This window comes from Limimaricola sp. AA108-03 (assembly GCF_050847355.1).
In the GTDB taxonomy this organism is placed as follows: Bacteria; Pseudomonadota; Alphaproteobacteria; order Rhodobacterales; family Rhodobacteraceae; genus Limimaricola.
Map to the genome: position 1 here is coordinate 1 of NZ_CP193756.1, position 57,067 is coordinate 57,067.

General features: G+C 64.9%; 46 protein-coding genes and 3 pseudogenes (1 of these 49 cut by a window edge). 21 read left to right on the forward strand and 28 right to left on the reverse strand.

All coding sequences use genetic code 11. The features are described 5' to 3' along the window. Positions 1-85 precede the first annotated feature (85 nt). Positions 86-1,279: a plasmid replication protein RepC gene (gene repC, locus ACRAQ3_RS15655; protein ID WP_432256432.1), complete on the forward strand. Its 1,194-nt coding sequence runs from the start codon at positions 86-88 to the stop codon at positions 1,277-1,279. Positions 1,280-1,474: 195 nt separating this feature from the next. On the opposite strand, the pseudogene ACRAQ3_RS15660 reads toward repC, so the two are convergent. Continuing rightward, positions 1,475-1,972, reverse strand: a pseudogene (locus ACRAQ3_RS15660) (tyrosine-type recombinase/integrase); the annotation flags it as partial. 138 nt (positions 1,973-2,110) lie between these two features. On the opposite strand from ACRAQ3_RS15660, the gene ACRAQ3_RS15665 reads away from it, so the two are divergent. Continuing rightward, positions 2,111-3,034 carry a transposase gene (locus tag ACRAQ3_RS15665; protein WP_162620613.1) on the forward strand — a complete coding sequence of 308 codons (924 nt, stop codon included), beginning with the start codon at positions 2,111-2,113 and terminating at the stop codon, positions 3,032-3,034. A 25-nt stretch (positions 3,035-3,059) separates the two neighbouring features. Here ACRAQ3_RS15665 and ACRAQ3_RS15670 read toward each other — a convergent pair. From ACRAQ3_RS15670 to ACRAQ3_RS15680, 3 genes and pseudogenes are all read right to left on the reverse strand, one after another. Beyond that, a pseudogene (locus ACRAQ3_RS15670) lies at positions 3,060-3,619 on the reverse strand (integrase); the annotation flags it as partial. 164 nt (positions 3,620-3,783) lie between these two features. Further along, positions 3,784-4,413, reverse strand: coding sequence for a nucleoside/nucleotide kinase family protein (locus tag ACRAQ3_RS15675; RefSeq protein WP_432256433.1), 630 nt, complete (start codon positions 4,411-4,413; stop codon positions 3,784-3,786). Between the two features lie 6 nt (positions 4,414-4,419). Continuing rightward, positions 4,420-5,511, reverse strand: coding sequence for a LacI family DNA-binding transcriptional regulator (locus ACRAQ3_RS15680; RefSeq protein WP_432256434.1), 1,092 nt, complete (start codon positions 5,509-5,511; stop codon positions 4,420-4,422). 95 nt (positions 5,512-5,606) lie between these two features. Between ACRAQ3_RS15680 and ACRAQ3_RS15685 the strand changes: the two genes are divergently transcribed. The 6 genes from ACRAQ3_RS15685 to ACRAQ3_RS15710 all read left to right on the forward strand — a co-directional run bounded on the left by ACRAQ3_RS15685 (position 5,607) and on the right by ACRAQ3_RS15710 (position 12,780). Then, positions 5,607-6,611, forward strand: a complete 1,005-nt coding sequence (locus tag ACRAQ3_RS15685; protein WP_432256435.1) for a substrate-binding domain-containing protein — start codon at positions 5,607-5,609, stop codon at positions 6,609-6,611. Between the two features lie 91 nt (positions 6,612-6,702). Further along, complete coding sequence (locus tag ACRAQ3_RS15690; protein WP_432256436.1) at positions 6,703-8,220, forward strand: sugar ABC transporter ATP-binding protein; 1,518 nt, start codon at positions 6,703-6,705, stop codon at positions 8,218-8,220. Continuing rightward, positions 8,213-9,238 carry an ABC transporter permease gene (locus tag ACRAQ3_RS15695; RefSeq protein WP_432256437.1) on the forward strand — a complete coding sequence of 342 codons (1,026 nt, stop codon included), beginning with the start codon at positions 8,213-8,215 and terminating at the stop codon, positions 9,236-9,238. Before ACRAQ3_RS15690 ends, ACRAQ3_RS15695 begins: the two co-directional genes overlap by 8 nt. After that, positions 9,235-10,254, forward strand: a complete 1,020-nt coding sequence (locus tag ACRAQ3_RS15700; protein ID WP_432256438.1) for an ABC transporter permease — start codon at positions 9,235-9,237, stop codon at positions 10,252-10,254. Before ACRAQ3_RS15695 ends, ACRAQ3_RS15700 begins: the two co-directional genes overlap by 4 nt. A gap of 37 nt (positions 10,255-10,291) precedes the next feature. Continuing rightward, positions 10,292-11,173: a sugar phosphate isomerase/epimerase family protein gene (locus ACRAQ3_RS15705; protein ID WP_432256439.1), complete on the forward strand. Its 882-nt coding sequence runs from the start codon at positions 10,292-10,294 to the stop codon at positions 11,171-11,173. Beyond that, a complete protein-coding gene (locus tag ACRAQ3_RS15710; RefSeq protein WP_432256440.1) occupies positions 11,170-12,780 on the forward strand; it encodes an FGGY-family carbohydrate kinase in 1,611 nt (536 codons plus the stop codon). The genes ACRAQ3_RS15705 and ACRAQ3_RS15710 overlap by 4 nt, the downstream gene beginning before the upstream one ends. Before the next feature lie 103 nt (positions 12,781-12,883). Here the strand turns inward: ACRAQ3_RS15710 and ACRAQ3_RS15715 are convergent, their stop codons facing one another. The 10 genes from ACRAQ3_RS15715 to ACRAQ3_RS15760 form a co-directional block, all read right to left on the reverse strand. After that, entirely contained in the window at positions 12,884-13,621 is a 738-nt protein-coding gene (locus ACRAQ3_RS15715) for a fumarylacetoacetate hydrolase family protein (RefSeq protein WP_432256441.1), read from the reverse strand. After that, entirely contained in the window at positions 13,614-14,555 is a 942-nt protein-coding gene (locus tag ACRAQ3_RS15720; protein ID WP_432256442.1) for a sugar kinase, read from the reverse strand. The genes ACRAQ3_RS15715 and ACRAQ3_RS15720 overlap by 8 nt, the downstream gene beginning before the upstream one ends. Positions 14,556-14,557: 2 nt before the next feature. Continuing rightward, entirely contained in the window at positions 14,558-15,478 is a 921-nt protein-coding gene (locus tag ACRAQ3_RS15725) for an NAD(P)-dependent oxidoreductase (protein ID WP_432256443.1), read from the reverse strand. Next, a complete protein-coding gene (locus ACRAQ3_RS15730) occupies positions 15,475-16,221 on the reverse strand; it encodes an amino acid ABC transporter ATP-binding protein (RefSeq protein WP_432256444.1) in 747 nt (248 codons plus the stop codon). Before ACRAQ3_RS15730 ends, ACRAQ3_RS15725 begins: the two co-directional genes overlap by 4 nt. Before the next feature lie 53 nt (positions 16,222-16,274). After that, a complete protein-coding gene (locus tag ACRAQ3_RS15735) occupies positions 16,275-17,069 on the reverse strand; it encodes a transporter substrate-binding domain-containing protein (protein ID WP_432256445.1) in 795 nt (264 codons plus the stop codon). Between the two features lie 19 nt (positions 17,070-17,088). Further along, positions 17,089-17,745, reverse strand: a complete 657-nt coding sequence (locus tag ACRAQ3_RS15740; RefSeq protein ID WP_432256446.1) for an amino acid ABC transporter permease — start codon at positions 17,743-17,745, stop codon at positions 17,089-17,091. Position 17,746: 1 nt separating this feature from the next. After that, positions 17,747-18,415, reverse strand: a complete 669-nt coding sequence (locus ACRAQ3_RS15745) for an amino acid ABC transporter permease (RefSeq protein ID WP_432256447.1) — start codon at positions 18,413-18,415, stop codon at positions 17,747-17,749. A 66-nt stretch (positions 18,416-18,481) separates the two neighbouring features. Beyond that, complete coding sequence (locus ACRAQ3_RS15750; protein ID WP_432256448.1) at positions 18,482-19,489, reverse strand: LacI family DNA-binding transcriptional regulator; 1,008 nt, start codon at positions 19,487-19,489, stop codon at positions 18,482-18,484. 524 nt (positions 19,490-20,013) lie between these two features. Continuing rightward, positions 20,014-20,865, reverse strand: a complete 852-nt coding sequence (aroE, locus tag ACRAQ3_RS15755; RefSeq protein ID WP_432256449.1) for a shikimate dehydrogenase — start codon at positions 20,863-20,865, stop codon at positions 20,014-20,016. A gap of 15 nt (positions 20,866-20,880) precedes the next feature. Continuing rightward, positions 20,881-22,401, reverse strand: a complete 1,521-nt coding sequence (locus ACRAQ3_RS15760; RefSeq protein WP_432256450.1) for a GMC family oxidoreductase — start codon at positions 22,399-22,401, stop codon at positions 20,881-20,883. 126 nt (positions 22,402-22,527) lie between these two features. Here ACRAQ3_RS15760 and ACRAQ3_RS15765 point away from each other — a divergent pair, with 126 nt between their 5' ends. After that, a complete protein-coding gene (locus ACRAQ3_RS15765; protein WP_432256451.1) occupies positions 22,528-23,451 on the forward strand; it encodes a helix-turn-helix domain-containing protein in 924 nt (307 codons plus the stop codon). A 516-nt stretch (positions 23,452-23,967) separates the two neighbouring features. On the opposite strand, the gene ACRAQ3_RS15770 is transcribed toward ACRAQ3_RS15765, so the two are convergent. From ACRAQ3_RS15770 to ACRAQ3_RS15780, 3 genes are all read right to left on the reverse strand, one after another. Beyond that, a complete protein-coding gene (locus tag ACRAQ3_RS15770; protein WP_432256452.1) occupies positions 23,968-24,762 on the reverse strand; it encodes an ATP-binding cassette domain-containing protein in 795 nt (264 codons plus the stop codon). After that, entirely contained in the window at positions 24,759-25,823 is a 1,065-nt protein-coding gene (locus ACRAQ3_RS15775) for an ABC transporter permease (RefSeq protein WP_432256453.1), read from the reverse strand. Before ACRAQ3_RS15775 ends, ACRAQ3_RS15770 begins: the two co-directional genes overlap by 4 nt. Before the next feature lie 139 nt (positions 25,824-25,962). Continuing rightward, positions 25,963-26,985, reverse strand: a complete 1,023-nt coding sequence (locus ACRAQ3_RS15780; protein WP_432256454.1) for a sugar ABC transporter substrate-binding protein — start codon at positions 26,983-26,985, stop codon at positions 25,963-25,965. Positions 26,986-27,130: 145 nt separating this feature from the next. Here ACRAQ3_RS15780 and ACRAQ3_RS15785 point away from each other — a divergent pair, with 145 nt between their 5' ends. The 3 genes and pseudogenes from ACRAQ3_RS15785 to ACRAQ3_RS15795 all read left to right on the forward strand — a co-directional run. Then, positions 27,131-28,330: an ROK family transcriptional regulator gene (locus tag ACRAQ3_RS15785; protein ID WP_432256455.1), complete on the forward strand. Its 1,200-nt coding sequence runs from the start codon at positions 27,131-27,133 to the stop codon at positions 28,328-28,330. Positions 28,331-29,051: 721 nt separating this feature from the next. Beyond that, complete coding sequence (gene fucP, locus ACRAQ3_RS15790; protein ID WP_432256456.1) at positions 29,052-30,344, forward strand: L-fucose:H+ symporter permease; 1,293 nt, start codon at positions 29,052-29,054, stop codon at positions 30,342-30,344. Between the two features lie 68 nt (positions 30,345-30,412). Next, positions 30,413-30,601, forward strand: a pseudogene (locus tag ACRAQ3_RS15795) (LysR family transcriptional regulator); the annotation flags it as partial. A 133-nt stretch (positions 30,602-30,734) separates the two neighbouring features. Here the strand turns inward: ACRAQ3_RS15795 and ACRAQ3_RS15800 are convergent. The 3 genes from ACRAQ3_RS15800 to ACRAQ3_RS15810 are packed head-to-tail and all read right to left on the reverse strand — an operon-like array spanning position 30,735 to position 32,068. Then, the gene (locus ACRAQ3_RS15800; RefSeq protein WP_432256457.1) at positions 30,735-31,619 is read right to left on the reverse strand and encodes a recombinase family protein; all 885 of its coding nucleotides are present in this window, start codon (positions 31,617-31,619) and stop codon (positions 30,735-30,737) included. Further along, a complete protein-coding gene (locus ACRAQ3_RS15805; RefSeq protein ID WP_432256458.1) occupies positions 31,619-31,759 on the reverse strand; it encodes a hypothetical protein in 141 nt (46 codons plus the stop codon). Before ACRAQ3_RS15805 ends, ACRAQ3_RS15800 begins: the two co-directional genes overlap by 1 nt. A 45-nt stretch (positions 31,760-31,804) precedes the next feature. Further along, a complete protein-coding gene (locus ACRAQ3_RS15810; RefSeq protein WP_432256459.1) occupies positions 31,805-32,068 on the reverse strand; it encodes a hypothetical protein in 264 nt (87 codons plus the stop codon). Positions 32,069-32,426: 358 nt separating this feature from the next. On the opposite strand from ACRAQ3_RS15810, the gene ACRAQ3_RS15815 reads away from it, so the two are divergent. Continuing rightward, positions 32,427-33,011 (forward strand): hypothetical protein, encoded by a 585-nt coding sequence (locus tag ACRAQ3_RS15815; protein WP_432256460.1) that lies wholly within the window; start codon positions 32,427-32,429, stop codon positions 33,009-33,011. Positions 33,012-33,334: 323 nt separating this feature from the next. Here the strand turns inward: ACRAQ3_RS15815 and ACRAQ3_RS15820 are convergent, their stop codons facing one another. From ACRAQ3_RS15820 to ACRAQ3_RS15830, 3 genes are all read right to left on the reverse strand, one after another. Then, on the reverse strand, positions 33,335-42,799 hold the full coding sequence (locus ACRAQ3_RS15820; RefSeq protein ID WP_432256461.1) for a peroxidase family protein: 9,465 nt from the start codon (positions 42,797-42,799) through the stop codon (positions 33,335-33,337). Positions 42,800-43,236: 437 nt separating this feature from the next. Then, entirely contained in the window at positions 43,237-43,947 is a 711-nt protein-coding gene (locus tag ACRAQ3_RS15825) for a response regulator transcription factor (RefSeq protein ID WP_432256462.1), read from the reverse strand. A gap of 238 nt (positions 43,948-44,185) precedes the next feature. Continuing rightward, entirely contained in the window at positions 44,186-44,677 is a 492-nt protein-coding gene (locus ACRAQ3_RS15830; protein WP_432256463.1) for an autoinducer binding domain-containing protein, read from the reverse strand. Positions 44,678-44,805: 128 nt separating this feature from the next. On the opposite strand from ACRAQ3_RS15830, the gene ACRAQ3_RS15835 reads away from it, so the two are divergent. Beyond that, the gene (locus ACRAQ3_RS15835) at positions 44,806-45,405 is read left to right on the forward strand and encodes an autoinducer binding domain-containing protein (protein WP_432256464.1); all 600 of its coding nucleotides are present in this window, start codon (positions 44,806-44,808) and stop codon (positions 45,403-45,405) included. A 579-nt stretch (positions 45,406-45,984) separates the two neighbouring features. Further along, complete coding sequence (locus ACRAQ3_RS15840) at positions 45,985-46,560, forward strand: hypothetical protein (RefSeq protein WP_432256465.1); 576 nt, start codon at positions 45,985-45,987, stop codon at positions 46,558-46,560. Positions 46,561-46,665: 105 nt separating this feature from the next. Here the strand turns inward: ACRAQ3_RS15840 and ACRAQ3_RS15845 are convergent, their stop codons facing one another. From ACRAQ3_RS15845 to ACRAQ3_RS15860, 4 genes are all read right to left on the reverse strand, one after another. Continuing rightward, positions 46,666-46,992, reverse strand: a complete 327-nt coding sequence (locus tag ACRAQ3_RS15845; protein ID WP_432256466.1) for a hypothetical protein — start codon at positions 46,990-46,992, stop codon at positions 46,666-46,668. Between the two features lie 443 nt (positions 46,993-47,435). Beyond that, complete coding sequence (locus ACRAQ3_RS15850) at positions 47,436-47,633, reverse strand: hypothetical protein (RefSeq protein ID WP_432256467.1); 198 nt, start codon at positions 47,631-47,633, stop codon at positions 47,436-47,438. A 467-nt stretch (positions 47,634-48,100) separates the two neighbouring features. Next, a complete protein-coding gene (locus tag ACRAQ3_RS15855; protein ID WP_432256468.1) occupies positions 48,101-48,592 on the reverse strand; it encodes a fasciclin domain-containing protein in 492 nt (163 codons plus the stop codon). A 642-nt stretch (positions 48,593-49,234) separates the two neighbouring features. Beyond that, a complete protein-coding gene (locus ACRAQ3_RS15860; RefSeq protein WP_432256469.1) occupies positions 49,235-49,720 on the reverse strand; it encodes an MgtC/SapB family protein in 486 nt (161 codons plus the stop codon). A 1,431-nt stretch (positions 49,721-51,151) separates the two neighbouring features. Here ACRAQ3_RS15860 and ACRAQ3_RS15865 point away from each other — a divergent pair. Next, the gene (locus ACRAQ3_RS15865) at positions 51,152-51,880 is read left to right on the forward strand and encodes a DUF7282 domain-containing protein (protein WP_432256470.1); all 729 of its coding nucleotides are present in this window, start codon (positions 51,152-51,154) and stop codon (positions 51,878-51,880) included. A gap of 177 nt (positions 51,881-52,057) precedes the next feature. On the opposite strand, the gene ACRAQ3_RS15870 is transcribed toward ACRAQ3_RS15865, so the two are convergent. After that, positions 52,058-52,447: an EF-hand domain-containing protein gene (locus ACRAQ3_RS15870; protein WP_432256576.1), complete on the reverse strand. Its 390-nt coding sequence runs from the start codon at positions 52,445-52,447 to the stop codon at positions 52,058-52,060. Here ACRAQ3_RS15870 and ACRAQ3_RS15875 point away from each other — a divergent pair. The 5 genes from ACRAQ3_RS15875 to ACRAQ3_RS15895 form a co-directional block, all read left to right on the forward strand. Further along, on the forward strand, positions 52,340-52,654 hold the full coding sequence (locus tag ACRAQ3_RS15875) for a hypothetical protein (RefSeq protein ID WP_432256577.1): 315 nt from the start codon (positions 52,340-52,342) through the stop codon (positions 52,652-52,654). The two genes, ACRAQ3_RS15870 and ACRAQ3_RS15875, sit on opposite strands and share 108 nt — an antisense overlap. Positions 52,655-52,986: 332 nt before the next feature. After that, positions 52,987-54,693, forward strand: coding sequence for a sensor histidine kinase (locus tag ACRAQ3_RS15880; protein ID WP_432256471.1), 1,707 nt, complete (start codon positions 52,987-52,989; stop codon positions 54,691-54,693). A gap of 200 nt (positions 54,694-54,893) precedes the next feature. Beyond that, positions 54,894-55,499: a helix-turn-helix transcriptional regulator gene (locus ACRAQ3_RS15885; protein ID WP_432256472.1), complete on the forward strand. Its 606-nt coding sequence runs from the start codon at positions 54,894-54,896 to the stop codon at positions 55,497-55,499. Between the two features lie 185 nt (positions 55,500-55,684). Further along, on the forward strand, positions 55,685-56,251 hold the full coding sequence (locus tag ACRAQ3_RS15890) for a hypothetical protein (protein ID WP_432256473.1): 567 nt from the start codon (positions 55,685-55,687) through the stop codon (positions 56,249-56,251). 384 nt (positions 56,252-56,635) lie between these two features. Next, positions 56,636-57,067, forward strand: the start of a protein-coding gene (locus ACRAQ3_RS15895; RefSeq protein ID WP_432256474.1) for an IS110 family transposase. 492 nt of this gene lie beyond the right edge of the window; 432 of the gene's 924 nt are visible here — the first part of the coding sequence; it begins with the start codon at positions 56,636-56,638; the stop codon falls past the right edge of the window.

The following is a 57,067-nucleotide window of genomic DNA, read 5'->3' on the forward strand; positions in this document are numbered from 1 at the left end:
CACTTTCAAGTTAGTCTCCCGCGCCGACACGTGCAAGTCGTTAACGATTCGCACGACGGGGAAACTTTGTCTTCGTGATCGAAATATGGGTTACCATCCGATAACGCCTTTTGGGCGAACGACGGAGTCCGTCCGCATCGCACTCGAGCAACGCTCGCCGCATGCCCCTGCGCCCTGCCCGCTCGACAAGTGGCAGATCCTGCGCGATCTCACCGAGGCCCGGACAAACTTCGGCCTCTCGGACCGTGATCTTACTGTGCTCCAAGCACTACTAAGCTGCCATCCGGACACGCGTTTGGACGCGTCGGGCCCGTTGATCGTTCACCCCTCGAACGAAACAATCTGCGCCCGTGCCAATGGCATGCCCTGCTCCACCATGCGCCGTCACCTTGCTAAGCTGGTCTCTGAGGGGTTCCTGATCCGTCGCGACAGCCCAAACGGTAAGCGCTACGCCCGCCGTGTGGCCGGCACAAAGATCTCCTTCGGTTTCGACCTGTCACCGATGCTGCACCGGAGCGCCGAAATTGCGCAAGCTGCGGAAAGATGCCGCACAGAGGCCGCCGAACGCGCCGCGCTGCGCCAAACAGTCAGCCTCCTGCGACGTGACCTGTTGGCTTTGCTGGATATGGCAAAGATCGACCATCGCGACAGCCCAGAGTTGGACCAGTTGGCGGACCTCGCCGCCGCTACCACAAAGGCGATGCGTCGCAAACTCGATGCAGCCACCCTGTCCCGAATAGAGGCCGCATTGCGTGCGGCAGTGGGTACGATGACACGATTTGTTGGCTGCGATACAGCGTGTCCGAGCACCAATGACGCCCGGAATGAGCAGCACCAACAGAGTTCAACTAAAGAATCTCAAGATTCTGAATCGACGCAAGCTCCATGCGCAATGGCACAATTTGCAAACGGTGTGTCTAAGCATGACGAAAGCTGGATTGCCGAGAAAGCTACCCCTACCCTGCCGCCGCTGCGCCTAGTTCTCGGAACCTGCACCGAGATCGCCGTTTTCAATCCCGAACCGATTACCGATTGGAAAGGGCTAGTCCGCGCAGCTGATAGGATCCGTCCGATGTCGGGCATCTCCGACGCGGTATGGCACGAGGCCAAATCTGTTATGGGCGCAGAACAAGCTGCAACAGCATTTGGTGCGATGTTGCAACGCTTCTCGGCGATCAGGAACCCTGGAGGATACTTGCGGAGTCTGGTGGCCAAGGCGCGCGAAGGTGCCTTTTCACCTATTCGTATGGTGATGGCTCTGCAACCTCGGGCGAGGTGAGTTCACAGCTGTGAACTCGTCCCAGCCGGTCAAGCGAAGTCGGCTGCGGGGCCACGGCAGATGATCTCCATAGCATGCATGGTCCCTAGCTAGGTCTGATGGAAACGAACTGAGAGACTTCGAGACACGGACCTAAGTAAGTAGCCCCGTAATTCCAGGATGCCTTCTTTTCCAATTGTGAGGCAAGGAGGTCCGCTACAGCCCCGCGGCCTTGGTCGGGTTGACCCGGAACCGGTCCCGGCTACGCTGATAGCGCCGGGTCATCTTGGCCGAGGCGTGACCGAGCTGCTTTTGGACATGTCGCTCGTCGATCTCGGCCGACGACGCCAGCCCGGCGCGCAGCGAATGCCCGGCGAAGAGAGCGCGACGCTCGGCCTCCGGCAGATCGGGCCGCAACCCGGCAGCCAGCGCCGTGCGCTGCATCAGTCGCACCACGTGCCAGTCGTTCAGGCGGCGGTCCAGCGCGCGGTTGCCGTCGCGGCCGACGGCGGCGAACAGCGGGCCGAACTCGATCTTCGCGAAATGCAGCCAGCATTCCAGCGCCTGCACCGGGCAGGTAGCATTGCTCGACTCGCGTGCCATCTCGTTCTCCCGCCAGCCGGTTTTGCCGCGCAGGGTGACGAGCACCCCGGCCTCAACGATCTCGACCCAACCCGTCCCCCCCCTGTCTGTTGCGAATGGAGTAGAATGGCGGTGCGGAAGGGAGCCCGTCCCCCCCCAGGGTCGAGAGCCCGTGTGGGAGCAAGGGTCCCTTCCGCGTCGCGATCAACCTGAACAGTTGCTTGGGACGGCTGACTCCGATCCCGCATGACATGGACAGGAGCTTTTACCATGCCACAGACCGTCATCGGCTGCGACCTTGCCCGCGGCTGGATCGATACGCACGCCCTGCCGACCAAGGTGGTGGTGAGGATCGATAACAATCCGAACAGCATTACCCGCTGGACCGCGTCCTTGCCTGCAAACTCTCTAGTCGTCTTCGAGGCCACCAGCGGCTGCGACACTCTTTTGATCAAGGCACTCTGCGACCGGGGCCTTCGCTTCGCACGGGTCAATCCGCGCCAAGCCCGAGAGTTCGCCCGCGCGACGGGCGTGTTGGCCAAAACGGATCGGGTCGATGCGCGCATACTGGCTGATATGGGGCGCCTCTTGCCTCTCGAGGTTACCGCGCCGCCTCATCCGGATCGGGCCCGACTTTCTGATTTCCTTCGTCGCCGCAGGCAGTTGGTCGAAATGCGGAAAGCCGAAAAGGTGCGTCGCCACAGCGCCGGCCAGCCAGCAATCCTGCGCGAGATCGAGACGATGATCGCGCTGCTCGACCGCCGCATTGTCATCATGGATCGCAAGATTGCGGCTCTGATCGGAGACAGCCCCGAACTTACCGAGCATGCGGAGTTGCTTCGCGCCGTGCCTGGGATTGGACCGACGGTGCTGGCAACGCTTCTCGGCGAACTGCCCGAACTCGGCACGCTCTGTCGGCGTCGGATCGCCTCTCTCGCCGGGCTCGCTCCACATGCCCGCGAGAGCGGCACATGGCGCGGCACACGACGTATATGGGGAGGACGACGCAAAGTCCGCGAGGCTCTCTACATCGCGGCCTTGAGCGCGTCCCGCCGCGTGCCGCTCTTGATTGCCATGCGAGATCGAATGAAGGCTGCCGGCAAAGCCCCCAAAACAGTTCTCATTGCCGTTGCCCGTCAGCTCCTCGTCATCCTCAACGCCATGATCCGAAACAAACAGCCCATTCGCCTCTAAGAAACGACACAGTTGCCCCCATGGGGTCAACCTTGCCTTGGTCGAGCGCGACTAGCTCCGAACGCTGCAGCGCCCGGCGAAGCCCACCAGCAGCATCGCCCGGTCGCGCAGCCCGCGCAGGTCGTAGCCGAGGGTTGCCAGCATGGCGCGCAGGTCGTTCGGCCCGATCGCGTCCTTCTGCTGGGGCGGTCGGGCGTGGCGGCGGCGAATGCCGGCGAGGACGGAGGCGATGTGCCGGTCGCGGCGGTCGAGCCGCATCCCGCTCTGCGCGTAGCCCCAGCTCAGACCGGCCAGCCACCGCTCGATGGAGGCGACCGACAGCGCGCGGGCCTTGCCCGAGGGCGCCGCGAGATCGGTGATGTAGAGCCCGACCAGCTCGGGCGACGGGGGCAGGGGGTCGGCGCCCTTTATCCGGCACCAGCGGGCAAAGGCCGCCCAGTCGCGGACATAAGCTCGGCGGGTGTTCTCGGCGACGGCGTGGTCGGCGTAGCCGCAGGCGGTGTTGATGAGGCGGTCGAGCCGGCCGGAGCCCGCGACGTGGGCGGGCAAGGCGATTTGGGCGGGGATTTGGGGGGTGTCCGGCATGCCGGTGGGGGTAGCACGCTCATGTCCGATATTGGGGCTTATCGGATGCTCCTCAAGATGGAAGGACACTGAAACCAATAAGTCGCCGGGAAACTTCTGCTCTGCACCTGCATTCCCTTAGCCCGCAGCGCGATGAGTCCAGTCTGAGTGCTCGATCTTCTTTATCAATTGAATAATCTCAGGTCTGCGGATCGGCTCGACTGCAACACCTCCCGCATGTTCGGCAGATCGTTTTCCTCGAGCTTGCGGGTGCGTTCGGCCGGTGCGAAGCCGGCCCAGCGATGTTCGAGGCGTTCGCGCAGCACCGGTTCTGGCACCTCGATCATCACCGTCAGGTCGAACAGCGGTGCAAGCCGATCCCAGCCGGAGCGGTCCAGCAGCAGGTAGTTGCCCTCGACCAGGATCAGTCGCGTCTTGGCTTCGATCACCCGGGCACCCGCGCGGGCGATTTCGAGATTGCGGTCGAAGACTGGAACCACCACGTCGCGCCCGTCATCGGCCGCGAGGCGCGTCAGCATCGCGTGCAAACCATCGACATCGAAGGTATGCGGCGCACCCTTGCGCGGCCGATCGCCGCGTGCGTTGAGCAACATGTCGTCGAAGTGATAGCCGTCCATCGGCAGGATCGCCGCCGCGCCGGGCGCGTTTTCGGCCAGCCGGGTCATCAGCTCGTCTGCGACGTGGCTCTTGCCGGCACCCGGGGGACCGGCAAGAGCTGCAAAGCAGCGCCGCGGTCCCCGGGCCATCCCCGAGAGCCGGTCGGACAGCGCTTCGATCGTGGTGGTTTCGGTCATGCCGACTCACTCCTCAGTCGTGTTGGGTGTGGCAGGGTCTTCGATGGCCAGCTGAGGCGGCACCATGACGATCTCGCCCGCCCGGTCGATCCCCGTATCGAACCATTCGAAGCAACGATCGATCAGCCCCTCGACATCCTGTCGCAGCATGATTGTGTCGATGGGCAGGCAGGCCGCGAAAGGGTCCCAGTCGAAGCAGGCCACGCGAAGCCCGGCAAAGCGCTCGGGGTGGTCGCGCCAATAGGTGGCCAGACCCTCGAAGGCGGTGATCGAGTTCACCAACAGCGCGTCCGGCAGCGCCCCGGCCTCATTGTGCAGCTTGTCGAGAGCGTCACGCGCCGCCTGCGGCGCATATCCGCAGCGCAGCACGGAGGATCCATCCGAAAGGTGGCCCGATTCCTTTAGCGCGGTGCGGTAGCCGTCGAGGCGCAGCTCCGTGGCGTATTCATCGGCCTGGCCGCCGAGAAACCCGACCGTGGCGCCTTCGGGCAGACCGCGCAGCAGCCTGCGTGTCAGCTCAAAGGCGCCGCCTCGGTTGTCGGTGACCACCGAGAAGCTGTCCGGACCGGGCAGGTCGACGTTCACGCAGCGTACGCCGCGCTCCCGGCAGAGCCGGTTGATCCGGGAGGGGTCCCCGACGCCCGCGACGACGAGAAGCTCGACTTCCTGGGCCACCAATGTCTCGGCCACGCGGGTCTCCACCGTTGGGTCGCGCTGCGTGCTGCCGATGATCGGCACGAGCCCGCGCGACCGCGCCCCGGCCTCGAAATGCTCTGCCAGACCGGCGAAGAACCGGTTGCGATGATGCGGCACGATCAGCCCTGCCAGTGAAGAGCGCCCCCGCCGCAGTGCGCGGGCCTTCGCGTTCGGGCGATAGCCAAGCTCGTCGGCCGCGCGCCGGACCCGCTGCGCCGTCTCGGCGCTGATGCGGTGGCGCTCCCAGCTATCGTTCATGACGAAGCTCGCCGCCGAGATGGATGTCCCGGCAATGCGTGCGAGGTCACGGATCGTGACCCGTTTGGCGCCTGACTTAACCATGCCTTTACACTCCGTTTGCCGCTCTCTGGCAGGTGCTGCATGAAATGCAATCATTTCCATTGACGACCAATGCTAAAAGCTTTTAGCAATTCTACAAGGCCGTGAATCCTGCTCATGGAGGGGTGGGGCGGTCGTCAGGGAGAGAGGAGATTTCCATGATCGGTTCGACCTTCAAACATCGCGGCCTTCTGGCTGCCCTCGTGGCCAGCACGCTTGTCGGCACGGGCGCTCTGGCGCAGGACGACCAGACCACGATTGGCGTGGTAGTGAAAATTGGCGGCATTCCGTGGTTCAACGCCATGGAGGCGGGAATCGAGGAGAAGTCCGAGGAGCTTGGTGTCGAAGCCTTCATGGTCGGCCCGACCAGCGCCGATCCTGCGCTCCAGGTGCGCGCGGTCGAAGACCTGATCGCCCAAGGCGTCGACGTGATCGGCGTCGTGCCGAACGATGCTGACGTGCTCGAGCCGGTGCTGAAGCGCGCTATGGATCAGGGTATCCATGTGATCACCCATGAATCGCCCGATCAGCAAAACGTTGATTGGGATTTCGAACTGGCCTCGGCGCAGGGCTTTGGCGAGGCCTATGGCAAGCGCCTGGCCGAGGCACTCGGCGGTGAGGGCAAATACGCGGTGTTCGTCGGTGGTCTGACCGTGCCGCTGCACAACGCCTGGGCCGACGCGGCCATCGCCTATATCGAAGAGAACCACCCGGAGATGGAGCAGGTGGGCGAGCGTCACGGGGTGGCCGAAGATGTTGATGCCTCGCGCCGCACCGCGCTCGACCTGATGCGGGCCAACGACGACCTGAAGGGCTTCCTCGCCTTCGGAAGCCAGGGTCCGATCGGCGCCGCGCGTGCGGTCGAAGAGCGGCGGCGCGGCGGCGAGGTCGTGGTGCTCGGGCCGTTCTCGCCGGGGCAGGGCCGCAACCTCGTGCATGACGGCATCCTGAGCGGCGGCTACATGTGGAATCCCAAGCAGGCCGGCGAAGTCTTCGTGACGCTCGGCAAGATGGTCGCCGAGGGCCAGCCGATCGAGGCCGGTATGGAGATCGAGGGGCTGGGCGTGATCCAGCCCGACGTCGAGGGGCGCGACATCATCGTCGACCAACTGGTCGAGATCAACGCCGAGACGGTGGACGATCTCGCGGCCATGGGTCTCTGATCCTCCCCCGGCCGGTGCCGCCCGCGGCGCCGGCCCCCTTTCCCGTATCCATCACGCCACCGGCGCCCGGCCGGCGGCCGGAGGTATCGCCATGCCACTGGACAAGACGGCCGAGGGCGCCGGCCCCTACCTGCTCAGGCTCGAACACGTCTCCAAGCGGTTCGGCGGCGTGCAGGCGCTCGACGACATCTCGTTCAACGTCCGCCCGGGCGAGGTGCTCTGCCTCGCCGGCGAGAACGGCTGCGGCAAGTCCACGCTGATCAAGACGGTGAGCGGCGTGCATAGGCCCGAGCCGGGGGCGGTGATGGAATGGGACGGCGCGCCGATGACCGGGCTGGACCCGGCCCGGGCGCGGGCCTTGGGCATTCAGGTGATCTGGCAGGATCTCGCGCTCTTCCCCGAGATGAGCGTTGCCGAGAACATCGCCTTCGAGCGCAATCTCGGCGCGCGACCGCGGCTGGTGGACCGGGCGGCGATGCGCCGCGCGGCGGCCGACATCCTCGGCCGGCTCGAGGTCGACATCGATCTCGACGCGCCGGTGCGCAGCCTGTCGATCGCCAATCGCCAGCTCGTCGCGATCGCCCGCGCGCTGGTCGCCGAGGCGCGGCTGGTCTTCATGGACGAGCCGACCGCCTCCCTGTCGCGCCGCGAGACCGAGGCGCTTCTCAAGATCGTGCGGCGCCTGTCGGCGCAGAACATCGCCGTGGTCTTCGTCAGCCACCGCCTCGCCGAGGTGCTCGACATCACCTCGCGGGTGACGGTGCTGCGCGACGGCCGTTATGTCGGCACCTATCCGACCGAGGGCATGACCCAGGCCCGGCTGACCGAGCTGATGACCGGCAGCACCTTCGACTACGCGCCGCGCCCAGCCCGCGCGCCGGAGGCGGCGCCGATCCTGTCGGTGAAGGGGCTTAGCCGCGAGGGCGATTACGAGGACATCTCCTTCGACATCGCGCCGGGCGAGATCGTCGGGCTGACCGGCCGGCTGGGCTCAGGGCGCACCGAGCTGGCCCTGTCGCTGTTCGGCATGTCGCGCCCCGATGCGGGCGAGATCTCGTGGCAGGGCAGGCCGCTCAGGATGCGCTCGAACCGGGACGCGATCCGGGCGGGCATCGCCTATGTCTCCGAGGACCGGCTCTCGCTGGGCCTCGTGCAGCCGCAATCCATCGCCGACAACACCGCCGTCACCGTTCTGGACCGGCTGCTCGGGGCGGGGCGGCTCCTGTCGCCGCGTCGCAAGGCGCGGCTGGTCGATCGCTGGGTGTCGCGCCTGCGGGTGAAGATCGGCGCGGCGGACGACCCGGTCTCGACCCTGTCGGGCGGCAACCAGCAGCGCATCGTGCTGGCGAAGTGGCTGGCCACGGAGCCGAAGCTGCTGATCCTCGACAGCCCCACTGTCGGGGTCGACGTTGGCGCGCGGGCCGGGATCTTCGAGATCGTCACCGAGCTGGCGCGTCAGGGGCTCGCGATCCTGCTGATCTCCGACGAGGTGCCGGAGGTCTATTTCAACGCCGACCGCGTACTGCACATGCGCGACGGTCGGCTCGTCGGGCAGCACGTCCCGGCCGAAACCACACTGGGTGCGTTGGAGGAGGCGGTCCATGCCTAAGATCCTGTCCGGCATCGGCGCCACGGAGCGCTGGCTGATCGTCATCATCGCCTGCATCGGGGCGGGATTGGCCCTGGGCACCGATACCTTCCTGACCCTGGTCAACATGTTCGACCTGCTCAACTACTCGGCCGTGAACGTGATCTTCGCCGCCGGCCTGCTGGTGGTGCTGGTCGCGGGCGGCATCGACATCTCCTTCGCGGTGGCCGCCTCGGTGGTGCAGTATCTGACCGCGATCACGCTGATGCAGTTCGGCGGCGGCAACTGGGCCGTGGGCTTCGGATTGGCGATGCTGTTCGGCGCCGGTCTCGGCGCGATCAACGCGGCGCTGATCTACCATTTCCGGATTATCTCCATCGTCGTCACCATCGCCACCTTCAACCTGTTCTTCGGCCTGCTGATGTTCTTCACCGGCGGCGTCTCGATCTACATGCTGCCAAGCTGGCTGACCCGCCGGGTGATCCTGTTCGAACAGGAGACCGCCGTGGGCTGGGCCGAGATCACCCTGCCGGTCGCGGTGATGGTCGCGGTGCTCGCCGCCACGTGGCTGCTGCTGCGCCGGGTCAGCATCGGCCGGCAGCTCTTCGCGATGGGCGACAACACGGAAGGCGCGCGGCGGCTCGGCATCAATATCGGCGCGATGCACTACCTCGCCTATGGCTGGCTCGGCGCCTGCGCCGGGATCGCCGGGCTGATGCAGGCCCATTACGCGCAGGAGGTGGTGCCCAACGCGCTCTACGGCCGCGAGCTGGAGGTGCTGGCCGCCGTCGTTCTGGGCGGGGCGCGGCTCGGCGGCGGGCGCGGCACGCTTCTGGGGGCGGTCCTCGGGCTGGTGCTCATCTCCGTGACCCAGAACGGGCTAAACCTGCTGGGCGTCTCGCCCTACGCCTTCCGCATGATCGTCGGCTTCATCATCCTCGTCGCGATCAGCATGTCCGGGGAAACGCTGGGCTTCCTCAACGAACGCCTGCGCCGTCCCCGTCTCGCCCATACGCCTCGGAAGGGAGCCGCGTCATGAAAGAGCTCGTCGCACAACTCGTGCCCGGTCGCGCGGCCAAGCCGACCTCGGCCCAGCCCCTGAGCGGCGAGAACCTCGCCCTTCTGGGCATCCTCGCGGCGCTGATATTGCTGTTCGGCGCGGTGACCGACCGCTTCCTGACCGGCGCCACCTTCGCCTCGATCGCCTACCAGCTCCCCGAGCTGGGTCTGCTGACGCTGGCGATGCTGATCCCGCTGCTCTCGGGCGGCCTGAACCTCGCGATCACCTTCTCGGCCAACATCTCCGGGTTGGTTCTGGCCTGGGTGCTGATGTGGGGCGGTGGCGGCGATGCCGGCGTGGCCATGCTGATCCTTGCCATGATCGCGGCCATCATCAGCGGCGCGGTCATCGGCTGGGTGCTCGGCGCGGTGATCGCCTATACCGGCGCGCACCCGATCCTCGCCTCTCTGGCGATGATGATTTTCCTGCGCGGTCTGGGCGAGTTCCTGACCCGTGGCGGCAGCGTCTCGGGCTTTCCGCCCGAACTGGTCTGGCTGGGGCAGGGGGAGTTGCTCGGCGTGCCGGTGCCGCTGGTGATCTTCGCGATCTGCGTCGCACTCTGGGCGCTGATCCTAAACCGCACCCGGCTCGGCTTCTCGATCTACCAGCTCGGCTCGAACCTCGAGGCGACCCGCTATTCCGGCATCAACACGCGCCGCGCGCTGACCATGGTTTACGTGCTGTCGGGCGCGATGTGCGCGATTGCCGGAATCGTCATGGCCAGCCGTTTCAACTCGGTGCGCGTCGGCCATGGCGAGGCCTACCTGCTGATCACCGTTCTGGCCTGCTTCCTCGGCCGGGTCGATCCCTTCGGCGGCTTCGGCCGGGTCGTACCGGTGGTCCTGTCGCTGGTGATCCTTCAGGTGATCGGCTCCGGGCTGAACCTGCTCGGCACCAACCAGCACCTCGCGACGGCGCTCTGGGGCGGCATCCTCGTTCTCGTGATGGCCGTGCGCTTCCTCTGGGCGCGGCTTGCCCTGTTTCGGCCGCGCTGAGCGGCCGGCCCCCTCAATCCATGAAAAGGAATAGACAATGAGCGTCAGCGGATTCGGCGTACACACCGCGATGTGGGCGATGGAGTGGAACCGCGAGGCGGCGGAGTTCGCCATCCCCGAGGCGGTCAAGCACGACATCGATTTTCTCGAGATCACCATGCTCGACCCCGAAGGCGTCGACACGGCCCATACCCGCGGCCTGCTCGAGCGCCACGAGGTCGACTGCGTGGCCTCGCTCGGCCTGCCGCTCGACCGGCTGCCGACCAACGACCCGGAGGGCGCCCTGGCTTTCTTGAAGATGGCGATCGACACCTCGGACGCGATCGGGGCCAAGGCGATGAGCGGCGTGCTTTATGGTGGCATCGGCCAGCGCACCGGCACCGCCCCGACCGAGGCTGAGATCGACGCCACCGCGCGGGTGGTGCGCGACGCCGCTGCCTACGCGAAAACGCGCGGCATGCTCTACGGGCTTGAGGCGGTAAACCGCTACGAAAACCACATCCTCAACACCGCCGACCAGGCGGTGAAACTGTGCGAGAAGGTGGGGGCGGACAACCTCTTCGTCCATCTCGACACCTACCACATGAACATTGAGGAAAAGGGTCTCGCCAACGGCATCCTGCGTGCCCGCGAACACCTGAAATACATTCACCTTTCGGCTTCGGACCGCGGCACGCCGGGGCGCGACACGATCCAGTGGGACGAAATCTTCGGGGCGCTCGCGGCGATCGGCTTCAAGGGCGGGATGGCGATGGAGAGCTTCATCACCGTGCCGCCACAGATCGCTTCCGCGCTCTCGGTCTGGCGCCAGGTCGCGCCGGCGCGCGAAGAGGTCCTCAATGACGGGCTCGGCTTCCTCCGGATGAAGGCGAGCCAATATGGCCTGATCAACTCGGCCGAGGAGAAGAAAACGGCATGACGGGCGACGGCGCGTCCTTCTATCTCGGTATCGATGTCGGCACCGGCAGCGCCCGCGCCGGGCTGTTCGACGCCGATGGGCGGATGCATGGCACGGGCAAGCGGGACATCACCCTGCACCGCGACGCGGCCGACCGGGCCGAGCAGTCGAGCGACGAAATCTGGAAGGCCGTCTGCGCGGCGACCCGGATCGCCATCGCGCGGGCCGCTATCGAACCGTCGGCCATCGCGGGCATCGGCTTCGACGCCACCTGCTCGCTCGTGGTTCTGGGCGAGAGCGAGGCGCCGCTGCCCGTCAGCCCCGGCGGCGATCCGGCGCGAAACGTCATCGTCTGGATGGATCACCGCGCGGTGGATCAGGCCAGGCGGATCAACGCTACGGGTCACTCGGTGCTGCGCTATGTCGGCGGCACTATCTCGCCCGAGATGGAAACGCCGAAGCTGCTCTGGCTCAAGGAGCAAACGCCCGAAGTCTACGCCGCCGCATGGCAGTTCATGGACCTGACCGATTTCCTGACATGGCGCGCCACAGGGGATCTGGCGCGCTCGACCTGCACCGTGACCTGCAAATGGACCTATCTGGCGCATGAGGAGCGCTGGGACCCGAACTATTTTCGCCGGATCGGGCTGGGCGACTTCGTCGATGATGGCTTCGCCCGGATCGGGCAGCACATCGTGCCGCCCGGCACCGCACTGGGGCAGGGGCTCTCGCCGCGCGCGGCGGAAGAACTCGGCCTTGTCGCGGGAACACCTGTGGCCGCCGGGCTGATCGACGCCCATGCCGGGGGCCTTGGCACGGTCGGCACGCAGGGCGCGCCGCAGCACGACCTTGCCTATGTCTTCGGCACATCCTCCTGCACCATGACCAGCAGTCATGAACCGGTTTTCGTGCCGGGTGTGTGGGGGCCCTATTTCTCCGCCATGGTTCCCGGGATGTGGCTCAACGAGGGCGGGCAGTCCGTTGCTGGCGCCGCCATCGCGCGGCTAATAGCGATGCACCCTGCGGCCGCGCAGGCGCGCACACAATCCGAGGCCGAGGGGCTGAGCCTGCCGGACTGGCTGGCGCGGCGGGCCGCCGCAAAGTCGGATGATCTATCGGCCGCGGTGGATCTTGCTCGCGGGCTGCACGTCGTGCCGGAGTTCCTTGGCAATCGCGCGCCACATGCGGACCCCGCCGCCCGGGCTGTGATTGCCGGTCTCGACATGGCAGAGGATCTCGACAGCTTGGTCGCGCTTTATATCGCCGGCCTGTGCGGGGTCGGTTACGGGCTTAGGCAAATTGCCGAGACGCAGAACGCTGCCGGCGCAATCACGCGGCGCATCGTCATCAGCGGGGGGGCAGGCCAGTCGGATCTCGTGCGCCAAGTGCTCGCTGACGCGACCGGAATGCCGGTGCTGTCAAGTAAGGCCGAGGAACCGGTGCTGCTCGGCTCCGCCATCCTTGGGGCCTTGGCCGCAGGTGACGTGCCGAATGCGAATGAGGCTATGCGTCGGATGAGCGGAGTAGGCGGGACCTACGCACCGAGCGAAGCGGCGGTGCTGGACCATGAAAAAAGATACCGGGCATTTCTTGCCTTACAGAGGGCAGGGCGGGAGATCCGCAACTGAGGAAAAGGCGGGTTTAAGGAAGCCAGTTCGTCGTATCCGATAAGTCGGTTTATCGAATGTGAGGGCTGTCAGTTTGGGAGATGTTCGATTGACTTGATATGTTTTACACCACCAGGCCGACCGACACCGTTGCGGCCCCGGCGCTCGCGCGGGCAAGGTTGGCCCCCTCCAGCGGTATCGGCCCGACCCGCGCGCCGGTGATGATCACGTCTCCCTTGCGCAGGGGCAGATTCTGATCTGCCGCGTGACGTGTCAGCCAAGTGAGGAAGGACAGCGCCTCTTCGAGGCTTTGCACGGTTTCTGAGGCCACGACAGGCCGGTCGTCCAACCACAGTCGGATGTCCAACGGTCCGGTCATGGCGTCGCGCCAGCCGGGCAGGGCCTCACCCAGCACAATAAAGCCGGAGCTGAAGCCATCGGCCATGGCCACCAGTGGAAGCACCGCCTTGCGGTCTGCAAAGCGCGATGCGACGATTTCGAAACACAGCCGGACCTCGCCAATGGCGGCCAAGATGGTCTCTCGGTCGGCACCGGGATGCAGGTCAGCGCCGAGGATCAGCGCGGTCTCGACCTCAATTGCGGCATCCCGTGGGAGCGGGAGCAGCGTGTCGCCCGACGGCACGACCCTCTGGCCAGGCAGCGCGGCGGCATGCCGGTCACGCCCCTCCAGTAGGGCCATCTTCCACGCTCCGCCCCCCAGCGCCTTGACGACGGCACGCTGCACCGCATAGGCGGCGTCGGTATCCGGAGGCGGCACCGGCAGGCCAACGGGGCGGGCACCGCCGCGCCAGACCTGCAACAACGTGCGGGACGCTGTCTCGACATCGAATGTATCAGTCATCGAGGCTTTCCATCAGGCCAGGCACTGGCATTACGTTTCGGGGGATGATCGCGCCCGGGTGGGTCACGACGACAGTGGCCAGCCGAGCGGCGCCGGCGATCGCCTGCTTTGTGGACAGCCCGGCCAGCCGGGCGGCCAACAGCCCGGCATTGAAGCTGTCACCGGCGCCCGTGGTATCGAGCGCGGCGACGGATGACGGTATCTCGTGCCGTTGCACCACATGTTCGCACGCTGCCGCACGTAGCACCGCGCTGCCGCCTGTTGTCAGGACAATCTCCGCGTCGCTCAAGCCTCGCAGGGTGGCTACCGCGGCGGCTGGATCCGCGCAGCCGAAGCAGGCGGCGATGTCGTCGAAGGAGGGGAGGAGCAACGTGGCGATCTCGGCCGCTCGCGCTATTTCTCGCCGCGCCGTTGCGACATCGGACCATAGGACGGGCCGGTAATTGGTGTCGAAAACGATGGTGACGCCCTCGTCCCTCCGTCGTTGCAGTGCGTCGAGCAACGCCGCGCGCCCCTCGGGCCGCAGCACCGCCAGCGTGACCGCCGAGAGAAACAGCGTGTCAGCCCGATCGAGCGCGGTCAGATCCGCGCCGTCGCGGAACATGTCCCGGAACGGTGACTGGTCGCGCCAATAGGTGAAGCTGCGCTCGCCCGCCCCGTCGGTCGCGATGAAGCTGAGGCCTGGACGCCGCCCTTCGCATTGCCGCACGAGCGAGGTATCGACCCCTTCTGCCTCAATCTGCCTGCGCAGCCACAGGCTGTGTGGGTCGTCCCCCAAGCAGGACAGGTAGCCGACGCTGCCCGGCGCGGTCAGCCGCGCCAGGTAGATCGCCGTGTTCAGCGCGTCGCCCCCCGCCCGCCGGTCGAAGGTCGAGGGGGCGTCGGGCCGGGCGGTGAACTCGATCAGCGGTTCGCCGATGGACAGGATTCGCATTGTCAGCCTCGATGGGGCGTCGGCAGCGGCCGGCCGGCGAAATGGGCGGCTAGGTTGTCCAGCACCAGCTGCGCCATCGCGCGCCGCGCTTCGACGGTCGCCGATGCGAGATGCGGCGTCAGCACGCAGTTCGGGGCGTCGAGCAGCGCTTGCGGGACGTTTGGCTCGTCGTCGAACACGTCGAGCCCGGCGCCGGCGATCGCGCCCGAGGCCAGCGCGTCGGCCAGCGCGGCCGCGTCCACGACGGGGCCGCGGGCGACATTGACGACTATCCCCTGCGGCCCGAGGGCCGCCAGCACGTCGGCGCTGACGAGGTGCCGGGTCTCCGCCCCCCCGGCCGCGGTCACGAACAGCAGGTCGCAGTGCTCCGCCAAGGCGAGGGCATCGGCGCAGAACCGGTCGGGCGCGTCAGACCGCTCGCGGCGCGAGGTGTAGCTGACATCCATGCCCAGATCGCGCAGCATCTGAGCCAGCCGCCGGCCTATACGGCCGTAGCCCAGGATACCCGCCCGCCGCTCCAGCACCGACGGGGACAGCCCCAGTTTGCCGCCGGCAGCCCACCGGCCGGCGCGCACGAAGCGGTCGGCTACGGCGATCTGCCGCCCAGCAGCCAGCGCCAGCGCCAGCGCCATCTCCGCCACCGCCGGCGACAACACGTCCGGCGTCGTGGTCACGGCGATGCCGCGGCGCGCCGCCTCGGCTAGGTCGACGGCATCGACGCCGACGCCGTTCACCGCGATCAGCCGCAGCGCCGGCAGCCGCGCCATCTGCGCCGCCGACAGTCCGAGGTTGCCGGCAGTCACCACCGCCTCGGCATTGGTGGCGGCTTCGATATCGCGCAGGACCTCGTAGTCGTTCTCCAACCGCCAAGCCATGTCCAGCGGCTTCAGATCGGCGAGTGACAGGATGCGGGGCCGGGTCATGCGATCTGGCCCAAGAAGTTGCGCAGCCGCTCGTTGGCGGGGTTGCCGAAGAAGGCGGCGGGCGCGCCCTGTTCGACGATCGCGCCGCGGTCCATGAAGATCACCCGGTCGGCGACGGCGCGGGCGAAATCCATCTCGTGAGTGACGCACAGCATGGTCATGCCCTCGCGCGCGAGGTCGATCATCGTGTCGAGAACCTCCTTGACCATCTCGGGGTCGAGCGCCGAGGTCGGCTCGTCGAACAGCATGATCCTGGGCTTCATGCACAGTGCGCGGGCGATGGCGACCCGCTGCTGCTGGCCGCCCGAGAGCTGGGCGGGATACTTGTCGGCCTGCTCAGGAATCCGGACCCGCTCCAAATAGTGCCGCGCGGTTGCCTCGGCCTCGGCGCGCGGGATCCTGCGGGTCTTCATCGGCGACAGCACGCAGTTCTCCAGCACGGTCATATGCGGGAACAGGTTGAAGTTCTGGAACACCATGCCGACGTCACGGCGGACCCGGGCGACGTTATCGCCGCCAGCGGTCAGCTCGACTCCGTCGACGATGATGGTGCCGGACTGCACCGGCTCGAGCTGGTTGATCGTGCGGATCAGCGTCGACTTGCCGGACCCGGACGGTCCGCAGATGACGATGCGCTCGCCGCGCCGCACGGTCAGATTGATGCCGACCAGCGCGTGGTAGGCGCCGTAGTACTTGTCGACGGCGCGCATGACCACGGCGTCTTGGCTCATGTCTTGGCTCATGGTCCTGCTCCTTGCGGGACGGCGCCCGGCCACGGGGGCCGGGCGGCCTCTGGTCACTCGGCGGCCTTGACGAAGTCCGGCAGCGGTTCGCCCAGCCATTTCTCGTGGATTTCGTCGAGCGTGCCGTCGTTGGCCGCAGTCTTCACGAAGGCGTCGATCCGCTCCAACAACGCGTCGGAGCCGGGCGCCACCGCGATACCCTGGACCTGACTGGATAGGTCGAACTTCTTGTCGAAGCGGCCGGCCGCGACCTTGTCGACCTGCAGGAACACCACGTTCGACAAGCCGATCGTCTCGACCTGCCCGGACAGCAGCGCTTGCACCGCGCTGGCATCGTCGTCGAAACGGCGGATGTCCGTGCCCTCCGGCGCCACGCCGGTGACGCCGCTGTCTTGGGTCGAGGCCCGGGCGACAGCAACGGAGCGTGCGGCGAGATCCTCGGGCGCGTCGACCTCGGCTTCGGCGGCGCCGTAGACGGCGATAGCAATGCCCGCGTAGGGGGTCGAGAAATCGACCTTCTGGGCGCGCTCCTCGGTGATGCCCAGCGAGGCGACCAGCACGTCGACTTGGCCGGAGAGCAGGTAGGGGATGCGGTTCGGACCGGTCACCGGCACGATCTCGGCTTCCACGCCGAGCGCCTCGCCCAAGGCTCTGGCCACATCGGCGTCGTAGCCGTCCGGCGCGCCGGAGGCATCCAAGATGCCGAAGGGCGGAAAGTCGACCAACATGCCGATCCGGACGGTGCCGGACTGCTCGATGGCGGACAGATCGGCAGCGGCCAGCGGGGCGGCCCAGCTCAGCAGCGCTGTCGCGGCCAGCGCGGTGAAACGACGACGGTTCAGCTTCATGAGTTCTCCTCCTCGAAACTCAGCGGGTGATGGCGAGGCGCATGCGCGCCTCCAGCCTGCGCGCGGCCAGCGAGAGCGGCCAACACAGGACGAAATACAGGGCAGCCACCGTGCCGAAGACAAGAAAGGGCTGGAAGGTGGCGTTGTTGACGATCTGCCCGGCACGGGTCACCTCGGTGAAGCCGATGATCGAGGCCAGCGAGGTGCCCTTGATCAGTTGCACCAAGAAGCCCACGGTCGGCGCCGTCGCGACGCGCATCGCCTGCGGCAGCACCACGTGCCGCATCCGGTGGGGATAGGACAGCGCCAGCGCGGTCGCGGCCTCGGTCTGGCCGGACGGGACCGCCTCGATGCTGCCGCGCCAGATCTCGCCCAGATAGGCGCTGGCATGCAGCGTAAGCGCGGCGGCGGCAGCCACGAGCGGATCGATCGGCAGGCCGATCACCGCGAGGCCGAAATAGACCAGAAACAGTTGCATCAGCAGTGGCGTGCCCTGGAACAGCTGGATGAACCCGGCGGCGGCGCGGCGCAGCGGCGCGCGGCCCGAGGTCCGCGCCAGCGCGACAAGCAGCCCACCCAGAGCGCCGCCCAGGAAGGCCACGGCCGACAGGATCAGCGTCCAGCGGACGGCCAGCACGATGAACATCACGTCGGCGGAGGAAAATTCGCGGATCATCTCAGCGGCTCGCAGGATAGGTGAAGAACATGCGGCGGATGGTGGCGAACAGCGCCGAGAAGCCGAGCGCCAGCACGAAATACATTGCCGTCAGCACCAGGTAGATCTCGAAGCTGGCAAAGCTGCTCGCGTTCAGGTCGGCTCCGGCCGAGGCCAGGTCGTTGGCCGAGATCACCGACACCACGCTGGAGGTCAGCATCAGGTAGATGAATTGGCTGGTCAGCGCCGGGTAGATGTTGCGCAGCGCGGGCACCGCGACGACATGGCGGAAGATATTGTAGGGGCTCAGACCCAGAGCGCGTCCCGCCTCAATCTGACCCTTGGGGATCGACTCGATCCCGGCGCGGATGATCTCGGTGCCGTAGGCGCCGACGTTGATCACCAGCGCCACTAGGGCCGCGGTGTTTGGCGCCATGGCGATTCCCACGGCGGGCAGGCCGAAGAAGATGAAGAAGATCTGGATCAGGAAGGGCGTGTTGCGGATCACCTCGACATAAGCGTCAACGAGCCAGCTCAGCGGCCGGACCCCCGAGGTCTTGGCTACCGCACCCAGAAGCGACACGACCAGCCCGATGACCATCGCCAGGAACGACAGCCTGACCGTCAGCCAAGCACCGTGCAGCAGCATGTCGATGTTGTCGAGCACAGGCCCGAAGTTGAACTGATACATCTGCCCTCCCCTGCGGATGCGCCGATCTTCCTTTTTAGAACGATCTAAATTGCGGAAAGGATGCTGTCAATCGTTTTGCGGGCTGCTGCCACGCACCACCAGCCGGGGCGTAACGATGTCGCGTTGGGGCGGGGCGTCGGCATCGGTCAGCCGACGGGCCAACAGCCGCGCCGCGTTGCGCCCGATCTGCGGCGCGTCCATGGCAACGCTTGTCAGCGGCGGGTAGGTCAGCTCGGCCAGCGGCAGGTCGTCCAGCCCGACCACCGCCAGATCACGACCGGGCTCGCAGCCTGCGCGCCGCAGGCCTGCCATTAACCCCGCGGCCAGCACGTCGTTGAAGCACAGCACCGCATCCGGTCGCCGGGGCAGGGCGAGGATTCGCGCTGCCGACTGCGCAGCCGCTTCCCAAGACAGGTCCGCCTCGATGATTCCCGCCCCGACGGCCCCGGTCTCGTCCAAGGCGCGCGCGAAGCCGTCCAGCCTCTCCTCGCGCGCCGAGGTACGCGCACCGACCGACAGGAAGGCCACTTGCCTGCGCCCTTGCTCGACCAGATGCTGCATCGCCAGCTTGACCGCCGAGACGTAGTCCGCACCCGCGAAATCGGTCGGCGCGCCGACCTCGCGCAATGCCTGCACCAGCGGCATCCCCCAGCCGGAGATCTGGCCGGGCAAATCGGGGGCCGTATCGACGGCCGGGCACAGGATGACCCCGTCGACGCCGTGGCCGCGAAACCGCTGCAGGATCTCGTCTTGGCGCTGCGGATCGTCCTGGCTGTTGGCCAGCAGCACGACCCGGTCCGCCACCGCCATCACCTCCTCGACCCCTGACAGGAACTCGGTGAAGAAGGAGTTGACCAGGTTCGGCACGACGACACCGACCGTCTGACTGGAATTGTTTCGTAGCCTTGCGGCGCCGATGTCGCGGACATAGTCCATCTCCACCATGATCCGCTCGATGCGCGCTCGGGTCTGGTCCGCAACCAACGGCGATTTGCGAACGACCAGTGATACCGTCGCTCGCGAGACACCCGCAGCCTGTGCAATCTCCTCCAGTGTCACTCGTTTCTGCTGCATTACACCTCCTGTTTGGCGAAGGTATGGGCAGGAGGCCCTGCACGCTGTCAAGTATCCGGGCAGGCGCCCCGCAAAGATGGTCATCCACGCTTCGCGTGTGTGACGCGGACCGGATGCGCTAGTTTCTTGTCCCCCGGGGGCATCTGAACAGCCGGAATTGCCATATAGGCTGCCTACATCCGACTCAGGTCACGAGGTTCCTGGCAGGCCCTAATACCCGTCACGCCGCGCCTGATCTTAATTTCATGTCCGATAATGGAAGATTATCGGACATGAGTAATGTCCACATAGTGCGGCGGTTGCGCTCGGCGCACGTCCGTACTTTCAGCTTCCGAGAGCTTTGTATCCGCTTGGCCCCCCTCTGCTGGCGACATCGCGGCGTCGCAATTGGCACGGCCCGGACCCACCAGTGCCCGGGGGCAGATAGTGCCCCGGCGAAGCTTTGCGTTGGCTCTGTCCCTCAGGATGCGGGTCCGCCGGGGGGCCGAAGTTATTGTTCGGCGATAGTTCTTGAACCTGACCGCCTATAGGCCAAGATCCCGAAGCGCCCGCCGCATGACACCGGCATCGGCATCGATGCCGGTCCAGTGTTTCAGGCCGATCACCCCCTGACCGACGAGCATGCCCAGACCGTCCGCGGTCTTGCAGCCGCGCGCCTGCGCCGCCCTCAAGAGTTTCGTCAGCGGCGGGTTGTGGATGCCGTCGGCCACGACCATGTCCGGCGTCAGGCTGTCGTGATCGATGTCCGGCGTGGCATCGACGTCGGGGTAGAGACCAACCGACGTGGCGTTGACGACAAGCCTGGTGCTCTGCGGGACTCGGAAGCTGCCCTCCCAGGGCCGGTACTCCGCCGAGGCGGGGGTCCGGTCGTCGATCAGTCGAGCCACGGCCTCGCCGCGGGCGGGGCTGCGGTTGACCACAGTGATGTGGGAGACGCCCGCCAGTGCCATCTCGACCGCGACGGCCCGGGCCGCGCCGCCGGCGCCGAACAGCACCGCGCGCTGGCCCGACGGCTCGGTCACCTCGGACAACGCCCGGACAAATCCCTTGCCGTCGGTATTCTCGCCGATCAGCCGCCCGTCCTCGTGCCGCACGACTGTGTTCACCGCCCCGATGATCTCCGCTGAGCGGCCCAGACCCTCCAGGTACTCGATGACCGTCACCTTGTGCGGGATCGAGCAGTTGAAGCCGCGCCAGCCCATTGCCCGCGCCCCTCGGACCGCGTCGCCGAGGTCCTGAGGTGCGACTTCGCAGTTGATGTAGCGCCAGTTCAGCCCGTGATGGCGGAATGCGGCCTCGATCATCGCAACGGTAGGGTTCTCGCCCGCGGGCATGGCGAAGGACCCGACCAATGGTTGCAGGAAATCATGCGGCATGGGGGTGTCTCCGTGTCAGGCGGCCGTGGTGGCGGCAAAGGTCGAGGAAAGATGCGCACCGACCCGCAGCGCCTGGGCGGCCACGGTCAGCGCGGGATTTACGGCGGCCGAGGACGGGAAGCAGCCGGCATCGACGACGTAGAGGTTCGGATGATCATGCGCCCGGCAGAACGGGTCGAGCGCCGAGCTGGCGGGGTCGGTGCCCATCCGGACAGTGCCGCATTGATGCGACGGCGCCTCGATGCCGAAGCTGTGGCGCAGCACGAGGGGAAAGCCGATCCGGCGCAGCAGCTCGCGGGCGTGGCGCACGAACCGGTCATGCGCCTTGCGGTCGGCCGGGTGCCAGATCACCTCCGGCGTGCCGTCGGGCAGCAGCCGCACTCGGCTCGACGCCCGCGGCGGGTCTTCGGACATCACCAGCCAGTCGACGCTGTGGCGGCCCAGCCAGTCGGCCGCGGCGCGCGGCGTGCGCGGATAGGCAGCGCGGATCATCGGCCCCTTGATGTTGCCCAGCATCTGAATGTTGCCGCGCGCCAGCGGATCGCCCTCGATGCCGTGGTAGAAGTCGTTCACCGACAGGGTCTTGGGAAACTTCGTGTCATTGACCGTCCACGGCAGCACGCCCATCAGCCCGGTCAGGTGGTGGTTCATCAGGTAGCGCCCGACCACGCCCGAGCGGTTGGCCAGCCCGTCGGGGCAGCGCGCGCTGGCCGAGCGCAAGAGGATCAGCGCCGAATTGATCGCGCCGGCGCTGAGCACGAAGAGCGGGGCCTCGATCCGGCTGGGAGCACCGTGGTCCGTGATCTCGGCGGCGACGATCCTGCGCCCCTCGGCGTCGTGGATCAGCCGGGTCACCCTGACCTCGGTGCGGATCTCGACATTGGCGCGGCCGCGCAGCCGGCCCAAGAGCCGGGTTTCGGCATCCCCCTTGGCGCCGAAGCGGCAGCCGAACGCATCGCAGGTGCCGCAGCGCCGGCAGGCGCCGCCGGGGCCGTAATCGATCGCGGACGGCATGGGGAACGGCGTCAATCCGGCCCGCTCCAGCCTTTCGGTCATGCGCCGGATCAGCGGTTCGTGCGGCACCGGCGCGTGCTCGTAGCCGCTGCTGCGGGGCGGCTCGGTCGGATCGGCCCCGGCCAGACCGCGGACGCCGAACAGCCGCTCGGCCTCGGCGTAATGCGGCTCGAGGTCGGAATAGCTGATAGGCCAGGCCGGGGAGGCCGCGTCCTCATGCGACACCTCGTCGAAATCGCTCTCGCGAAAGCGGAACATGGCGGTGCCGTAGAACTTGGTGTGCCCGCCCAGGAAGTAATACTGCCCGGGGCGATAACGTCGGCCGGAACCGTCCTGCCATTCCTCGGTGGTGCGATAGCGGTTTTGTACGAAAACGGCTTCGGCGTCGTTCAGGGCGGGTTCGTTCGGTAACGGCCCGCCGCGTTCGAGGATCAGCACCCGCAGCCCCGCCTCGGCCAGCTTCAGCGCCACGGATCCGCCGCCGACGCCGCTGCCGATCACCACGACATCGGGATTTTTCATCCGGCCCGGCATGTCCGACACCCCTCGCTCCCATTGCAATGGCCAGATTACCGGGCCGCCCGGAACCGCACCATTCCCGACTCCGGCAGCTTCTTGTAGGATCACCGCATAATCGAGGAGGGCATCATGCGGCCGTGGTTCGAAAAAGTGACGATTCCGGAGGGCCAGTCCTGCCTGGTCTACGACCGGCGGCTGCCGGAGTTCGCCTTCAACTGGCATCACCACCCGGAATACGAGCTGACGCTGACCCTCGGCGGGCACGGCACGCGCTTCGTGGGCGGCGACGTGGCGCCCTATGCCGATGGCGACCTGGCGCTGATCGGTCCCGATCTGCCGCATGCCTGGCAGTCGCATCACCTGGCCGAGGGCGCCACGGAACACCGCGCCATCATCTGCTGGTTCACCGTCGACTGGGCGCGCGGCCTGCTCGCGCTGATGCCCGAGCTCGGCGCCATCGGTGCACTGCTGGGCGAGGCCTCGCAGGGCGTGCATTTCGGCCCGGCGACGGCAGCGGCGCTGCGGAGCCGGATGCTCCGGCTCTGTGACCGGCCGCAGGCCGAGCGCGCGCTTGAACTGACCGGCCTACTGCTAAATCTCGCCGCCGCCGCCGCCGCCGCCCCCGACCGCCGCACGCTTTCGCCGGGTGCCATGGACGCGGCCGAGATGTCCCGCGACCGCCGCCGGATGGAGCGGGTGCTGGCCGATCTCCATGCGCGCTTCGACCAGCCGATCCGCCTCGCGCCGCTCTGCGAGACCGCACATCTGTCCGAAAGCCAGCTTCAGCGCATCTTCAAGCGCAGCACCGGGCTGTCGATTAGCGAATACGTCACCCGCCTGCGGGTCGGTCGGGCCTCGGCGCTGCTCAACCGCACCGACCTGCCGATGACCTCCATCGCCGAGAGATGCGGCTTTCACGACGCCGCCCACTTCGCGCGGACATTCCGCGCCACCACCGGGCGCACGCCGACCAGCTATCGCCGGGAGTTCCATGCCCCGGGGCCAGCAATTCCAACTGGGGCGTTTCCGATGCAGCGCGGAACGGCCGGGTGAGGGGCTGCCTCGGAACTAAAAGGCCCCTTGGTTCATGGGCGTGTTCTTCGCCAATCTAGAGACAAAGAGGCAATTGCTGAGCAGCAACAGATTCAACGACGAGTTCAAGCAGGACGCAGTCGTGCAGCTCACTGAGCGGAAATACTTACGATCGGGAATGCTTAGATGACCTTTATGCCGTCCGCAGCCAGCTTACCCTCCCATTACAGCCGATTTTCTTATCGTCGAGCATCGTGCGTCAGGCAGTAGCTATATTTGCTGATTGCCAGCACGGCTACTGGTTTCGCGCTGGCAGCGACCACCCCACTCGGAAGTATGGCCAGTCATGTTGGGCGGTGGTGGAAGGCCCAGGTTGCCACGGATGTACGCAGCCGAGTTCGCCTCGAACTGCCGGGGGGACGGGCCTTTGCTACCACATCTTCGTCGGTTTTGGGGTGTCACGGCCCGATCAGCTTTCCCGTCACGCAGGATCGAATAGCGCGGTCGGTGCATCTGGGCGGTCCGCAACGCCATTCGTCACGCGGCCTCGAACTCGTCTTCTGGTTCCTTCGCGCCCGTCATATAAGCAACGGCGTCGGACATCGAATGCTTCTTTGGGTCGATGACGCAAAGCCGCTGGCCCAGGCGATGCACGTGGATCCGGTCCGCCAGTTCGAACACGTGCGGCATGTTGTGCGAGATCAGGATGATCGGAATGCCGCGCGACTTCACGTCGAGGATCAACTCCAGCACCCGCCGGCTCTCCTTGACGCCAAGCGCGGCGGTGGGTTCGTCGAGGATGATCACCTTGGAGCCGAAGGCCGCCGCGCGCGCCACCGCCACGCCCTGCCGTTGCCCGCCCGACAGCGTCTCGACCGCCTGGTTGATGTTCTGGATCGTCATCAGCCCGAGGTCGTTCAGCTTCTGGCGGGCGAACTTCTCCATCGCCGGGCGATCGAGCTGGCGCAGCCACTTGCCCCGGAATCCCGGTTTGCGCAGCTCGCGCCCCATGAACATGTTGTCGGCGATCGACAGGGCGGGCGACATCGCCAGCTGCTGGTAGACCGTCTCGATGCCGGCATGGCGCGCATCGTTTGGCGAGTGGAAATGAACCTGCCGGCCTTCCAGCGTGACCTCGCCCTCGTCGGGCTGTACCGCGCCCGAAAGCGCCTTGATCAGCGTCGATTTGCCGGCGCCGTTATCGCCGATCACCGCGAGGATCTCGCCCGGGTAGAGGTCGAAGTCGCAGTGATCGAGGGCGACCACCTTGCCGTAACGCTTGACGAGGTTTCGGCCCTTGAGGATGGGTTCGCGTTTCTGTTCGATGCTCATGCCGACACCTTCCTGATCCATTGGTCCACGGCCACGGCGGCGATGATCAGCACGCCGATGAAGAAATAGGTCCACTGCGCGTCGGCCCCGAGCAGGCGCAGCCCGAGCGAGAACACGCCCACGATCAGCGCGCCGAACAGCGAACCCATGATCGAGCCGCGTCCCCCGAAGAGCGAGATGCCCCCGATCACCACGGCGGTGATGCTCTCGATGTTGGCATCGTAGCCGGACGTGGGCGAGACCGAACCGATGCGCCCGATCAGGGCCCAGCCGGCGAAGGCGCAGATCAGCCCCGACAGCATGTAGACCGAGATCAGCGTGCGCTTGACGTTGACGCCCGAAAGCTGCGCCGCCTCGGCGTCGTCGCCCACCGCATAGACGTGCCGTCCCCAGGCGGTGTGGCGCAGCACCCAGCCCAGCAACACGATCAGCGCGATCATGAACACCACGCCGACGGTAAAGACCGCGCCGCCGATCTCGAACTTGGCGCCGAAAAACTGCAAGATCGGTGCCTCGGCCTCGATCTCTTGCGCGCGGATCGTCTCGTTGGCCGAATAGAGGTAGTTGGTGGCGAGGAAGATCTGCCAGCTGCCCAGCGTCACGATGAAGGGCGGCAGCCGCATCACCGAAACGAGCCAGCCGTTGAGGAAGCCGCAGGCCGTGCCAACGGCAAGGCCGCAGGCGACGGCGACGGGGGCGGGGATGCCGTAGCGAAAGGTGAACTGGCCCATCACCACCGAACTCAGCACCATGATCGCGCCGACCGACAGGTCGATGCCCGCGGTCAGGATCACGAGGCTCTGCGCGGCGGCGACGATGCCGACGATCTGCACCTGCTGCAGGATCAGCGTCAGCGCGAAGGGCGAGAAGAAACGCGAGCCCAGCAGCAGCCCGAAGACGATGATCGAGACCAGCAGCACGATCAGCGGCACCAGCGCCGGCGTGACGTGCAGCAGGTGCTGAATGCGGTGCAGCGGACTTCTACGGTGATCCTGAAACTCTGCCACCGTCTCGGCGCGTTTCTCGCGCACCGAGGTTTCGTAGTGATCGCTATCTGTCATGGCGCGCCCCTCCCGTGGCGTGTGGCAGGGCGCGCCCCTTCGCGCGGCCCCTCGTCATCGGGGCGGGCGCGGGGCCCGCCCCGTCAGGGACATCCTGCGCCGCCCGAAGACGCGCAGGATGGAATGATCCCGGCGGGGCTCAGCCCCAGCAGAGCTCCTGACCTTCCTCGACCGAGATCGACTCGACGCCCTCGACCGGCTCGTCGGTGACGAGCTTCACGCCGGTATCGTAGAAGTCCTTGCCTTCGGTGTTCTCAGGCAGGGTGCCGTCCTCGGCGTATTTCGCGATCGCCTCGACGCCGAGCCTGGCCATCTCGAGCGGGTATTGCTGCGAGGTGGCGCCGATGACGCCGTCAGCGACGTTCTGGACGCCGGGGCAGCCGCCATCGACCGAGACGATCAGCACGTCGTTCTCGCGGCCGATCGCCTTGAGCGCCTCGTAGGCCCCCGCGGCGGCGGGCTCGTTGATGGTGTAGACGACGTTGATCTCGGGGTCCTTGGCGAGAAGGTTCTCCATCGCCGTGCGACCGCCTTCCTCGTTGCCGGCGGTCACGTCGTTGCCGACGATGCGCGGGTCGTCCTCGTCGCCCCATTTGTTCGGATCCTTGGTGTCGATGCCGAAGCCGGTCAGGAAGCCCTGATCGCGCAGCACGTCGACCGAAGGCTGGCTGACGCCGAGGTCGAGCATCGCGATCTTGGCGTTCGCGGCCTCTTCGCCCAGCTTGGCGGCGGCCCATTTGCCGATCAGTTCGCCTGCGAGGAAGTTGTCGGTGGCAAAGGTGGCGTCGGCGGCGTCGATTGGGTCGAGCGGCGTATCAAGCGCGATCACCAAGAGGCCCGCGTCCCGCGCTTGTTGTACCGAACTGACGATCGCCGAAGTATCTGACGGCGTGATCAGAATGCCGGAGGCACCGTTGGCGATGCAGGTTTCGATCGCGTCGACCTGCGCTTCGTGGTCACCGTCGATGGTGCCGGCATAGCTGTTCAGGGTGATGCCGAGTTCGTCGGCGGCCTGCTGCGCGCCCTCGCGCATCTTCACGAAGAACGGGTTGGTGTCGGTCTTGGTGATCAGGCAGGCCGAGACGTTCTGCATGTGGCTTTCAGCCTGCGCCGCACCCGCAGCGATCAAGGCAAGCGCGGTCCCCGCGAAAAGTCGTTTCATCGTCAATATCCTCCCAGATGACACCGGCGCTCCTCAACACCGGATTGACCGAACGTTAGCGTCGATTCTGCCGGCCAGTCAATAAATAAATCCAGTTGATTTACTAATTGGATGTGCTGCATGATTGGGGCAGGGAGGATATCGGATGAACGGATCCGAAGTGCGCAGTCTCGCGGGCGGGGCGAACCAGCGCGGATTGCGCGATCACAACGAGCGGCTGCTGCTCAGCCTGATGCAACGTCATGGTCCCATGCCCGGCAGCGATCTGGCGCGGCTTTCGGGCCTGTCGCCCCAGACCGTCTCGGTGATCCTGCGCCGTCTCGACGAGGATGGCATGGTGTTGCGCGGCGCGCCGCAGCGTGGACGCGTCGGCAAGCCGCGCGTTCCCGTGGGGCTTGATCCGGACGGGGCCTTCTCGATCGGGCTCAAGATCGGCCGGCGCAGCGCCGATCTGCTGATCGTCGATTTGCTGGGCCAGCCGCGCGGCCAGCTGCACGACACCTACCGTTATCCCGATCCCGCCGGCATCATGCGGTTTCTCGAAGCGGGCATCGGGGATCTGTTGGCACGGCTGCCGGCGCGGCTGCGCGACCGGGTCGCCGGGATCGGCGTCGCCCGGCCGCATGAGCTCTGGATCTGGCCCGAGACAATCGGCGCGCCGCCAGCGGCGCTCGACGGCTGGCGCGGTTTCGATTTCGCCGCCGAGATCGGCCGGTTCTCGGCCTTGCCCGTCTTCGTCGACAACGACACCACCGCCGCCTGTCGCGCCGAGCATGTCTATGGAAGGGGGCGGGCGTTTCGCGACTACGCCTATTTCTTCGTGGGCTCCTTCATCGGCGGCGGCGTGGTGCTGAACCATTCGGTGTTCGAGGGCGCGCGCGGCAATGCCGGGGCCATGGGATCGTTGCCGACGCGCGACGCCGCCGGTCGGCCGGCGCAGCTTATCGACACGGCCTCGTTGCACATGCTCGAGCGGCGGCTCGAGGCGGCCGGCCACGACCCGGCGCGGCTGTGGAGCCTGCCGCAGGACTGGTCCGGCATGAGCGACGTGATCGAGCCTTGGCTCGACGAAGCGGGCGAGGAGCTGGCACGCGCCGCCGCCACTGTCTGCGCGGTCATCGACTTCGAGGCGGTGCTGATCGATGGCGGCTTTCCCGAGCAGGTGCGCGCATCCTTGGTGGAACGGGTCAGGGCGGGGCTCGACCGGGTCGATCTGCGCGGTTTGATCCCGCCAAGGATCGAGGCGGGCGCGGTGGGTGGCAATGCGCGCGGTCTCGGCGCCGCCTGCGCACCGATCTTCGCGCAGTTCCTGCTCAACACCCATTCGGGATTTACCACCGGTTGAGACCGGGTGCGACAAGCTCGATGTCGTTGGCGAGCCACCCTACTGTAGTCATGGGCGATGGCACGTCGATTGCCATTCATGCAACCCAGTGCCCCTGCACGTGGCTCGACAGCCATATGCGCCTGCATTGCGGTGGCGCAGAGACCGTTTACAGCATTAGATCGGGCCACCCACCCTTGGTCTCGAAGCCCTTCGCGCTCAAAGTCACGGGACATGTCAGTCTGGGCAACGCCCGCGCTCGACATCCACTTGGCGCGATCTCGCAGTGCCGAAGGTTGTCCGACTGCTTCAAGATGAAGTCGATCTGCTGTTTGCCGAACCGAGATGTCCGCATCGGTTTTCCTCGCGTTACATACCCGGCAGCTTACGAGAACTCTCCCAGATCCGGCGGTCCAGCTTTCCGGAAGTAGGTTCGTGCAGCACTCGAGTAGGCTGGTCCAATTGGCGTCGATCTGCATTGGCCCGACGCACCCCTTACTGTGAATCAGCGCTCTCCCGTCCGTAGTAATGGGGCGCGTAAGCGATCGCCTGCAAAGCGCATCGAAGGCAGTATAGGCGGAACATTGTCCCTAATTCGTCATTCCGCGAGAAATATTATGCCCGCAACCGACGACTCGGGCCCTTCGGCACTGGTATGTCCCGGCGGACGCTTCCAAAAGGCGCCGCGCAACCGCGGCCCCACGTATCGCCGCGGTGCCCGGAGGCTCGAGAGGGAGAACACATGAACCAGCCGACACGATTCCTGCATGCCGGCATGAAGCTGCCCTTCATGCTCATCGTCACCTGTTTTGCCGCTTGGGGCATCGCGGCCAACATGACCGACCCGCTGGTGCAGGTATTCTCCAAGATCTTCTCGATGAGCGCCTTGCAGTCCTCGCTGGTGCAGTTCGCCTACTACGGCGCCTATTTCTGTCTGGCCCTGCCAGCAGCCTTCATCAATCGACGTTACTCCTACAAGACCGGCATCCTGGTCGGGCTGGGCTGCGCTATCGCAGGCGCCTTCCTGTTCTATCCGGCCAGCATCGCCATGACCTATGGCTTCTTTCTGATGGCGCTGTTCCTGCTGGCGGGCGGGCTGTCGATCTTGGAGACGTCGGCCAACCCCTTCGTCATCGCCATGGGACCGGAGGGCAGCGCCACGCGCCGGCTCAACCTCGCCCAGGCTTTCAACCCGGTCGGCACCAATATCGGTGTGTTCCTGTCGGCGGCGCTGATCCTGCCCAACCTGAACACCGCCGACGCGGACGCGCGCGCTGCAATGGGAGCAGACGCGCTGCGGGCGCTGCGCGCCGAGGAGCTGCAGGCGGTGATGGTCCCCTACGTCGGCTTTGCCGTCGTGCTGGTGGCGATCTGGATCGCGATCGCGCTCAGCCGCATGCCCACGCCGAGCGAGCGCGAACTCGAGGCCGGACACGAGCTGCATTTCGGGGCGACGCTGAAGCGGCTGCTGAGGAACCGCCATTACAGCTTCGGCGTGGTGGCGCAGTTCTTCAACGTCGCCGCCCAGACCTGCGTCTGGACCTTCACCCTGCAATACGCGATGGCGGCGATCGGCACCGACGAGGCCGGGGCCGGCTGGTATCTGCAAGCCAGCCTGCTGGTGTTCCTGATGTCGCGCTTCGCGATGGTCTGGGTGATGGGTTTCGTCCGGCCTGCGCTGCTGTTGGCCGGCTTGGCGCTGGCGGGGGCAGGGCTTGCACTCTATGCCGCGCTGGTGCCGGGCCTGTCGGGCCTATGGGCCGTGGTGATGATATCGGCCTGCCTGTCGCTGATGTTCCCGACCATCTACGGCATCGCCCTCGAGGGGCTGGGCGAGGATACCAAGTTCGGTTCGGCCGGGCTGGTGATGGCGATCCTGGGTGGCGCGCTGCTGCCATTGGTGCAAGGCGCGGTGATCGATGTCGCCGGCGCGACCTTCTCCTATGTGGTGCCGGCCGCAGCCTTCCTGGTCGTGATGGGATACGGGCTGTTCGACTTCGTCGCCGTGCGCGGCGGGGCGGCCCGACCAGCCTGAGAGCGGCCGCGTTTCGCAGTTGCCCCGCCCGCCGCGTAGTCTAACCCTATGCGAGGGAGGAGTGCGACATGCGGGACATGACCCTGCGCCAAGTCGAGGTGGTGCGCGCCGTGATGATGACCGGCACCATTAACGGCGCGGCCACGCTGCTGGGTGTCTCGGCGCCCGGCATCAGCCGGCTGGTCAAGCATACCGAGGAGTCGCTCGGGCTGCAGTTGTTCGTGCCCGCCGTCGAGGCCGGGCGGATCTTCGAGCAGCCTGCAGCTCTGGAACAGGGTTCCGATCTGGCGGCTCAATTCAAAGGCTACTTCAGCTATGTGCCTTCGCGCAGAGGATTAAGGCTTCTACGTCATCAGAAGCGACCGCTCCGCCGGTGCCACCGGTGGGCGCTCACTCTATCAGCCCCACCAGCCGCGCCCGTTCCAGCAGGTGCGCCACCGACGACGTCGCCCATTTCGAGCGCCCCCGCGGCGTCGGCTCCCGCATCGCCTCGAGCCGCGCCGCGATCTCCTTCAGCGTCATCTCCGGCGCCGAGCTCTTGATACCCGCGATGATCGCTAGGATCCGGTCGTCCTTCTGCGCGGGCGGGGCGCGGTCGAGCACGGCACGATCCAGCAGCCCGTCTTTCACGAAGCGCCCGGCGGCGCGCCGCAGCCGCTCGACGGTCCAAGGCTTCGCGCTTGGATGCCGGCTGTTGATGATCCGCACGACGTCCTCCCAAGGGAGCCGCGGCCGGAACTGCCGCACCGCGGGCAGCCACTGCTGGGCTTCCTCGTTGAGCTTGTCGAAGTAGCTGCGGTCGCGCGCCCGGCTGACCTTGGCGATCGCCTCCGGGTCGCGGTCCCGCAGGCCCGGATTGCCCCCGACGCGGCCCTTCTCCCGTGCCGATGCCAGCCCCGCCATCGTCCTCTCGCGGATCAGAGCCCGCTCGAACTCGGCGGTGGCACCAAGGATCTGCAACGTGAACTTGCCCTGCGGCGAGGTCGTGTCGATCGGATCGCCCAGAGATCGGAAATGCGCTCCGCGGGCTTCCAGCGTCTCGATGACCTCGAGCAGGTGCGACAGCGAGCGGGCGAGGCGGTCGATGCGCACGACGATCAGCACGTCGCCTCGGCCGAGGCTCGCCACGAGCTTCGCGAGGACCGGGCGAGCGCGGGCGGCCCCGGAGGCGAACTCCTCGTGGATCTCGGTGCAGCCTGCCGATTTCAGTTCGCGGCGCTGTGCCGCAGTGTCTTGAAGGTCGGTCGAGACGCGGGCGTAGCCTATGAGTGCCATCAGCGCGCCATCTCATCGCACAACACGACCTCGACCATCTCCTGGAATGGCGAGCCGCTCGGTACCTCGCTCAAATGTTCGGCGATCCGGGCGAACCCCTCGCGCGGCATCGGCTCGAGGGCAGGGGAACGGAGGTCCATGATGATCTCTTTCGCGCTAGATCTGCACCGCAGCGACTGCGGTCATTAAGCCAGCTCCCGGAATGCCTGCTTGTCCTCGTCGCAGACCCCGCCGTCGCTGACGAGCTCGGTTTCCGCACTCGCTATGGAGTTTTGGGAGAGCTTCCACACGGCATCGAGAAGCTCGGCAAGCTCATGCCCGGTGACGCGTGCTATCACGCTCTCGGGGAGGGCACGAAGCAAGGCCTCAGCGGTAGTCCTGTGCTCGCCAACCTCGGCCAGCCGCATGGCGCGATTGATCTTGGTCCGATGGCTTGGGAACGTGGTCATGCTGAATCCTTTGGTTCGGCCGGCGAATGCAGGCGAGATGGACGTTACCATCGATCGAGCCCTTGTACGACTGCCAGAACATGGGCCTTCCAATTTAACTATACTTGAGAATACGGTCGTTTGAAAACACCGGCAACGGGCGAGCGGCTTTGATCGGCCTGGTAGGGGAGGGGAGGGGACAGGCTCCAATCCCTTTACCTTCAAGGCCGCGGAACGAAGCTGAGGCTTCCGTTCCATCCGTAGGGCGGGAGCGGAGTGGACGGATCACCGTTCCAGACCCTTTCCATTGAGGGCCTGATGAAACACGTTTGCCATCCACCGAGGCAATTGAAAATGAGGCCATCTATCCTCATCTAAAATGAGTATTTTGTTTTATGGCATGGGCTTGTCTGATGAGCTTCAGCCACGCCGAAGAAGCGCGAAGCGCCGTCTCGGCCTTCATGCGGGCCGAGGTTCTGGCGGCGCGCCTGGGGGCCATGGCCGGGCCGAGCCCGAGGTTGGAAATCTCTGGCGCTCGGAGATCGCATTGGCCGAAGCCGTGGCGAGCGCGGGGCTCGAGGGCATCCGGATATCCGAGGGCGACCTGCTGCCCCGTATCGCGCAGAATGGAAGCCAAGACGCTGATCCGACCGGCGCGGAGCTGGCGCTGAGCCTGATCCGGGTACTGAAAGCGCCAAGCGATCCTCTGGCGCAGCCTGTCCAGACCGTGCGGCGCTTCGAGAGGGCGGCAGGCACTGGCATGGGGCCCGGTATTGTCCCGGGCGATGAGCCTGAAGGCCAACTGCTCGAAGACGCCGAGATGCGAGATACGGCCCATAGCCGCAGCCGGGATCAGAGAGCGGCTTCGGCGCAGGAGATGCGGCAGGCTATTTCAGAACTCGACGCAGCGCCTGACCAAGTGAATATACTGCTGATTGACCGGAGGCGGCGGACCTCGAACTAGGACGATATAGAGGGGTGGCCGATACAGCGATGGTGCGGTGCATTGGCATGGTGCTACCAGACACATGCGGCGCCCGCGCAAAGAGCCTGAGCGGATCCATGATCCGAAAGCCGACTAAGACGTCGGCGGCGGCGGCCTCGACGAGTTCCATGACGGTCAGTAGATCCGGCGTCGACCAACCGCCAACTAGATGGGCGCCCGAAGAGCGGCTGTCGTCGGCGCCTTCATACGGCTCTAATGTTTGCCCTCTGGACCGCCTTGCTCGGCCTTGCCCCCGTCATGCGCCCCCGGCCGCTCTTCCGGCCGGGGGCGCAGGCATTGGCTCACAGTGTGAGCGCGCTTCCGTCGTCGAGCACGAGGACCAGCTCGGGCCCGGCACCGCTGTCGAAGCTGCTCGCCACCCGGCTGCCACTGCCCGCGACGATGAAGGCCAGGGCGGCGTTCGTGGCCCCGTCGGCGCCGATCACCGTTTCGATCAGCGCGCTGATGTCGGGCGTCCGGTAGGTGCCCCCGGCGGTCCACTGCTCGACATTCGACCAGGCGAACTCGTCGACGATGACGCGCGATTGCGGTGGCGCGCCGGAGGAGAAGGTGGCGGCGGTCTCGCTGCCCTGGATGCCGATGGTGAAGTTCGCGGCCCCCGAGGAGGTCTCGAGCGAGGTGAACTGCAGGTAGGCGTCGGTGATGGTCGCCGTTTGCGGGATGTCGATCCCGTCGAAGCGCATCCCCACGGCCTGCGCCCGGCTGCCGTTCAGGCCGAATTCGAGGTCGCCGCTGCCGCCGCCGCCGAACTGCTCCCAGTCGTCGGAGGAGGCGCCGATCGGCGTGACGACCGTCGACACGGTCCCGCCGCCGGTGGTGACGTCGTCCTCGATGACCATGCCGCTGGCGGTCGCGGTGCCGAGCGTCACGGTCGGGCCGGCGCCGCTGGCCCCGGTCAGGGTGACCGTCACCGTCTCGGTGCCGTTGTCCACATCGTCATTGGCCACCGACACGGCCAGCGAGCCGATCCCATTGACGAAGCTGACGCTCTGGCTCGTCGCCGTGCCGGCGTCGTAGGCCACCTGCAGACTGCCGGTGAAGCCGGTGTCGTTCAGGCTCAGCCCGAAGGCGAGATCGGTAGCCCCGGTGTCGCCGGCCTCGGTCACCGTTGGCGCGTCGGCGATCGAGAGAACGACGCTTGCAGGCGGCGCCGCGACGTCGTCCTCGGTGACCGTGCCGCTGGCGCTCGCGGTGCCGAGCGTCACCGGCGTGGCGGCGCCGGTCGCCCCGGTCAGGGTGACCGCCACCGTCTCCGGCCCGTTGGCCAGGTCGTCATTGGCGACCTGCAGGGTCAGCGTGCCGACCCCGTTCGTGAAGCTGACGTTCTGGCTCTGGTTCGCCGCCGTGCCGGCGTTGTAGGTCACCTGCAGGGTGCCGGTGAAGCCGGTGTCGCTCAGGCTCAGCCCGAAGTCGAGATCGGTGACCCCGGTGTCGCCGGTCTCGGCCACCGTCAGGGCATCGGTGATCGAGAGCACCGGCCCGGTCGGCGGGGGTGGCGGCGGCGCGCTGCCCTGCACCAGCTGGACGTTCGAGAAGCGCACGATCGAGCTTTGCGCGGCGTCGTCGTCGTTGATCAGCGCCAGGTAGTCGAAGGTCCGGCCGGCATGCGCCGCGAGCGGGATCTCGTAGCTCACGGTCTGGCCCACGGTGGTGTAGTCGTTGCGCACCGACTGGTCGAACCTCGCGATGTTGATCGAGCCGAACACCTGAAACAGCAGGTCGTCGGTGGTCTTGTAGTTGTCGTCGTTCTCGAGGCCGATGCTGACGAACTCGGCGGTGCCGTTCTGCATCGTCACGTCGAAGCGCAGCACCGTGTCGGCGCCGATGGTGAAGGTGCCGCCGGGCAGCAGGGTCTTCTTCCAGGTGTTGCCGCTCAGCGTGATGCCGGTGCCATCCTGGTCGATCTGGAAGCCCTGCGGCGTCTTGTCCTGACCACTGTAGCTCAGGAGCGGGTTGGCGTTGAAGTCGATCGGCAGCACGCTGCCGGGATCGGGCGGCGCCGCGACGTCGTCCTCGGTGACCGTGCCGCTGGCGGTTGCGGTGCCGAGCGTCACCGGCGTGGCGGCGCCGCTGGCCCCGGTCAGGGTGACCGTCACCATTTCGTCGCCGTCGTCGACGTCGTCATTGGCTACCGACATGGTCAGCGTGCCGACCCCGTTCGTGAAGTTGACGTTCTGGCTCTGGTTCGCCGCCGTGCCGGTGTCGTAGGTCACCGTCAGGGTGCCGGTGAAGCCGGTGTCGCTCAGGCTCAGCCCGAAGGCGAGATCGGTGGTCCCGGTGTCGCCGGTCTCGGCCACCGTCAGGGCATCGGTGATCGAGAGCACCGGCCCGGTCGGCGGGGGTGGCGGCGGCGCGCTGCCCTGCACCAGCTCGACGTTCGAGAAGCGCACGATCGAGCTCTGCGCGGCGTCGTCGTCGTTGATCAGCGCCAGGTAGTCGAAGGTCCGTCCGGCATGCGCCGCCAGCGGGATCTCGTAGCTCACGGTCTGGCCCACGGTGGTGTAGTCGTTGCGCACCGACTGGTCGAACCTCGCGATGTTGATCGAGCCGAACACCTGGAACAGCAGGTCGTCGGTGGTCTTGTAGTTGTCGTCGTTCTCGAGGCCGATGCTGACGAATTCGGCGGTGCCGTTCTCCATCGTCACGTCGAAGCGCAGCACCGTGTCGGCGCCGACGGTGAAGGTGCCGCCGGGCAGCAGGGTCTTCTTCCAGGTGTTGCCGCTCAGCGTGATGCCGGCGCCATCCTGGTCGATCTGGAAGCCCTGCGGCGTCTGGTCCTGGTTGCTGTAGCTCAGGAGCGGGTTGGCGTTGAAGTCGATCGGCAGCACGCTGCCACCCGGCGGTGGCGCCGCGACGTCGTCCTCGGTGACCGTGCCGCTGGCGCTCGCGGTGCCGAGCGTCACCGCCACACCGGTTCCGGTCGCCCCGGTCAGCGTGACCGCCACCATTTCGTCGCCGTCGTCGACGTCGTCATTGGCGACCTGCACGCTCAGCGTGCCGACCCCGTTGACGAAGCTGACGTCCGGGCTCTGGTTCGTTGCGGTGCCGGTGTCGTAGGTCACCGTCAGGGTGCCGGTGAAGCCGGTGTCGCTCAGGCTCAGCCCGAAGGCGAGATCGGTGGTCCCGGTGTCGCCGGTCTCGACCTGCATCGGCGCGTTGGTGATCGACAGAAGGACGTCGACAGGCGGGGGCGCTACATCGTCCTCGGTGACCATGCCGGTGGCCATGGTGGCGCCGAGCGTCACCGCCGCACCGGTCCCGGTCGCCCCGGTCAGGGTGACCGTCACCATTTCGTCACCGTCGTCGACATCGTCATTGGCGACCGACATGGTCAGCGTGCCGACCCCGTTCGTGAAGTTGACGTCCTGGGTCTGGTTCGTCGCCGTGCCGGTGTCGAAGCTCACCTGCAGAGTGCCGCTGAAGCTGGTGTCGTCCAGGCTCAGCCCGAAGGCGAGATCGGTGGTTCCGGTGTCGCCGCTCTCGGCCATCGTCGGCGCATTGGCGATCGACAGTATGACCGGAACGACGTCGTCCTCGGTGACCGTGCCGCTGGCGGTCGCGGTGCCGAGCGTCGCCACCACGCCGGTGCCGGTGGCCCCGGTCAGGGTGACCCCCACCATCTCGTCGCCGTTGTCGACATCGTCATTGTCGACCGGCACGATCAGCGTGCCGACGCCATTGACGAAGCTGACGGTCTGGGTCTGAGCGGCCGCTGTGCCGACGCTGAAGCTCACCGTCAGAGTGCCGGTGAAGGTGGTGTCGTCCACGCTCAGGCCGAAGGCCAGATTGGTATCGCCCGTATCGCCCGTCTCGACCTGCATCGGCGCATCGGCGATCGAGAGGATGATGGCAGGCGGCGCTTCGACGACGTCCTGCAGAAGGATCGTGAACTCGCGGCTGTCGATGAGATCGCCGCCCGCTGCCGGATCGAGATCGTAGGTGTCGATCACGATCTGGTACTGGTTGTCGACGATCTGGAAGGCGTCCTGGAACTCGTAGTCCAGGTCTCCGCCGGCGACGACCAGCTGGTAGAGCGGGTTACCCAGAAAGTCCTGCCCGCTCTGGACCACCTCGAACCGGCCACCGGCATCGAAGCCCGCACGGATCTGATGGAACTGCCCGGCTTCCCCTTCGTGGGTGGGCGGTATCTGTGTGGTCACCATTGTGCCCGGAGCCGCGTTCTCCTCGACCGAGAAGGGGGCCGTCGGTGTCGCCGTTGCAGCGGAGTAGACCCGTTCGGTGATGCCGTTATTGTCTTTGAAGACGGCCACCGCGCGGAGACCGCCTTCGATATCGGTCTCGCGCACCGTGTACTCGATCTGGTTGGTCGCCACCGTGGTCCAGGTCGGCTTGCCGCCCAGCATGGACTGCCATTCGATCTGGAACCCCTGGGGCAGGCCGTTCGCCCCCAGCGTCAGGCCGTCGGCGTCAGCGAGATCGAAGGTCGCCGCACTCAGCACCTGGCCCACGAAGGGCGTCACACCGCCGAGCAGTTGGGTCGGATCCGCAATCTCCACGAGACCCGTCGCCCGCTGGTTGGTGCCATTGGCGGCGTTGCGGATGTCGATCGTCTGGTCGGAGAACTGCAGCATCTCGATGTTCTTCAGCAGATCCGTGTCATCGGTGAGCTGGTTGCGCGTCGGCAACGCGACCCCATCGACGATCGCGCCTGTCCTGCCATCGTCGAGATCGGTGACGGCGATGAAGCCGTCGCCGTTCAGGTCGTAGGCGGCCTGCGCGACGTCCTCGCCCGGATCATCGAAGTCGCCATCCCCGTTGAAGTCGATGAAGTGGCCGCGGCCTTCGATGCTGTACTCGGCGAAGGTGCCGCGGAACACGGCGGTGTCGATGTTGTTCTGCGGGGTGTCGTCATACTTGATCTCGCGCACGATGCTCATGTCGCCAGGCTTGATGGTCCGGTCGAGCAGCAGCGACTTGAGCGAGCGGCCCCCGAAGGCGAGCTCGCCCGTCTCGACGTTGTAGACCCGGCCCGCCTTCGCCCCCGCCACCATCGTGTCGGTGGTAAGCGACTCGGCGGTATACTCGGTGCCGCCGACCATGATGCGGATCCGCACGTTCAGCCAGGCGTCGCCGTCGATGAGGTCATAGCCACCGCGTCCCATGATGATGTCGTTGCCGTTGCCGCCCATCAGGATGTTACCGTCGCGGTAGCTCGAGACGTCTGCGCCCGGGACGGCGCCGAAGAGCGTCTCCCGCGCGCCGCCCATCCATTCTCCGAGGCCGTCGATGCGATCGATACCCTCCTGTGTGAGAATGTGGTTGGTGAAGCTCGCTTCGGCCTCGGCGCCCGGTCCAACACCGCCGAGAACCTGACCGCGGTCGTCGCCGGCGAGCCTGTCATCGAACTTCCAGCCTGACAGGGCCTCCATCTGATCGAAGCGATCGCGCAGGATCTGCTGCGGGTCGGTGGTGAAGATCGGGATCGCCATGTCGTGGTCGACACCGGCGACATCGAACTTGGCGGTGCTCCAGTCGAAGCCGAACATGCCTTCGAAGCGCTGGACGCCGATGCCCGACAGGGCGATGTCGTCCCCCGATTCCAGATCGTAGTCCTGGTCGTTGCCCTGACCCCAGGCTACGTCGTGGCCGATGATCGAGGAGTTGAAGAACAACTCCGAGTTCTCGCCGGCGATGACGTCGAAGCCTTCGCCACCCTCGATCCAGTCGTCGCCCTCCCCGCCGTGCAACAGGTCGGGGCCGGAACTGCCAAGAATGAAGTCGTTCCCCTCGTCGCCGAAGGCTTCGGCTGCATCCTGGCCGAGGAAGATCGCGTCGCTCCCCTCGTTTCCGAAGGCCAGCGTGAAGCCCCGCGCCGTGGAGATGACGTCATTGCCGGCGTTGCCGCGCAGGAAGTTCTCCCCGAACGGATCCTCGATGATGTCGTCACCATCGCCGCCATAAACTTCGTCGGCGCCTTGGCCGCTGTTGATGTAGTCGTCGCCGCCATCGCCCCAGATGGTGTCGTCGCCGATATCGGAGATCAGCCGGTCGTCACCCTCGGTGCCGCCGATCACCACGTGCTCGCCGCCGCGGAACCGCAGCGTTCCGCCGACGTCGTGGCCGCCATCCGCCGTCACGCCGCTGTAGGAGCGGGTCACCTTGGGATCGAGCGATTGCAGGATCGGATCGTCCCACACCGGATCGGAACCGGAGCGAGTGGGGGAGGTGTCGTCGGGGTTGTAGTCCTCCTGGGCGATCCCGCGGTCCAACTCGAGGATCATGTCGGGCGTGACGAAGATATGCGAACTCAGATGCGTCGCGTACTTATCGCCGAGATCGCTGTTGCGCATGATGATGTCGGAGAACGTGTTCTGCTCAAGCTGGTTGAGCATGTTCAGACCCTGGGTCCGGGACAGGTAGTAGAACCGGTCGCCATTCTGCAGGCGCTCCATCTGGTATTCGAAGATGAAGTTGAAGGTCGAGCCCAGCATGCCGCCGAATTCGTTCAGCCGCTCGGCGAGGCCGCCGATCCAGAGGTCGACATTGTCGAGGCCCCCTTTCTCGCTGACATAGTCACCGCGGGCGTTGAGGAAGTCGATCCGGTCCTCCGGCGCCCCGGCGCCGCCAAGGACGAGCAGCGTGGCCGCATCACGCTTCGCCTGGAGAGTCCCGGCATTCTCGACCGTGGCGTGGGTCCCGTAGGCGGCGATGAAATTGATCACCGAAAGCGGGTTCTTGATGTTTTGGACGAAATCGTTCCAGCTCGTGTAGGGCTTCAGGTCCGGCAGGCCGAAATCATCGGAGAGCTGCGCGCGGGTCTCGTTGAGCGACGGCACGCCGGTCTCGCGGCCGCGCGCGATGTTGAGCGCGGCGAGATCGAGCGGCAGGCCAAGGAGGTTCGACTGCAGCGCCGGGACGACGAACTCGTCGATCTCGTTGCCGACGTCGCGCGACATGCCGCGCAACAGCGCACCCTGAATGGCTGCGACGTCCGTGCCGCCGTCGAGATATTCGACCGGGTTCAGAAAGGCCTCGATCAGGGAGAGCTGATCGCCGCCACCGACGACGCCGAGATCGTTGTCGAGCCGGTCCACCGAGCCGTTCAGCATCGAGTGCCCGAACCGGTACACGGTGTGGGCGAACTCGGCGATGATCGAGCCGTCGATATCGGCGGTGTTGGTGAACACGAAGGGATCGATGGCGGGCTGGATGCGCCGTGCGAACTCTTCGAAAACCATGTGCTGGTACTGCATCTCGGTCGAGAAGCGCCCGGCCTGGAACAGGCGCGCTCCGTCCCATTCGAGCGCCGGGTCGTCCACGCTGGTCGGGATCGGATCGTTCGGGCCGAGATCGACCAGCAGCCATTCGTTGATAAAGGCCCGATCGCCGCTGTCGAGGATGGTCTGCTTGTCGGCTTCGACGACGCGGTTGTGCTCCGAGTGGAACACGGTGTGAATCGCGGTCAGGCCGATGTTCTCGTTGCCCCGGCCGTCGCCCGAGAGGAAGTGCCTGTCGAGAAGCTCGTTGTCATACTCGGTGATCTGGCCCCGCTGGTTTGTCCCCACCGCGTTGCCGGCCACGTCGTCGCCATCGGCTGCGATCGCGCTGACAGGCACTTCGGGGGTGCCCGGATTGCGGTCATGATCGACCGTGCGGACCTCGCCGTTCTCATCGAGCAGGTCGGTGGGAACGGCGGTGTGGGCGATGTCGGCCAGGAAGGCGACGCCGCTGGCAAAGCTGCCCTCGGTGGTGACGCCTTGGGCAGTGCCCTCCTTCAGCCAGGTTTCGGCATGGTCATCATCGGGCGCCATCACCAGCTGGGCATAGCCCTGGTTTCCCAGGATCAGGTTGCCGTACTGATCGGTCAGCAGCAGCGGCACGCGGTGCACGTCGGTGTCCTGCAAGCGGATGCCGAGCATCGAGAGCGCCTGCGCCTTGACCTCGCCCCAGTTGGCGAGGGCGCCGTCCTTGTTGCCGAAGCCGGAGCCGGCCTTGCCGTCGAGCAGGTGACCGGTCGAATAGGCCTTCTCGCCGTCGCCGATGTTCTTGCGGACATACTCGCGGAGGAAGACCTGATGCGAGGCGTGCGAGGTGTAGGTCTGGTTCTGGTCGACCCAAGGGGTCGTGGCATTGACGTGCTGCGCGGTGCCGTCGGCGTCCCAGGTCGGGGTGGCGCGGGTCAGCGTCATGAAGCGCAGATGCTCGGGTAGATCGTCGGCCGTGCCGAATACCTTGTCGGCGCCCGCGATCAGCGGATCGTCGGCCTCGAGCGGGATATAGACCGTACCGTTGCCGCCCTTGTTCACAAGATCCAGACCGTGGTCGAAGAACTGGCCGAAGATCGTCATGGCGGTGTTGAAGGAGGCCGAGAGACCGATGTCGGGCGACTGGTTCTCGATGATAAGCCCCCCATCCTCGCCGACCTGAATGCCGAACTGGTCGAGCAGATCCTGCAGAGCTGCCGCGGCTTCCTCGGGCGTGCCCGACGTGTCGGCAGCGGCCTGAACGATCGCGAGTTCGGCGTTGGCCGCGTCGAGCACGGCCGAGGCCTCATCCGCTTCCGCTTGGGCGGCGGCGAGGTCCGTGTCCGCGATGCTTTTGAGTGCGCCGAGGTCATCCATGTTCGATTGCGCGAGCCCCGGTGCGCCGGTGAAGTCGGCAAGGGCACCCGAAACCGTTTCCGCGTCGCCTGAATTGAGGGTGCCTACGGCAATCCCTTCGATCTCGGTGCGCAAGGTGGTCGCCATGGCCTGCAAGGTCAGAACACCGGGGGTGGTGCTGTCGCCAAGTGCGGTCACGACATCCCCGGCCGCCGCTTCGGCATTTCCAACGGCCGTCATGGCCGCTTCGAGGGCGAGGTTCGCGGTGGCCAACGTGGCGTTGTAGGCGGCGAAATCGGCCTCGTATTTCTCTTCAGCGGCCGTGTGGAGCTTCTGTGCGTCGTCAAATGCAGCCGTCGCCGCGATGAAATCAGCCTGATCAATATAGTCCGACTGGAGCGGCGGAGTGAGAGCGAATTCCGGAACCGCCGTCGGTGCAGGGATGATGTTGCCGAGCGCGATGATCAGTTCCTGAACTGCATCCAGGGCAGTGGTCATTGTCAGAGGGAGCTCCCCCGCCGCGGTCAGGCCCGCGGCGTAGAGCGATTGCAGCGCAGCGGCAGCGGCGAGGGCGGCGTTGGCCGCAGACGCGTCGGCACTGGCCTCTGCAACCACTGCCGTGGCAGCAGCCACCTCGGCATTCGCGCCATTGGCGTTCAGCGTAGCCCGGTAAGCGGCGCTGATCGCGTTGGTGGCCGCCGTCTGGGCGGGACCCTCGACACCGGCAAGCTTCAGCGCGGCGCGGATCGCGGCGGGGTTGGAGACGTCCTGCGTGACGATGAGGTTCGAGATGGTGCGCGGATCGGCGTCTACCACGGTTCCGGTGCCGACATGACCCTGGCCGTCGACGACGCCGTAGTCGGTATTGGTAATGGCGGGAGAAGGGCCGGCCCCGTCGAAATCGATCGAGTCACCGTCGTTGTCGTTTCTGTAAACGGGATCGAGCAGCCGGGGGAATTTGGTCTGGGCCGCGCCGAAATAAGCCTGTCCAGGCAGCAGGTTGTTCAGCGTCCCATCGACGGTGCGAAGCCCCGCGGGCAACAGCGCGGCGTCCTCGGCATCGACGCCGTAGACCTGCCGGATTGCCTCGGTGATATCGGTGCCCGATGCATGAGCCTCGGAAATCTTGATCTGCTGCAAGATGAATTGGAGGTCGTGCTTGTTGACAATGAAATTGGTAACCATGGGTCAATCCCCTCGGATTGGTACGGACAGAAAGGCCTGTGCCGCGAAGTGTTTCGCGGCCTGATTTGCTTCTGTCTTGAAAATCACTTGCCAGTGCGAGCAGCCTTAGGCTCGAACTTCGAAAAGTACACTCATCTGTAGGTGTTAATACGCAAGACGGAAATGAGGACTAAGTCACTGATGATGTTGGCTTTATGTATCTTGCCGATCGTTCCTCGCGGTAACCTTGAGGAAGCCAGAATACACCCCTGAGGTGCCGGACCTGCGTTTTCGTAGCCTGTTGATTTGAAGCGTTGGATTTCTCTGATTCGACCTCACCGCGGATCGTTATTCTCCGGTATGATGGCGTCAGCAGATGATGACGGCCGCCTTGGCTGGGGGGAAGCGGATGTGGTCAAGCTGGCGCGTGCTGCGGGTCGCGTTATTTCCAGCGGGGTTCACATGTTGTAGCGGTAGCCAACCCGGTAGATTGTCTCTATTGCCGAGAACTCCGGGTCCTTTTTGTGCATCTTCCGGCGGACGCGCTTGATGTGCGCGTCGATGGCGCGATCGCTCAACTCGAGCTCCTCATCGCCAATCGCCTCCAGGAGCTGATGTCGTGACACGACGACGCCGGGTTGGTTGGCCAAGGCGCGAACCAGCCGAAATTCCGCCACGGTGAGCCAGATGGTCTCGCCCTTCCATGTCACCTCATGGCGGGCGGGATCCATGACCAACGGCCCGCGGGTCATGACCAGATGCTCGCTCTGGCTCTCGTCCTCGATATCATCGGTGGCCGCGGCCCACGCCATCTGTCGGCGCAAAAGCGCCCGGATGCGCGCGATGAGCACCCGCTGGGAGCTGGACTTCCTGAGATAGTCATCCGCGCCCATGCGCAGTCCCAGGGCCTCGTCGAGCTCGCTGTCCCTGGAAGAGAGGATGATCACGGGAAGGCTACTCTTCCGACGCAGCCGATCGAGCAGTTCCATGCCATCCATCCGCGGCATCTTGAGGTCCAGCACCACCAGATCCGGCCTCCGGGCGTCAAAAGCGCGCAGCGCCGCCTGTCCATCGCTGTAGCAGTCCACTTCCAGACCTTCCGCTTCCAGGGCCATGGACAGCGAGACGAGATAGTTTCTATTGTCATCCACCAACGCAATCTTCGTCATGAGCCCCATCCGAATTTTTCAAGCGGCATCCTGCGCGCCCCGATACCTGCCGTGATGTTCTTGCCCAGGCAAGGCGATTGGAAAGCTCAACGCCCTCGAGGGGCGAGATGCCCCTGTCGGGTTGTATCTTTTGCAAGTTAGGCACCACTCATTCGCGACATCGGCCATTCGGCCGCCGCCCGCTGTCAGGCGCGCCTGAGCTTTGGCCGCCCCATCGCGAGGCTGCGCGCGCCCTCGGTCAGTCGGGCCTCTGGGTCATGACGACGGCCATCTCGTGGAGAGTTGCGCTGACATCGGTGCCCAGCGTCTCGCGGCGATGCGTGACATCGTGCAGGCGCTGCAGAATCTCGCAGGCTTCGCGGATCTCATGGGCCGAGAACTCCCGGTCCGGCCGGGCAAGACCAGCGATGCTGAGGGCGGTGCCGTCGTGAATGGAGTGGGTGATGCCATGAGCCAGCCCATGGGCGCGGGCCCGCCCCAGCACGTCCGCCTCGTCGAAGGCGCCAAGGTCGGACCACCGCTTCGTGCCGGAATGCCGCATGGCCCACCGAACGGTCGGATCCTGCAGCAGAAAGCCTTCGCGTGCATAGGTCTCGAGCCAGGAGGGGGGGTAGCTTTCGAACATGTAGCTGGGCGTCTGAAACCGAACGTGTAGCGCGATCGCGAAACCGGCAGGCGCCAATTCCCCTAGGCGTACCAGCCCTTCGATGACAATCTGTTCGGTCTTCATCCCGCCCCTCGCATGACCATACGTCATATAGCTAGTTGCCACTCTTCTGGAGAAGTTCAATCTGTTAGAGCGATCGTCCTAGACGGGAGTGACTCCCGATGTCAGGTAATCGAAAGGTAGTTGTGAGCGTGTCCGAGTTCTCCTTCAGTGCGCTGCAGGTCTTGGCCCCGGCGGGGTACTATCTCGGCCTGCGCATTCTCTTCGCCTTCCCCGCCGCCGAGGTGAACGAGCTGCCGGCTTCCTGGTTGGAGCTCTATGCGCGCGAGCGGTTCTTTCTGGCCGATCCCGCGTTGCGCTGGTCTCTCGACCACAGCGGCGCGATCCGCTGGAGCGACTTGTCCCGGAACGATCCCGCCGGGATGACCCGGCTGAGCGCGGACTATGGCATGCGTCATGGTGCGGTTGCCGCATTCCGAGAGCCCACCGGATTGCGCTCCTATGGTCTCTTCTACCGCGATGACCGCGACTACAGCGCGGCCGAGCTCGAGCAACTCGCCCGCTTCATTGCCCATCGGCATCGCGGCGTGACATCGAAGCTGCAGCTGACCCGGGCCGAGATCGCGGTATTGAAGGCGATCAAGCAGGGCACGCGCATCAAGCAAATCGCCCACGATTTCGGGGTGAGCGAAGGCGCAATCAAGCAGCGGCTGCGCAACGCCCGCCTGAAACTCGACGCCGCGACCGGTGCGCAGGCCGCGATCAAGGCCAGCGAGGCCGGGTTGATCTGACTCTTGGCACTTTGCCCTATAAGGCGTCCGTTAGGTGATGGACACGCCGCTCTCGGAAAGCGAGCCAAACTTGGCCGTCCACAACTCCGGCCCCTTGCGGTCACCGGTGTCGGTCATATGGTCACCGGCTTGATGGGTGTCAGATGGAGGCGACGTCAAGCCAGCTGCGACTCGCGCTGAAACCTACCTGGCGGTTCTAACCATTCTCAATTGGTACGCTTTTCCTCAGCCCGTCGAGGAAACACCAAACTGCGAAATCGCAATCATGGTTGGTCTATGGCAGTTGCGCGCAGAAGGTGGAGAAAGGCTCGCGCCCGGCAACCTGTATGGATCGGTCGTCGATTGAGTTTAGTGAAGGCAAAAGACACCGCAAATTGACAGGGGCTATGCGCCTCGGGCTGATAGACAAAGAGTCCTAATCAGCGGGAACGAGGGCTCTGGGCTGCTTATAGCCTTGAGATTTGGAGATCCAATCCGAGCTTATTGCGTCATTTGCCCCAGGGACGAGGTCTCAGGGGCCTCTGCGCGTTGCCACGGGATGCTATCATGGTCGGGTGACTTTGATGAGGGGTTGGTAACATGCGCAAGGTATTCATGGCTGCGACGGCTTTCGTCGCTCTCGGAGCGACGTCTGCCCTCGCTTCGCCGAAGGGGGAGATGCTCATGCAGAAGTATCGAGCCGCTGAGTATACCCGAGTCGAGATCAAGGAGGGTCCCACCCAATACAAGGTGGAAGCCGTCAAAAACGGCAGAAAAGTGGAGGTCGTTTACGATAGGAATCTCCGGGTCATAAAAAAGGAGTATGAAAAGGCGGACGCGGACGACGACCGGCCCCGCTATCGAATTCGCAGCAAACCCAAAGATTTCGTTCGGAGTCGCGATCATGCCGAAAAGCATGATGATGATCACAAGGGCGACAGGCAGTGGTCCGACAAGGGTCGAGGTGGCGGCGGCAACAAAGCCGAGGATGACGATGACGACGACAAGAAGGGCCGAGGCAAAGGTCGCGACCAGGCCGACTATGATAACAAAGACGACAAGAAAGGCCGTGGTCGCGGTGGCCACGAGACCGACTATGAAGAAGACCACGATGATGAAGATGACAAGAAAGGTCGAGGGCGAGGTCGCGGCCGGGACGACGATAAATCCTACTAGACTTGTGACGACAGGAGCAAAAGTAGGAAAGGCAAGCGGTCGTCCAACTGACGCCGCACCAGTCATGGCCGGGCCGCGTCTGCGCGGCTCGGCGCCCGGTTGGGCTCAAACCAGCGAGAGTGGGCTGTGGCCGCCCTCAGCTGATCCACGTCGAATAAATTCGGAGAGGGGTAGATCTTCTTCTTTGGTTGCCGACCTTGATGCAGGAAGCCCGACCTTTTCGGCGTGATCGCATGCGAACTTCTTGCAGGTTTTTGTCGCGAGGGGCTTGGGCATCTGCACGTTGCGGCAGGCCTGGTTGACATTGGAAAGCTCCATCGCGACCTTACATCTGAAAGTGTCGTGGGCATTCTTCCGAGCGCCCGGCTTCTCCACGGCCTGCTCGAAATGGATGTGGTTGCTTGTCTCGTAGTAACTGCGATTGATGTCCATCGTGCTCCCTTCGTGTCGATGCCGATCTCCTGCCCTTCGACACGTTCGATCCCCAACTCGCTTGATCTAGGCCAGCCTCTTTAGAACCATGTGATATGGGACGATCCTTCCCGCCTCGTCGCGGTCGGCCCTGTCGATCCTCATGTTCTTGGAAGCTCGGGTACAAGAATTGGGCCGGAGCTCGGGGCTCTCCGGCCCTCACTCGCACCCATACGGGCCTCGCTGCTCTGTTGGCAGGCAACGGGAAGCTCGCAGTCCGCCAATCCTAGAATCAGCAGGCCCCTACTCGTATGGCCGAGGCTACGACTGACGTATGGTCACAGAGAAGCTGGAACAGCGATGGAAGGAAAACGTGATCGGCGGCTGGTGCCTTCGAGTAGTTTCGCACCTACAACCGCTTGGTTCTTAGCCAGAAGTCCGAGCCAAAGCTGACAGCCTACATGTTACGCCCGTTCACCCTTCCGAACCAGTACCGCGAAGCTCTCTCCGTCGATCTCAACCGTGGTCCACGTGAAGGCTGCAGTCGCGGCGGAAGCGCGTGTTTCGTTCACGGTCATGAATGTCAGCAGCACGATAGCAAACATGAAGGCGGCAAGCGCCAACGTCGCAGCGATGATCTGGAGGGTACTGAGGTTCTTCATATCGAGCAGCCATCTAACTGAAGTTGACTGCCCTGCCTTCCGATCCCGAGGTGTTCAGAATGCGGCGGATATCCACTACCTATCCCAAATGAACACAACCTATCCGTATGGATATGATCCTAAGCGCACGTCCGCGCCCCACGCGAGATCAGCGTGGCAGCGTGAAGCTCCAAAGGAGGAGTTCGTCGATCCCGCCTCATGGATGGTCGGCGGCAATGGCTTCGAGCGTTATCTTTAGGCGAACGGATCGACGCCGTAGATGCTCGCGGTCTCGATGAGAGAGGCAATGCGGCCCAGTGCTTTCCACCTTCATCATGGCCTCCTTGCCTCAAAATCAGCGAATAAGGCGTCCCCAGGACACGGGGCTATTCAGTTCATTGACGGGGTAGAGAAGAAAGGATCGCCGCGCCGACGATGCGCATGCCGAACCTTGTGGGGAGGCGGCCTGAACCGCCTCCCGCAGGACCTTACATCTCCGGCATCAGCACCGCATCGATGGCGTGGATCACGCCGTTCGAGGCCTCGATGTCGGCGGTCACAACATTAGCGTCGTTCACCGTCACGCCGCCCTCAGTGCCGATCATCACCGTGCCGCCCTCGACCGTTTCGGCCTCCATGCCGTCGGTGAGATCGCCCGACATCACCGCGCCAGGCACGACATGGTAGGTCAGGATGGCGGTGAGCCGGTCCACGTTCTCGGGCAGCAGCAGCTCGTCGACGGTGCCCTCGGGCAGCGCGGCGAAGGCCTCGTCGGTCGGCGCGAAGACGGTGAACGGGCCTTCGCCCTTCAGCGTCTCGACCAGACCGGCCGCCTCGACCGCAGCGACGAGGGTCGAGAAATTCTCGGCATCAGCCGCGGTGTCGACGATGTCCATGGCCTCCATCGAGTGGCTTTCGGCATAGGCCGAGGTGGCCACGAGCGTTGCGGCGGTAATCGAAAGAAAGGTTCTGCGGATCATGGGTCGCTCCTGTGAATACGCCGGAATGGCGATGTCGGAGGAGTTAGAGCGCCAGATCGTAATGGGCAGGCGTAAAACTACCGCTCATTGTAATATTACTGCGCAGCAAGCCTGCGCTTTTGCAAGGGGAGATTGACTGGGGAGCGGCGGATATCGTGCCGTGGCCAACACTGAATATTCGCCACTCGACGCAGGATGGCAGCGCCTTGGTCGACCGGGATGATTTTCGGCGCCCTTTTGACCCTGACGGCAGCGGGCTTGCGCCGACTGTCGCTAAGGGACATCCCGCCCTGTGAATAGCTGGACTCCCCGCCGCTGTCTTGGCAACTCTCACGGATTCCTGGACCAAACACCCCGGTGAGATGGGCACATCGGAATTGCATCGACCCAGCATCTTATTGATAGGCGCAGCGCTGATCACGGACCGAACCATGTATTCTGAAGATCTCGAGTAAAGGCTCCAACAAAGCCAAAAGCTCTATGACCAGTCCTTCAATCTCTCGTCGTTGCGGGACCAGTGGCGTTGTTCCATGCGCCTTGACTGGCACGCCTCCGTTACCGCCGTCTCGAGCCGAACTTCGCCCTGTCGTGGCCATAATGTCCCAGCCGGGGCATGAAATAGCGCCAGCCGCCCATTCCGTCTCAATCGTGCCAGCCGAGCCAGCGTTCGACTTGGCGCAGTAGCAGCAGTACGAGGATCACCATCACCGAGGCCATTGCCGCCAGCGGGATCTGCCCCCCGCCACAGCCGAGGCCGACTGCACCAGAAAGCCAGAGCGATGCGCCGGTCGTGATGTTGCGAACCTGACCTCGAGCTGTGAAGATGATCCCGGCAGCCAAGAAGGCCACTCCCGCAGTCACTGCCTCGATCAGGCGGAGCGGGTCGATCCGCATATCATCGGTTCCTCCGAAGTCGAGATGGGTCACCTCTTGGCCCAGCATGACGAAGAGGGCAGCTGCTAGTCCCACCAGGATATGAGTCCGCAACCCGGCAGGTTTGCCTTGCCATTCGCGCTCCAGACCGATCAGTCCGGTCAGGACAATCGCCGCAAGCAAGCGCATAGCCGCAACCAATGGTGACGTCGCAAGGAACGACATGCTGAGATCAGACTGCAACGCCTCGAGCATGGTGGAATTATCCGTTCGCGATCTTCTCCGGAAACCGTTGGAAGTCGCCCCGCGTTCCGCTGGATACGTAGCTGGTCGGAAGGGAAGCCCTGCGACATAAAAAGACGGCGGCCCTGCTCGAGCAACGCCGCCGAGAAACCGGCACACAACGGGGCGCTGGACCGGCTTGCCAACATGAGCGTGCTGCTGGAGGCTGTAAAGGCACAATATGCAAGGCTTGATCACCGCGAAGGGCGATCGGCGGCAGAGGATCCTTTTGCGGGGCTAGCGCGATCCTCTGCCGCCTGCAGCTCCAGAACTGCATGGCTGACTCGGGAAGCGAAATCGCCGGTCAACCGGGGCGCACTATGAAGCCAAAGATGGCGTAAACAAGCGGAAATCTTCCGCCACTCTGGAACGGCCCTTGTCCTTGTGGACGGCGCCGCTAAATCGCAGGCTGCCGGCGTTTGAGTTCAGATGGTTCGCGCCGGTTGCAGCGCGAGGTCACGTTCGTGCTGGGAGCCGAGGGTAGCGTTCCATCCCCCCTCGGCTCCATTCATCCTTTCGCCTTCAGCACAGTGCTGCGCCGCTGCACCATGGGAGGATCGTGTATGAATGGCACTGCAATATCCGTGTTCGCCTGCGTTATCGTGGTCGCTGGCGTTCTGGGGCTTATCGCCGGCCTTGCAGGCGACAGCAGCGGCCGGGGGATATCGGCAGAAGCTCTCACAGGGGAAGATGCCGGCGCAGTCTTCCCAGAAACAGGCGGAAGCTGAACGGGCCAGCCGCGGCGCTGTTACATTGTCCGGCACTGATCCGACCGCGTTTCCGCAATCATCCTCTCCTTGAAGGCCGGGGGCGGGCGATAGAAAAGCATGCTGGGTGCACCTGATTGCGCCACGCACTATTTTGTCCGTTCGAAAGGCAACTATGCCCGCCTATATCGTGACCTACGACGCTCACCACGACCGGGACTATCAGCCCCTATACGACGCAATGGAAGAGATTGGCGGTGTGCGCTTGGCCGGTAGCGTATGGGGGATCTCATCGGTACAGTCCGTCTCGGAGGTGCGGAATTGGGTCGGGGCCCTGTTGGGGCGTCGATGATACGGTTGTCGTCCTCCGCCTCCAGCGCAGGCCAGCTTGGGCAACCCGCAACGCTCCGAAGGAGGCAACCGATTGGCTGCATGCGTGCGGTCGATAGCCGAAACGGAGCCAGCACTGTCGTTAGAGGGCGGCGCGAGGAATGGAACCGCAACTCCAACTCCTGGGAAAATTTCGGTCGGCATTGACGCCATGTGCAGAGTACTGCGGGCGGCATAAACCATGCCAGCGGCGGCGAGTCGTGCGTGCACACGCTTCATGGAGACTTCCAATGATCAAGGCCTTTGCAAGCGCTGCCGCCCTCTCCGCTCTTATGGCAGGGGGGGCCTGGCGCAGGATGATGAAACGATGATCGTGGTCACCGATGACGCGATGATGCAGATATCGATGGTGGACGGACAGACCACCGTGACCTTCCCGCTCATCGCCGCGCTGGAGGACGGCTACATCGTCGTGCATGCCGTCGCTGCCGATGGCACGGCCGGTGAAGTGCTGGGGCATGCCTCGGTGACTGCCGGCGAAAACGCCGACGTGGCGGTGACCATTCCGGAGGCGCTGCCTGCTGGAACTCAGTTGATGGCTATGTTGCATGTCGAGAGCAGCGACAACGGCACCTTCGATTTCGGGCCCGAGATGACCGATGTGGATGCCCCGGTGATGCGAGACGGGGCGCCGGTGATGGTGATGTTCGCCGTGCCGGAGGGCGTGGCTGACGGTGTCGTGGTCATCGAGCCCATGCCTTCGCCCGATGTTGCCGATCCCGAGTCCCGTTCGGCCTCGGAGGACGATGAGGAGCGGGACGCGATCGAGGAAGACGAACCCGCGATCGATCCGAATGATACGGAAACCGAAGGCTTCATCGAGGAAGGCGAGGATTTCGACGGGGAAGGCAACGAGGAGGACGGCGAGCCTGTCGAAGAAGGCGCTGGCGACGAAGAGACCCAAGATACGGATCTGGAACAAGACACGGGTCTGGATACTGAAGGTCAGGAAGACGACGCTGCCGATACCGATACGGATACCGATGCTGGCGCCGATGCCGATGCCGATGCTGACGGCGAGGTGAATGCCCAGTAAACTCGGTATCTCTTGACCGACTCCTGAAGGGCTAGCCGAGCAACGATTGGCTGGCCCTGCTCTTCGAAGGAACGGCGCGTGGCCCCATGAAGTCCCTAAAGGTTCAGGAACTCGACGGCTCCGACAGAGCCATCAGCGTAGCAATGCGTCCGTACCTCGGAAGGAGGAGCACCTCTTTTAATCGCGAGCGCGACTTCCAGCACCTTCCCGCCGCAGCTTGCCCGCTATTCCGGGATTTGCACCGTTTCCGCGAGATGCCCCCGGGCCCGATTTGTTTCCGGCACCGCGTTTCTGGGCATTCTGCCCGCTCGCCCGCGGTGTCTCGGAGCTGTCCCCACCGGGCGCTGTCGCTTGACGCTCGCCCTGACCCTCGCCAGCCCGACTGGGAGGAGTTTCTTGCGAAGCCTTCCCCTGAGCGCTCCAGGCGCTCTGGGAGGATTGAACCTCATCAGGTGTGACGTGACCATCGCCATTCCGGTCAAGGCGCTTGAGCATGGCTTGCCAACGGCTGCCAAAAGCCAGCCGGAGTTCCTCGGGGGAGAGCACGCCATTTCGGTCGAGATCTATTTGCGTAAAGCTCTTGGAGCCGCCATCTGGGCGCCCGAAAAGGTCCTCGTATTTGAAGAGGGCGAGGACCACGCCAGCCTTGCCATCGATCGAAGGGCCGGGGCGTGCAGGGACAGAGGCAGCTGCCGGCGCGACAGCTGTGCAAAGCGCCACAAGAATGGCCCCCTCCATGAAAGGCCATTTGGGTTGCCAGAGCTTTCGACGTGAGATGGTCATCGTGGACAAGTAAAGCGCCGTCGGTGCTATATCCAGTTGCCCGATGCAATACTCGCGCGCCCGTGACATAACGATTGCAGCTGGCGAGGTGACCGTTCAGGTTGATCCCGCCCCATGAGAGGATCGCGCCAAGGGTTTGGATCGCTGTTGTTGCTGTGTTTTCAGGGAGGTGGACGCCCCCACCGTTCTTTGGCCCAGCCCGCGCATTCCGGCTGGGGTGCATTGCCCGGTCGGGCGCAAGTAGCCAGTTCGCTTGGCATGACGCTGGTGCTCCCTCGATGGATTGGGGCTGCGGTAGTTTTGATAGAGAAGGGACGAGCCGGTTGAACGCCAGACTATCGCTGAGCCAGCGCCTGTTTCTTCTGACCGGGGTGGCGCTTCTCCCAGCCATCTTGATTGTCACCAGTGCCGAGGTCTCCTCAAGACGAATCCGCGAAGCTGAAGCTCAAGGCTATGTCGCCAGGATGAGTGACCTGGCCGCATCCGAGATTGAACGAGTGCTGACATCGGCGGCGACGCTCATGATCGCTGTCGCGGCGGCTCCGCCGGTCACTCGGCGCGATAGCGAAGGCTGCGAGACTTATGTTCAGGAGGTCAACAGGCAGCTCCCACAGCTCAATGATATCATCGTCGCCGACGAAGAAGGCACGATCTTCTGTCATACGGGCGCAACGCCCGACGCCGCGCTGCCCGGGGTTGCAGATCCGCTGATAGCAGAACTTTCTGGCTCGCGTTTTGCTATCGGAACTTATCAGGATACCCCCGCCGGACCCAGTCTGCCCATCGGGATGGCGATCAGGGTCGAGGGCGGGGTGGAGCGGTTCGTCTTGCTCGGCATCAGCCTCACGGCGCTCGAAGAGGTGATTTACGACAGCGGGTTCGAGGCCGGCACCGAGATGACGATTGCCGACCGAAACGGAACCATCTTGGCGCATCGCCCTTTCGTATCGAATATCGTGGGCGAGGAACTCTCGGAGGGAGCTGCTGCGCTCGCGGCCTCTGGGTCAAGAGGGACAGCTTCCTTGCCGGGGCGTGACGGGCGGGACCTATTCGTCGGATACCAGCCACCCGTGGAGAGGCGGCCATTTTATATTTCCGTGGGTTTGCCGAAGGACCAGGTGATGGCCCCGGTGAACGCTGCGACCCGCCGTTCGGCATCCTTGGCGTTGGCTGGCGGTGCCATCGCGTTTCTCATGGCGTGGATGTTCGGGCGGGTCTTCGTGCGTCGCCCGGTGCAAAATCTCGTACGCACGATCAGGCGGTGGCAAAGCGGTAACAGGAACGTACGCACTGGTGCGCTGGCGCGCTCTAGCGAGCTGGGCTTGATCGGCGCGACCCTGGATCACCTGCTCGATGAGCTGCAGGAACGGGAAGAAGCTCAGCGACAGGCCGAAGGACAGCGTGACGTGCTTGCGCGGGAGCTCGAGCATCGGGTCAAGAACCTGCTTTCTGTCGTTCAGGCCATCGCGCGCCGTACCTTCTCCGATGGCAGCGAACTGCCCGAGGCACGCCGCACCTTTCAGGAGCGTTTGAACGTGCTGGCCAAGGCTCAAACCGTTCTCACGTCCAAGCAGAGGTCGGGGACGACCATCGCGGCAGCAGTCCGTTCAGCCTACGAGCCTTTTGCAGGGCTCGACGCTGGACAGATCACCGTCTCCGGCCCGGACATTCCTCTCGACCCCGAGACAAACCTGGCCTTGTCCATGGCCCTCCATGAGCTGTTCACGAATGCGATGAAATATGGCGCTCTTAGTGTCGCCGAGGGCCGAGTGTCCATTGAGTGGGATGTTCAGGACGAGGAGACCAGCGAGAACCTTCATTTCCAGTGGAGCGAGCATGACGGTCCGCCTGTCGTATCGCCTGAGAGGGCCGGTTTCGGCACCCTCATGATCAAGAAGATGTTGGAGACAGAGACTGGAGGAAAGGTAAGCGTCGATTACCACCCAGCTGGGCTCCTCTGTGAAATCCTGCTGCCGGTGAAAAGAGGGGCTCAGCCGGACAGGGTCGAAAAAGAGCTTTCGCGATCCTGAGCGACGGGGTCCGAACGGAAAGCAGGAAGTGCCGGCGCATGAGCGCCTCGCTACGCGTAGCATGGTTCCAGCCGAGCCCAAGGCAGGGAATGGGGGCATCTGCTGCCTGAGACCGGACAATTGAATTCCGTCGGGTCGCGCTTGTCCTATGATAGATCTCATGGGAAGCGCGGCCATAATGGCCAGGCGACGGTGCGAAAATGATCGGACAATTGTCCACGGATGCGCTCGCGGATCTCGCTCCCGCAGGATTTTTCCTCGGTCTTCATGTGCGGTTCATCTTCCCTACCATTCGCGTGAGCACCCTGCCGAAGTCATGGATCGAGCGGCACACGTGCAAGCCATTCTTTCTTGATGCCCCTGCTTCACGCTGGTCTCTCGAGAACGACGGTGCGATCCGGTGGAGTGCCCTTGCCGACCATGATCCGCTGAAGTCGAGCTCTCTCACGGCGGAGCACGACACGCCCTATGGCGGGGTCGTGGCTTACCATGCCGCCGACGAGTTGAGGTCCTACGGCCTCTTTTTCCGAAAAGATCGGGAATATCTCGATGCCGAACTTGCCCACCTGTTTGAACTCGTCGTGGAGCATCACGACCGCCTCGCCACGCCTCCAGCGGTCCTGACCAAGGCCGAACTTCTTGTGCTAAGATGCATGAAGGAGGGAAAGCGGCTCAAACAGATCTCCTACGACCTTGACGTGAGCCAAAGCGCAGTCAAACAGCGGTTGAAGAACGCCCGCCGAAAGCTGGGCGCGAGGTCAGGGTCTCAAGCTGTCGCCATGGCGGCGAAACTGGGCTTGCTGTAAAGGAGCTTTGGCCTCCAAAGGGTGTGTCTGATCGGGAGAGCGATAACCACGACCGACGGAAACCACTTCAGGTCTGACCAAGGCGTCGCTTCGGCGGGACAATCGAAAATCTTTGCCAAACGCGATGTGCAAGCGCAGACTCGACCCACTACCGCCATCCCGCGGTTGTGTTCGATGGCGATAGCGTGAACCTGGAAGAGGAAGACGCTCCCATGAAACTCTCATCAATGACTGCGGCCGTTGGAACCTGCATGCTGCTTGCGTCAGGCGCCGCCGCACAGAGCGATGACGTCACTGCCGAGGACCTGATGCAGCGCCTCGAGGGCGTCGCGCCCTCCGCGGTGCTTGAGAATGCGACGCTTCTGCACTTCCCTGCGGAAGGCGAGATGATGACGCTTCGCGAAGGCACCAACGGCTGGACCTGCATGTATCCCGGCACCGACCCGATGTGCGCAGATGAGGCGTCGATGTCATTCCTGAATGCCTGGATGAACAAGGAAGACCCCCCGGAGACGCTCGGCTTCGTCTACATGCTGCTCGGTGATGAAGGCGCCAGCAATACCGACCCCTATGCCGAGGGCGAGACGGCGGACAACCAATGGGTCGTCGCCGGGCCGCATGTGATGATCGTCGGCTCACAGGCACAACCGATGCTCGACAGCTATCCGCAGGAGGTTCCGGACGGGGCCAACCAGCCGTGGGTCATGTGGCCGGGAACGCCATATGCCCATCTCATGGTCCCGGTTGAGTGACGCGGGCGGAAAGATAGCAGGAAGGCTTGTGCAAGGGCGTCCTGCCATCAACTAGCTCTCGGCGGTCACGGCAAAGCTGAGGACTGCTGGGATGCAGATACGGCTGGCCAATCGCATCGGCAGGCGTAGCCTCCGCATGGCATTGATGATGTTACCGCCCCCCCCTGTCTGTTGCGAATGGAGTAGAGTGGCGGTGCGGAAGGGAGCCCGTCCCCCCCTGTCTGTTGCGAATGGAGTAGAATGGCGGTGCGGAAGGGAGCCCGTCCCCCCCCAGGGTCGAGAGCCCGTGTGGGAGCAAGGGTCCCTTCCGCGTCGCGATCAACCTGAACAGTTGCTTGGGACGGCTGACTCCGATCCCGCATGACATGGACAGGAGCTTTTACCATGCCACAGACCGTCATCGGCTGCGACCTTGCCCGCGGCTGGATCGATACGCACGCCCTGCCGACCAAGGTGGTGGTGAGGATCGATAACAATCCGAACAGCATTACCCGCTGGACCGCGTCCTTGCCTGCAAACTCTCTAGTCGTCTTCGAGGCCACCAGCGGCTGCGACACTCTTTTGATCAAGGCACTCTGCGACCGGGGCCTTCGCTTCGCACGGGTCAATCCGCGCCAAGCCCGAGAGTTCGCCCGCGCGACGGGCGTGTTGGCCAAAACGGATCGGGTCGATGCGCGCATACTGGCTGATATGGGGCGCCTCTTGCCTCTCGAGGTTACCGCGCCGCCTCATCCGGATCGGGCCCGACTTTCTGATTTCCTTCGTCGCCGCAGGCAGTTGGTCGAAATGCGGAAAGCCGAAAAGGTGCGTCGCCAC

Bases quoted from the DNA above. Each gene is read 5' to 3' on its own strand.
- ACRAQ3_RS15750 (WP_432256448.1), bottom strand. From the start codon at position 19,489: ATGCAGCAGAAACGAGTGACACTGGAGGAGATTGCACAGGCTGCGGGT.
- ACRAQ3_RS15710 (WP_432256440.1), top strand. From the start codon at position 11,170: ATGACGGGCGACGGCGCGTCCTTCTATCTCGGTATCGATGTCGGCACC.
- repC (WP_432256432.1), top strand. From the start codon at position 86: ATGGGTTACCATCCGATAACGCCTTTTGGGCGAACGACGGAGTCCGTC.
- ACRAQ3_RS15720 (WP_432256442.1), bottom strand. From the start codon at position 14,555: ATGCGAATCCTGTCCATCGGCGAACCGCTGATCGAGTTCACCGCCCGG.
- ACRAQ3_RS15815 (WP_432256460.1), top strand. From the start codon at position 32,427: ATGAGTATTTTGTTTTATGGCATGGGCTTGTCTGATGAGCTTCAGCCA.
- ACRAQ3_RS15700 (WP_432256438.1), top strand. From the start codon at position 9,235: ATGAAAGAGCTCGTCGCACAACTCGTGCCCGGTCGCGCGGCCAAGCCG.
- ACRAQ3_RS15675 (WP_432256433.1), bottom strand. From the start codon at position 4,413: ATGACCGAAACCACCACGATCGAAGCGCTGTCCGACCGGCTCTCGGGG.
- ACRAQ3_RS15800 (WP_432256457.1), bottom strand. From the start codon at position 31,619: ATGGCACTCATAGGCTACGCCCGCGTCTCGACCGACCTTCAAGACACT.
- fucP (WP_432256456.1), top strand. From the start codon at position 29,052: ATGAACCAGCCGACACGATTCCTGCATGCCGGCATGAAGCTGCCCTTC.
- aroE (WP_432256449.1), bottom strand. From the start codon at position 20,865: ATGCCGCATGATTTCCTGCAACCATTGGTCGGGTCCTTCGCCATGCCC.
- ACRAQ3_RS15765 (WP_432256451.1), top strand. From the start codon at position 22,528: ATGCGGCCGTGGTTCGAAAAAGTGACGATTCCGGAGGGCCAGTCCTGC.
- ACRAQ3_RS15805 (WP_432256458.1), bottom strand. From the start codon at position 31,759: ATGGACCTCCGTTCCCCTGCCCTCGAGCCGATGCCGCGCGAGGGGTTC.
- ACRAQ3_RS15715 (WP_432256441.1), bottom strand. From the start codon at position 13,621: ATGACTGATACATTCGATGTCGAGACAGCGTCCCGCACGTTGTTGCAG.
- ACRAQ3_RS15860 (WP_432256469.1), bottom strand. From the start codon at position 49,720: ATGCTCGAGGCGTTGCAGTCTGATCTCAGCATGTCGTTCCTTGCGACG.
- ACRAQ3_RS15725 (WP_432256443.1), bottom strand. From the start codon at position 15,478: ATGACCCGGCCCCGCATCCTGTCACTCGCCGATCTGAAGCCGCTGGAC.
- ACRAQ3_RS15775 (WP_432256453.1), bottom strand. From the start codon at position 25,823: ATGACAGATAGCGATCACTACGAAACCTCGGTGCGCGAGAAACGCGCC.
- ACRAQ3_RS15820 (WP_432256461.1), bottom strand. From the start codon at position 42,799: ATGGTTACCAATTTCATTGTCAACAAGCACGACCTCCAATTCATCTTG.
- ACRAQ3_RS15885 (WP_432256472.1), top strand. From the start codon at position 54,894: ATGATCGGACAATTGTCCACGGATGCGCTCGCGGATCTCGCTCCCGCA.
- ACRAQ3_RS15785 (WP_432256455.1), top strand. From the start codon at position 27,131: ATGAACGGATCCGAAGTGCGCAGTCTCGCGGGCGGGGCGAACCAGCGC.
- ACRAQ3_RS15845 (WP_432256466.1), bottom strand. From the start codon at position 46,992: ATGGACATCAATCGCAGTTACTACGAGACAAGCAACCACATCCATTTC.
- ACRAQ3_RS15740 (WP_432256446.1), bottom strand. From the start codon at position 17,745: ATGATCCGCGAATTTTCCTCCGCCGACGTGATGTTCATCGTGCTGGCC.
- ACRAQ3_RS15745 (WP_432256447.1), bottom strand. From the start codon at position 18,415: ATGTATCAGTTCAACTTCGGGCCTGTGCTCGACAACATCGACATGCTG.
- ACRAQ3_RS15685 (WP_432256435.1), top strand. From the start codon at position 5,607: ATGATCGGTTCGACCTTCAAACATCGCGGCCTTCTGGCTGCCCTCGTG.
- ACRAQ3_RS15690 (WP_432256436.1), top strand. From the start codon at position 6,703: ATGCCACTGGACAAGACGGCCGAGGGCGCCGGCCCCTACCTGCTCAGG.
- ACRAQ3_RS15850 (WP_432256467.1), bottom strand. From the start codon at position 47,633: ATGAAGAACCTCAGTACCCTCCAGATCATCGCTGCGACGTTGGCGCTT.
- ACRAQ3_RS15705 (WP_432256439.1), top strand. From the start codon at position 10,292: ATGAGCGTCAGCGGATTCGGCGTACACACCGCGATGTGGGCGATGGAG.
- ACRAQ3_RS15780 (WP_432256454.1), bottom strand. From the start codon at position 26,985: ATGAAACGACTTTTCGCGGGGACCGCGCTTGCCTTGATCGCTGCGGGT.
- ACRAQ3_RS15695 (WP_432256437.1), top strand. From the start codon at position 8,213: ATGCCTAAGATCCTGTCCGGCATCGGCGCCACGGAGCGCTGGCTGATC.
- ACRAQ3_RS15855 (WP_432256468.1), bottom strand. From the start codon at position 48,592: ATGATCCGCAGAACCTTTCTTTCGATTACCGCCGCAACGCTCGTGGCC.
- ACRAQ3_RS15680 (WP_432256434.1), bottom strand. From the start codon at position 5,511: ATGGAAATGATTGCATTTCATGCAGCACCTGCCAGAGAGCGGCAAACG.
- ACRAQ3_RS15830 (WP_432256463.1), bottom strand. From the start codon at position 44,677: ATGAAGACCGAACAGATTGTCATCGAAGGGCTGGTACGCCTAGGGGAA.
- ACRAQ3_RS15760 (WP_432256450.1), bottom strand. From the start codon at position 22,401: ATGAAAAATCCCGATGTCGTGGTGATCGGCAGCGGCGTCGGCGGCGGA.
- ACRAQ3_RS15735 (WP_432256445.1), bottom strand. From the start codon at position 17,069: ATGAAGCTGAACCGTCGTCGTTTCACCGCGCTGGCCGCGACAGCGCTG.
- ACRAQ3_RS15865 (WP_432256470.1), top strand. From the start codon at position 51,152: ATGATCGTGGTCACCGATGACGCGATGATGCAGATATCGATGGTGGAC.
- ACRAQ3_RS15665 (WP_162620613.1), top strand. From the start codon at position 2,111: ATGCCACAGACCGTCATCGGCTGCGACCTTGCCCGCGGCTGGATCGAT.
- ACRAQ3_RS15730 (WP_432256444.1), bottom strand. From the start codon at position 16,221: ATGAGCCAAGACATGAGCCAAGACGCCGTGGTCATGCGCGCCGTCGAC.
- ACRAQ3_RS15770 (WP_432256452.1), bottom strand. From the start codon at position 24,762: ATGAGCATCGAACAGAAACGCGAACCCATCCTCAAGGGCCGAAACCTC.
- ACRAQ3_RS15825 (WP_432256462.1), bottom strand. From the start codon at position 43,947: ATGACGAAGATTGCGTTGGTGGATGACAATAGAAACTATCTCGTCTCG.
- ACRAQ3_RS15840 (WP_432256465.1), top strand. From the start codon at position 45,985: ATGCGCAAGGTATTCATGGCTGCGACGGCTTTCGTCGCTCTCGGAGCG.
- ACRAQ3_RS15810 (WP_432256459.1), bottom strand. From the start codon at position 32,068: ATGACCACGTTCCCAAGCCATCGGACCAAGATCAATCGCGCCATGCGG.